Genomic DNA, 57671 nt, shown 5'->3' on the forward strand with positions numbered 1-57671 from the left:
AGCGCCCCCCCCCCCCCCCGCCCCCCCCCCCCCCCCCCCCCCCCCCCCCCCCCCCCCCCCCCCCCCCCCCCCCCCACGGCGCCGAAGGAGGTCGCCGGACGGATCCCGAAATATGACGATACTCTGACGATCGCAAGCGGTACTGCATATCCACGTGCGGGGTCAAGCGGTGCGCCGCACCTGTTCGAGCGTGCGGTTTGCCGCGACGGATCGTTCGCCTGTCGATGGCGTACGGCCAACGCGGGGCCTGTCGGCGCGCGGGCCGGCATCCGGGTGCATGGGAGCGTGGTGTTCGTGGACGTGGTGCGGGAGTCGGCCGCCTCGGGGCGGGTGGTGCTGTGGGAGGAGTCGGCCCGGGACGGCGCACAGGCGAAGACGTTGATGACGCCCGGCTTCCGGGTGGAGCTCGCACGCGCGACGGGTCGGGTCTTCGGCTCGGACGGCCCCCGGCACGTGGTGTTCGCCGCCGGCTTCCCCGCCGTGTGCGGGGAGGAGTTCGAAGCCGTACGCCGGGTCGCGGTGGAGGCGGAAGGGGCGGTGAGCGTCGCGGCGGTCTGCCGCGGCGCGTGCCGGGATCTGGAGCAGGCGGTGGCGTCCGTGCGGGGCAGCCGGCACGCGCGGGTGATGGTGGTGGTGCCGGCTTCGGAGGCCATGGCGCAGGTGATGGTCCACCGCACCGCCCCGGAGGCGCTCGCGGCCGGGGTCGACCTCGTGAAACGGGCCCGCGACCTGGACGAGCAGGTGGCGGTGGACGTGTGCCTGGCCGACGCTTCCCGTGCCGACCACACCCTGATGGCGCACTACGCGCAGGCCATGACGGGCGCCGGCGCGGGGCTGGTCGTCCTGGCGGACACGGTCGGCGCCCAACTGCCGCTCGGCTGCGCGCAGATGTTCGGCCGGGTGCGCGCGGAAGCCGGGAGCGAGGTCGTGCTCGCCTCCCACCTGCACAACGACCTCGGGCTCGGGCTGGCCAACACCTTGCAGGCGCTGGCCGCGGGGGTTCGGGTGGTGTCCTCCTCGTGGCTGGGCATCGCCGAGCGGGCCGGCATGGTCGCCACCGAGCAACTGCTGTTCCTGCTCGCCCGGCGCACGGCCGACGTGCTGGGGGCGGACGCGGCACCCTGGTGGACCTCGCCCGACCTGACGAGGCTGCCGGCCATCGCACGGATGGTGGCCGACGCGACGGGTGTCCCGCTGAGCGTCACCACGCCGATCGTCGGAACCGGGGTGGCCACCATCTCCACCGGCACGCCCTTCGTCCACCCGCGGCTCTTCCAGCCCTACGACCCCGAGGAGGTGCTGGGCATCACGCCCCGTGTGGTCCTCACGCATCTGGCCAGTGCCCGGGTCGTCACCGCGGTGGCCGCCCGCCTCGGCCGCTCCCTGGACGGCGACCAGACCCGAGCGGCCATGGCGTGGGTCAAGAGCCGCGCCTACCGCACCGGGCGGGCCGTCGTCGAGGACACGGCCTTCGCCGACTACCTCGACGGCCTCACCCGGCACGCTGCCGGCGGTGCACGATGAGCGCCGAAGCCGACACCGGCGCACCGCGGGGCGCGGTACACCTGGACGACGCCCGGCAGGCCCTGGGCAGGGGTGCGGCCGTGGTCCTGCCGAACCCCGCTCCCCTCACCCACGTGGTCACCGCCATCGCGCCGCGCACCGTGAACGAGGCCAAGGCGAGGCCACCGGGCCGGCCGGTGGCGCTGTGGGCCCACCACCCGGAAACCCTGCGCACCATCGCCGCGGTCACCGAACTCGACGCCGCCGGTACGGCTCTGGCCGCTCGGCTGCTGGCCGAAGAGCACCTCACCCTGCTGCTGCCGCTGCGCGCCGGCATCCGTCGGCCCGCATGGCTCGCTCCCGCCTGCAAGGACGGCCGGGTACTGCTCTTCGGCGCCCGCTGGCGGCCGCTGAGACCCCTTCTGGACGCGCACCCGGTGCTGTACGTCAGCAGCGCCAACCGCACCGGCCGGCCGCCCGCCGCCACCACCGCCGAAGCGCTGGCCATGTTCCCCTCCACCGTCCCCGTCCTGCGGGCACCACACCCCGACGACGAACCGGCGGGCGGTCCGGCCCGGCAGGCGACGACCACCGTGGCCGTGCACCCGGACGGCCGCCTGACGCTGCACCGCCAGGGCGCCCAGGACCGGCCCCACCCCCACCCGGACGACTACCTCGGCCACCTGCGAGCCCGGTACGCCGCACGCCCTCCGATCGTTCCGTGACCGTACGCCCCTGCGCACAACCACCGCTCCCCCGCCGGCACTTGTCGGACGGCCCGGGCCGGAGCAGAGTGATGGCTGCGCGCACGGGGGCGGCACCACACGGCTCCTGTGCGTCACGGACAGCGCACCGGATCCGAGGAACAGGAGCCCAGGGGCATGCCCATCCAGCAGACGATCGACCACCCCACCAACTGGATCATCGAGGTGGACATCAAGGACGTGAGCGCGCTCGCCCTGCACGGCGCACCCGCCGGCGAGCGGCTCGTGGTCTTCGTGTCGGAGACCCACCACAACACGCGGTACGACAGCGGCCGGCGCGACGAGCTCATCCGGCAGTTGTCCTCGCATCCCAAGGTGACCCTCGTCGTCGAACGGGACATCAGTCCCATTCCGGCGGCGCCCAACATGGTGGTGGAGAACACCCCCGGTCTCTCCTCCGGCGACTCCAAGCGCGACGACACCGTGATCACTCAGCTCGTCGACCACGTGAACCGGCTGCCACCCGGGCAGAAGGGCCGGTCGATCGTGTTCCTCTTCGGAGGCGACCATTTCGACAAGCTCCGCACCCGTCTTGACGCGGCCCTGCCCGAGCCGGTGACGCTCCGTCACTTCCGTTCCATCCGGGACCAGATGGACGCCCTGGGCCAGGCGGCTCCGCCGCCCGGCCCCACCGACCAGGCGATCGGCTGGGTCCGTACGGGTCAGTTCGCGGCGCACGAGGGCCAAGAGGCCCTGAACAGCGATCTCCTCCGCCGCGGCCTCGTTCCGGTCCCGTATCAGGTCCACGTCCACTCACCGGGCGTTTTCGCATGGGGCAAACAGGGCTTCCACCTCCACAGCTCGAACCAGTCGATCATCGACCGCCGCGCCGAGCTCGCCAACGAGGGCACCATTCCCCTCATGATCCGCGACCCGCAGGAAGTCAGGGGCAACGAAGGCCGCGTCGGCTGAGGCGCGGCACGGGGGCGCGCCGGACGGCGGAGGCGGGCCCCCGGGCGGCGGAGGCGGGGCGGCGGGACACGGAGGAGAATGGGGAACGGCTCACGGAGGGTCATGGTTCCCTTTGCCTTCCGGGCCCGTCGCTCGTTGGCCGCCGTGGTTCTGAGCGCGGTCTGCGCGTGGGGCGCGCCCGTTGCTGCTCCCGCTGCCACCCCGCCCGTCCGGCCCGCGGCAGCGCGGTCCATCACGCTCGATCCGTCCCAGGGCCCGCCGGGGAGCACGGTGGGGGTGCGCGGCTTCGGGTTCGGCAACTGCACCACGGCCGGGTTCGTGCCCGAGCCGCGCCCCGCCGAGGCCGGAGAGATCCACGTCACCTGGGAGGGCGGCGGCGACCCGAGCGTCGTGACGGCCGACGCCGGCGGTGAGTTCGAGACCGAGGTCACGGTTCCGGCCGACGCGGCCGCGGGCAGTCACGAGATCACCGCGCTCTGTACGGTCAACTCGAAGCTCAGGGCGACCGCCGACTTCGAAGTGACGGCGAACACCGGGCCGACGGATCTGGCGTTGGACCCGGCCGAGGGGCCCGTGGGGACGTCGGTCGCCGTGACCGGCTCCGGGTTCGACGGCTGCACCACGGACAGCGGCGAGGCCGGTGCGGTGACGCTGGCGTGGGACGGCAACCCGCTGCCGGATGTCGCGCCGCCGGAGACCCCGGTGGACGGCGGCGCGTTCACGGCCGAGTTCGCCGTACCGTCCGACGCGCAGCCCTCGGACCACACGGTCACCGCCACCTGCGCCGGGGACGAGCAGGTTTCCGCCGAGCAGTCGTTCACGGTGACCGCTGCGCCCGGGCCCCGGCCGGAGGTGCGGCTCGATCCCCCCTCGTTGCCCTTCGGTGGCGGGTCCGTGGCCGTATCCGGTTCGGGATTCAACTGCCCGGAGGTGGCTCTGTCCTGGGAGGGCGAACAGTGGGACACGGTGGCTCCCGCCGAGGACGGCACCTTCGACACCGGGTTCGAGGTGACGCCCGATACCGGCGAGGCCTCCTACACCGTGCGGGCCGAGTGTACGGATGACCCCGGCGCGGGCGCCGAGGCGGCGTTCGCGGTGACCGGCGGAGGTCCGGTCCCGCCCACCCCGACGCCTCCGACCCCGACCCCGACTCCGCCGACGCCGACGCCGAACCCGACCCCCGAACCCACCCCGGGCACGGTCCCCGTCGGTTTCGTCGTCGGTTCGAGTCTGCTCGGAGCGGCCCTGCTGGCCCTCGCCGGGTACGCGTTCCTCGGCCACCGCCACCACGGGCCGCGCTGGGTCCACGACCACGTCGGCTCCCGCCTGCGGCCCGCCCCCGCGGCGACGGACGTGGCCGAGCCCTCGGAGACCGGCCCGCCCACGCGCTCCGTACGGCTGGAACCGCACCCGGACCCGGGTGACCGGACGCTGAAGGAGGAGGACTCATGACCACCGCTCCCGTCGCCGACCCCCTCACCGTCCGGGACCTGCTGCTCGGCCCCGAGGAGCGGGCCCCCGACGCGCTCGCCGAGTCCCTGCGGGCCCACGGCGCGGCGACGGGCCTCCTCCCGGGCGGCCACGGGCTGACCGACGCGGCCGACCGGGCCGTGGGGCGCGAGCTGGCCACCGTCGTCAACGGCTTCCTCGACCTCGACCTCGTCTCCCTGGTGGCTTCGGGCTGGTCCAAGTACAGGGCCCTCCAGGAAGCGGCACGGCGTACGCGCCGGTCCCCCGGCAGCGAGGAGGTCGTCGCCCTGGCCACCCACACCATCCGCTCCGCGCACCACCCGTCGGTGGACCTCCTCGTGGACGGTGTCCCGGCCGCCACCGTCCCGGTGAACCTCGATGTCCTCTTCCGGATCAGCGGACTGGTCGGGGTCGTCCGCGACGGGCGGCTCGTCGCCGCCCTCAGCGGGCAGTGCGGGGTGGAGGCCAAGCTCGCGGTACGGGAGATCGTGGTCGCGTCGCGCGAAGGGCGGCTCGACATCCCGGCCGCGCTGCGCCTGCGCGAGCCGATCGACCTGCTGCCGCACCGGCCGCCGGCCCCGTCAGACCTCCCGCGTACGGGCCGCCCCGTTCAGTAGCCCGCGCCGACGGCGCCGCCCGGTTTCCGCATTCTCCACTGTTGCGGGTGCCGTGCGGTATGCATTTGGCGCCCGCACGACCGAGCCAAGGAAACGCCGATTGGACGGGTCGGCGAGTTCAGTGTCGCCCCGCACCGGCGCCGAATTGTCCCCCAGGGCCGCATCGGCCCGGAACCGAAGCGCCCGCGCCGCCGCGTTTCGTGCCTGCGCATTCAGCAACCCGCCCCATCCCATCTGCGATTTCACTCCCTCCACCAGCCCTGCGCGAGTGCCGGATTGGGGCAAGGTGGATCTTGAATATCAAACCGGACACCAGACATAAGCGTGGCATAATTGCGCCGGTTAAGGGGGGTGTGCGTGTGTCGCACAGCCACTAGGGTGACGTCAATAGTCGGAGCGTTGGAGTTTACGTGAGAATAAGAAAGGCCCGTTCCGGTAATCCGGACGGGCGGGGGGTTTCGCGTTTCATTTCGCTCGTATTGATCGGCGGAATGACGGCGGCCGGACTCGGTACGCTGGCGTCGGCGGGGACGGCGGCCGCCGCGGCCGATCCGGTCGCCGACGGCTCGATGAGCGCCGAGGACTTCGCGCTCGCCAAGGCCAAGGAGACGGGCCAGCCGTACGAGCTGGTGTCCGCGAGGACCGAGTCCTCGGACACCTGGGCGACGCCGGCCGGCAAGTGGTCGGTCAAGCGCTACGGCACTCCCGTACGGGTGCTGCGCGGCGGTGTGTGGGTGGCGACCGATCCGACGCTGCAGTTCGCGGCGGACGGGAAGGTCGTCTCGAAGGCGGCCACGGTGTCGGTGTCCTTCTCCGGTGGCGGTACGGGTCCGCTGCTGACGGGTGTGAAGGACGGGCGCACGCTGTCGCTGTCCTGGCCGAAGGCGCTGCCGAAGCCGACGCTGGCGGCGAACGTGGCGACGTACGCGAACGTGCTGCCCGACGTGGACCTCCAGGTGAAGGCCGAGGTCGAGGGCTTCTCGCAGCTGCTCGTGGTGAAGACGGCAGCGGCAGCCGCCAACCCGGAACTCGCATCGCTGAAGTTCAAGCTCGACACGGTGGGACTCAACGTGTCCACCGACGCCACCACCGGTGCGATCAGCGCGGTCAACCCGGCGGGGCAGACGGTCTTCACCAGCCCGTCCCCGCTGATGTGGGACTCCACCACGACCGCCCCGGCGGGCGGTCAGGCGGCCGGCGCTTCGAAGATGTCGAAGTCGATGTCGATGTCGGCAGCCGCCGGTACGGCGGGGGCGTCCGCCGCCCCTTCCGATGCGTTCATCCCGCCGGCGGGCGCCAAGGACGCGCAGATGCCGACGACGGTGGCCAACGGCAGCCTGGAGATCAAGCCGGACCAGGCGCTGCTGACCGGCGCGCAGACCAAGTACCCCGTCTTCATCGACCCCTCGTGGGCGTGGGGTGAGCGGCAGAACTGGACCCGCGTCTACAAGAAGTACCCGAACACCTCGTACTGGAACACCAAGGACGACGTCCGCGTCGGCTACGAGGCCGAAACCAACGGACTCTCCCGCTCCTTCTTCCAGCTCGACACGTCCAACATCAAGGGCGCACAGGTCAACAAGTCGACCCTGCGCGTGCGCAACACCTGGTCCTGGTCCTGCCAGGCGCGCCCCGTCGAGCTGTGGCACGTCGGGGCGATCTCGTCCAAGACGAACTGGTACAACCAGCCGGGCCAGATCGAAAAGATCAGCTCGGTGAACCAGTCCAAGGGCTGGAGCTCGGACTGTGCGGCCGGGAACCTGGAGTTCGATGCCACCAACCTGGCGCGCAAGGCGGCAGCGGGCGGCTGGTCCGGCGTCACCGTCGGCCTCTACGCGGCCAACGAGTCGGACACGTTCGGCTGGAAGCGCTTCGACCCCAAGACGCTGACGCTCGAGACCGAGTACAACAACCCTCCCAAGACGCCCTCGTCCCTGGGCACCAGCCCGCGCACCGCCTGCTCGGGCGGCAGCATCGGCAACACGGGCATCTCGCTGTTCGCGACGGTCGAGGACCCGGACGCCGGCAACCTGAACGCCGAGTTCGAGGTCTACAAGGCCGGCCAGAGCACCCCGATCGCCAGCCAGTCGGTCCCTGCCCTCCAGGGTCGCTTCGCGACCTGGGCCGTGCCTGACGCCGGACTGCCCAGCGGCAGCTACACCTGGCGGGTACGCGCCAAGGATCAGGAAGGCGCCTACTCGGCGTACACCTCGGACTGCAAGTTCACCGTGGACCGGGACCGGCCCAGCAAGAAGCCCGGCATCACCTCGGCCGAGTTCCCGAGCGGTGACAGCGGCTGGCCGGCGAACACCGGCAAGGCCCGTACGCCGGGCACCTTCACCTTCGACGCCAACGGCGTGGGCGATGTGGCGGAGTACATCTACTGGTCCGACACCGACCCGGAGCAGCTGTCCGCCCCGCCCGGCAAGGCCGTCAAGATCACACCGCCGAGCTACGGCCCGCACGTCCTGAACGTGCAGAGCGTGGACGCCGCGGGCAACCGCTCGGACACGGCCGTCTACAAGTACTACGCCAACCGCGGCAGCGCCGGACGTGACGCCGCGGGTGACCTCAACGGCGACGGGTTCAAGGACATCTGGTCCACGGACTCCAACGGCATTCTGTCGATGTACGCCGGTGTGGGCAACGGCTCCTTCGTGGCCGGGATCAACGGCGGCGCGACCGCGACGTTCCCGGGTCAGCAGGCCCTGACCAGCGGGGACTGGACGCGGGACGGCTACAACGACCTCGTCGCCTTCGGGTATGACGGCGTGGAGAAGAAGAACCGTCTGTGGGCCTACGCCAACAAGGGCGCCGGTGTCATCGACGAGCGGTCCCGGACGGAGCTGACCGTCACCTGCCCGGTCAAGGATCCCGAACTCGGCTGCGACTACGGCGACGACTGGAACGGCGACGACCACTGGTACAACGCCGAGCAGGTGCTCACCCCCGGGGACCTCAACGGCGACAGCCGCCCCGACGTCCTGGTCAAGCAGGGCAAGCAGCTGTGGGTCTACTACAGTGCCGGCACCATGCTGGATGCCCGCGAGCCGGTTCTGGTCGGCGAGGGCGACTGGGACAAGTACACGGTCATCGCCCCCGGCGACACGAACGGCGACGCGATTCCCGACCTGTGGCTGCGCGACAACGCCACCGGTGACATCTTCCGTACGTACGGCGCCAAGGGCACCGACGGGAACGTCGACCCCACCACCTGGGGCAACAAGGCCGGCCGTGTGTACATCGGCTACGGGGTGAAGCAGAGCGACTACCCCTCCATCGGGTCCGCCGGTGACGCCAACGGCGACGGGATCGCGGACCTGTGGGCCCGCAAGGCGGACAACACCATGATCGCGTGGCTCGGCAAGAACGTGCCGGCCGGTCAGGTGGCCTTCGAAGCCGGGGTCGTGGTCGACGGCAGCATCGCCTTCCAGCCCGGCGCCAAGCTGGCCTCGGGGCAGACGTACACCAGCCCTTCGGTCAAGCTGGTCATGCAGAGCGACGGCAACCTGGTCCTCTACCACCGCACCGGCGGAGACGGCAAGGGCGGCGCCCTGTGGGCCTCGCAGACCTACGGCAACCCCGGCGCGTACGCGGTCATGCAGACCGACGGCAACCTCGTCGTCTACAAGCAGGACGGCGGCGAGGGCAAGGGCGGCGCCCTGTGGGCCTCCCAGACGTACGGAAACCCCGGCGCCCGGCTCCAGCTCCAGGCCGACGGCAACCTGGTCCTCTACAAGAGCGGCACCAGCAGCGGCTGGCAGAACGGTCTGTGGGCCACCAACACCTGGATGCGGAGCCCCCGCCTCCAGGGCGGTGACGAGCTGACGCCCGGCGCCTGGATCCAGGGCAAGCGCAACGCCCTGCTCATGGACAGGGACGGCCGCTTGACCCTGCGCGACCTGGCCACGGGCAAGGAGCAGTGGCTCACCGACATCTGGAGCCCGGGTGCACACGCCCGCATGCAGGCCGACGGGAACTTCGTCCTGTACAACAAGGACGGCGGCGAGGGCAAGGGCGGCGCCCTGTGGGCCTCGCAGACGTACAACAACCCCGGCGCGTACCTGCAGCTCCAGGACGACGGCAATCTCGTCGTGTACCGCAAGGACGGCGACGGCACGTGGCAGACGGCCCTGTGGTCCACCAACACGTGGCGCTGACGAGGCAATAGCCCGCCTGCGCGGCTGACACCGAACGGCCCGGACCACACGGTCCGGGCCGTTCCGCCGTCAGCGCCTCGCGCCGAGCCACTCCTTGTACGAGGTGGGAGCCATGCGCGCGTCGGGGCCGCCGGTCAGGACATCGCCTTCGACGGCCGCGAACAGGCCCGCCCGCTCGTCCGTGACGACCGTACGGGGATCCTGCCGGGCCGACAGCGTGAGGCGGCCGAGCTCGTCGAGGGCGAAGACGTCCGGCCCCGCGACGTCGACCGTGCCGTTCAGCGGTGCGCCGGTGGCGGCCTCGGCGAGGGCGGCGACGACGTCGGCCGTGGCCATCGGCTGGACGGGGGTGGAGGGCAGCCGGACGGTGTGGTCGTCGGCGGTCCAGGACAGCACCGCCTCCATGAACTCGAAGAACTGGGTGGCCCGGACGATCGAATACGGGGTGGGCCCCTGCTTGAGGAGGTCTTCCTGGAGCGTCTTCGCGCGGTAGTAGTCCAGCTGCGGCACCTGGTCGACGCCGACGATGGACAGGATCACCTGGTGGCCGACGCCCGCCCGCTCCCCCGCCGCCAGCAGATTGCCCGTGGTGGCGCGGAAGAACTCCACGGACGCTTCGTCGAAGGTCGGCGAGTTCGTCACGTTGACCACCGTTCGCGCACCGGCGAGGGCCTGGTCCAGCCCCGCGCCGGTGAGCAGGTCCACACCGCTCGACAGGGATGCGGCGACCACCTCGTGTCCGGCCGCGCGCAGCCTGGAGACGAGCTGGGAACCGATCAGTCCGGTGCCGCCGATGACCGTGATCTTCATGGCCGTGCCCTTCCTTGCGTGGGACCGAGTGCGGCCCTCTGCCGACTCGAACCGGGACAACCTTGCCACCGGCACGGCACGGCCGCACGGAGGCCGAACCGGCGGTCGGCGTCAATTCGCGGCCGCCGATCGGCGCCACCCGGTCCACGCCATCGCGCAGCCGGGAGTCGGCCGGCACCTGAACTGTCAGTGGCGGCGGTTACGTTCGAGGTGTTGAACGAGCCGTTTTCCGACAGGAGTGGACGATGACCGAGAGCAGTGCTCCGCCCGCGCTCAGGGTGGTGCTGACAGACGTCAACGAGCGCGTGGTGGAGGCGTGGCGGGCCGCTTTCGCGGACACCCCCGGCATCGAGATCCGCCGGGGCTCGATCCTCGACGAGGACGTCGATGCCTGGGTCACCCCGACGAACTCCCGGGGCCGGATGGACGGTGGGGTCGACGCCGTCATCAAGCGGCACCTCGGCTCCGGCATCCAGCTGCGCGTGCAGCGGGCGATCCGCGACCGGTTCGCCGGGACCATGCCGGTGGGCAGCGCGGTCTGCGTCCCGTCGGGGGCGGCCGTTCCCCGGTTCCTGATATCGACGCCGACCATGGTGCGCTCCTCGCAGAACGTGAGCGCCACGCTGAACGTGGCCCTGGCGTGCGCGGCCGCGTTCCAGGCCGTCCACCGGCAGAACCGGAAGGCACCGGGCAGCATCCGCTCCGTGGCGCTGGTCGGGATGGGGGCGCAGACCGGTCGGGTGCCGGCGAGGCTCTGCGCCAACCTGATGTGGACCGGCCACACGCTCTTCCAGGACCACTGGTTCGAGGACGACGACGAGCTGCGCGCCACGATCCTCACGCAGCTGGACGGCATCGAGAAGCGCCCGGTCGAGGAGCGGGTGCGCATCGTGCCGCCGAAGGCCGCCGCGCCCGACTGCGAGTCCGTTCAGGCCGGTGACTCCCCCGTGACCGGCGCGGACGACGCCCTGGGCCTCGGCGAGCTGTTCAACGGCGGCGGTGAGCCGTGGCTTCCGCTCCTGAAGCCCGTCATCGAGGCGCAGCCGGACGCCGCCCGGTTCATCGGGAAGGGGCGCGGCCCCGAGGTGGTCCCGGTCCGCGAGCTGACCTTCCAGGCGCTCAAGCCCAACCCGCCGCACAAGTGGAAGGTCGTCGCCTTCGGCCAGAACCCGTATCCGCGCCCGGAGAGCGCGACCGGCATCGCCATGTTCGACAACACCTTCAACGACTGGAAGGACAGCCAGTTCGGCAGGGTCGTCAGCATCCGCTGCATCATCAAGGCGGCGGCCATGTGGAAGTACGGCATGGCCAAGAAGACTCCGATCGCCGATGTCCGCGCGCTGTTGGAGGAGCGGGAGACGGTCCAGCCGCCGGAGTGGTTCCAGGCGATGCTCACGCAGGGCGTACTGCTGCTGAACGCCTCGCTCACCGCCAGCGCGGACGGGGCGATGGGGGCCGACCGGCACACGGCGTTCTGGCGGCCCGTCGCGGAACGGATCGTCGAGGAGATCCTCAAGGCCAAGCAGGACGCCGACGAGGAGGACCGCGGGGTCGTGTTCGCCTGGTGGGGGGCGCACGCCCGCAGCCTCAAGAAGGTGGTGCTGCGGCTCCAGGAGAAGTACCCGGACGTCGAGGTCCGGCACATCGACCACGTGAATCCGGCGGCCCAGGGGGACGTCTTCTGCGAGGGCGACCACTTCGCCATGGTGAACGAGGCCCTGGCGTCGCTCGGTACCGACGGGATCGACTGGCTGCCGAGCAAGGGGTGGAACGAGGGCGCGGCCGGTGCCGGCGGTGCGGACGGGGGTGTCGCGGCCCGGATGGGCGCCTTCATCGAGTCGACCATGAACCTGCACCAGCTGTACCTGGAGCGGCTCACCAGCGTCAAGGACGAGGGCCTGGTCCTCCCGGCCATCACCGGGGTGTTCGACACCCCGCTGATGGACTTCCAGGACGCCGTCGCACCGGTCGCCGAGACGCTCTCCGGGCTCGCCGGACACATCGGCCGGTCAATGGACTTCGGCAAGCGGCGGGCCGACGAGATGTCCGGCGGCCTGACCGCCGACGCGATCTCCGCGCTGCACCTCTACACCTGCGAGTCCGCGTTCTACCGCGAGATCAACGCCGTCCTGCGCTCCCCGGACCGCACCAGGGTCACGCCCTACCTGCCGTACCTGCGGCTGCTGTTCTCGGCGGTCTCGGGGCTGCCCGCCCACACGCAGCCGCTGTGGCGCGGTGTGTCGCTCGACCTGAGGGCGCAGTACCCGGTGGGCCGGACGGTGACCTGGTGGGGCGTGTCCTCGTGCACCTCCCAGCTGAGCGTGGCCCGGTCCTTCCTGGGCAGCCGCGGCAAGCGGACCCTCTTCGAGGTGACGCCCGCCAAGGCGGTCGGGATCCGGAGGTTCTCGGCCTTCACCGGGGAGGAGGAGTACATCCTCGCGCCGGGCACGCAGCTCAAGGTGACGGACGTGAAGAGCGAGCGCGGCGGGCTGTGCACGGTCAGGCTGACGGAAGCGGACGCAGCTCCCCTGGTGTCCTGACCGCCCGACCGCCCGACCGGACGTCAGACCGCACCCGGACCGCGCGCGGCGTCGTCGACCAGGGCGTACAGGCCCGATACCTCGGCGCCGCGGCGGCGCTTGGCCTCGATGGCCGTCATGCCCGCGTGCAGGGCCCTCGTGCCGTGGGCGTAGGCGTCCTCGATGGGCAGGTAGTACATGAGGTTGAAGTACAGGTGGGGCGTCGGGTGCCGGCGGTCGAGGGCGACGGCGCGGATCCACGTCGTCGTCCCGTAGTGGTAGTAGAGGCAGAAGCCGATCAAGCGGTCTCGGTCGTAGGCGGCCACCACACGCGCTTCGCTCCCCATCGCCGCCGCCTGCCGTTTCAGCAGACCGGTCATCGCCTCGATGCCGTCCCGGTCGTGCCCGTGGTCCTGCTGATGTCCGGCGAGGAGTGCTCCGGCTTCTTCGAAACAGTCCGCGAGTGCCTGCCGGCGTACGTCGGGGGCGGCCGCGGCGAATTCCCGGCGTTCGCGGCGTACGCCGACGCGGCGGCGTGAGGGCAGGGAGGAGACGTAGTCGTCGATGCCCGTGCCGGGGAGCGGGATGAGGGCGTCGTCCTCCAGGTGGAGGGAGGGGTCCGGGTAGAGGGGGGCGAGCCGGGTGGCGGCCGGGGCGGTGAGGTAGGGCCACCAGTGCGTCGTGCCGTGGTGGTCGGCGAAGTCTCGGGCGGCGTTCCGGAGGAGGGTCAGGCAGGCGTCTCGCCGGAGGGGGCCGAGGCCGGGGGCGGTGAGCGGCGTGTTGTGGTAGCCGCGCCGCGCCCCGGCGATCACGCGGGGCCTCAGGTGCGGGGGCAGTACGCTCCCGGGCTCATAGCTGTCGTTCGGTTCGTCGCGCACCAGGTAGAGGGGGGCGGCGGCGAGCAGGGTGCCGTCGAGGTCCCGTACGAGGGCGTACGCACAGGTGGCGGTCGGGTCCTCCTCTTCACCGGCGAGCCACCGGTGGGAGAGGTAGAGGCCGGCCGGGCGGGCGAGGTGTTCCCAGTCGGCGGCGGGAACCTCGTGGACGGACTCGACGATGCTCGTGATCAACGGGGATTCCTTCGGCGGTGGCGGTTGGGGGCTTTGAGGGCGGGCGCGGCGAGCACCCCGATCAGGCAGGCGGTCGCCTCGGCACCCCAGGGCAGGACGGGCCCGGCCTCCAGCAGCAGGGTGAACAGGGCGGGAGCGGCGACCATGCCGACGGCCCACGAGAACTGGTACAGGCCCTGTGTGAAGCCCCCGGCCGCGTGCGGGGTGAGGCTCACGGACAGTTCGCTCAGCGCCGGGCCGAGAAGGATCTCCGCCACGCTGAACAGGGCGATCGCCACGATGAGGGCCGCCCAGGCGGTGGCGGCGGCGCCGGGCAGCGAGGGCAGTGCGAACGCCCCCATCCCGACGGCCATGACCAGGTATCCGGCGGCCACGGCGCGGCGGGGCGCCTTGGGCGCCACGTGCGCGGTGACGACCGTCGAACACGTGGAGACGATGACGGTGTTGACGACGAACAGCAGGCTCGCCGCCGAGGCGGGAAGCCCCAGCGCGCGGGTGGTGTAGACGGCGACGAGGACGGCGAGGGCGGCCTGCGCGAGGACGTAGGGGATGTTGACGGCCACGAGCAGGAGGTAGCGGCGGGTGTTGTCGGCCCGGGTCACGAGGGCGGTCGGCGGAGTGGCCTCCGGCTGCGGTGGTGTGGTCGCGGGCGCGGCGAAGCAGGCCGCGGCCAGGAGGTAGGTGGCGGCGTCGACCGCGATCATCCAGCGCAGCGAGCCGTTCCCGAACAGGGTCAGGGCCCCCGCCGCGGCGGCGGACCCGGCGGCGAGCCCGATGTTGCGCAGCGAGCCGGTGAACGCGAACCAGGTGCGGCGTTCGTCCGCCCGGGTGACGTGCGTGATCAGGGTGCGCTGCGCGGTGAAGTACATGTTGATGCCGGCCTGTACGAGGACGTGCACCCCGGCGATGTGCCACGGCTCGCGGGCGAGCAGGAACAGGGCGAACCCGACGGCGCAGAGCACGTTCGCCCACACGACGACGCGCTTCGGTCCGACGCGGTCCATGAGGCGTCCGGCGAGGAACGTGACGGGCAGGGCGAGGGCCTGTCCCACCGTCATCGCCGCGCCCACCTGCGCCAGGGGCAGGCCCTGGACGTCGGTGAAGTACAGCAGTCCCAGCGGCAGCAGCATGCCGTTGCCGACGGAGTCGATCAGGTTGCCGGTGATGAAGAGGCCGTGGCCGTGCAGTACGGGCAGGCCGAGGCGGTCCGCCGCGGTGCGCGGGCGGCGGGTGTCGGCGGCCGCGCTCACCGGCTCAGCAAAGAGCTGATCTTGCCCATGACATCGGCCGCGGGGAAGCCGGTCGTCTCGTGCAGCTCCGTCAGGGTCTTCACCGTCCGGTCTTCCTCGCCTTCGGCCAAGGTGATCACGACGATGTCCCCGTAGGAGTCGCCGTCGATGACCAGCTCGTGCGCGGTGACCACCCGGACGCGTCGGCGCAGTTCGGCCACCACCGCCGGCGCGATGGGCTCCCGGGCGAGGAATTCGATCGCCCAGCCGGTCCGTTGTGCGATGCCCTCGGCCACGGGGAGGCCACGGGCCATGCGGGTGAGGGAGGCGAAGGTGTTGGTGCCGGAGGCGGCGCACGAGAGGGTGGTGGCGCCGCCGATGCGCGGGTTGATCTCCAGGATCACGAACCGGCCGCCGGTGTGGATCATGTCGACGTTCACCGACCCGTGCACGCCCATGCCGGCGCAGAGGTCCATCAGGGTGCGGGCCGCTTCGGTGAACGCCGCATCCGCTTCCTCGCGGGCGCCGCACCACCGCAGGTCGGCGAAGGTGAACACCGGCTCCGCCCCGGCGCGTCCGGTCCAGCACAGGGGCAGGACCTGGTAGGAGCCGGGGCGCCCCACGATGTCCACGCTGCACAGGTCCCCTTCGACGACCTGTTCCACCACCGCCGACGCGGCTTCCGGGCCGGCTCCGAGGCAGCCGTCGAGGTACGCGTCGAGGTCGGCCGGTGTGCGCAGGGTGCGGATTCCCATGCTGGTCGAGTCCCATACGGGCTTCGACAGCAGCGGGTAGCCGATCCTTGCGGCCTGCACGCGCAGCGCGTCCCGGTAGCCGGGCACAAAGAGACCCCTCCCGGCCAGCAGATCGGAGTCGGCGCGGAACCCGTCGGGCACCGGCAGTCCGGCCCGCCTGCAGAGTTGTTTGGTCTCCCACTTGTCCACCAACGACATCGTCGCCGCGAGCGGAGTCATGACCGTGGGGATGCCCATGTCGTCCAGGAAGGCCTTGGCCGCGGCGTCACGCAGCGCGTTCTCGCACGGCAGCGAGATCGACACCGCCGCGTCCGCCCCCCAGGCGGCGACCGCCTCCGCCAGCTCCCGCGGCGTCACCGCCCGGTCCAGTCGTTCCCGGTGGCCGGGGAAGTCCTCGTCACCGGCGGCGGCGCCGGTGTGGAACAGCCCGGCCTCGATCCCGTCGGCCGTGAGAGCGCGCACGGCCTGCTGGATGTAGGGGTCGGCGCGCCGGATGTGCACCGACCGTAAGAACGCGATCTTCCGCACCCGCTTCAGCCCACTTCCACTCGGGACCGGGCGGCCACCCGCTCGGCCAGCCCGCGCGCTTGGTCAATCGTTTCGGCGCGGGCCACCACGTGCCCGATCCGGCAGGTCGAATCCGCCGGCTCCGGCACCACTTCGCCGGGCCGCAGGTGCACCTCGCTGTGGGTACCGGGCAGGGGCGGGATGTCCAACTGCCGCAGCACGCCGCCGTGCTGCGGCAGCAGGAACCGGATCGACGCCGCGTCCGTACGCGTGGGGACGGTGTCGGGCAGCAGGCCGAGCACGGCCTGGAGCTGGGCCACGGCTTCGCTCACGCCCGTCGCGGCCTCGACGACCTCGCACAGGTTGTCCCCCGGCAGGCGGGCGCCGGTCTCGATCACGTACGGCGTCTGCGCGCCCTGTGGGATCTTCACCTCCGTATGCGCGATCCCGTTGCGGACGCCGACGGCGAGCGCCGCCCGCGCCGCCGTGTGCTGCACCTTCCTGACCAGCTGCGCGGGCAGGCCGGAAGGGCAGGTGTGGCCGGTCTCGACGCGGTACCGGCCTTCGGTGGTGTCCTTCGCGACGACGGGCAGCGGGTAGGCCACCCCGCCGGCGACCACGGTGTCGCAGGAGTACTCCGCCCCGGGGATGTACTCCTGCAGCAGGGCCCGCGTATCGAGCTCCAAGCCGTGCGGACGCGCGTACCTGTACTGCCGGGCCGCGCCGACCGCCTCGGCGAGCCGGTCCGGGCCGTCCACCACGGACACGCCCCACGAGCCGCCCTGCTCCGCGGGCTTCACCACCAGCGGCCAGCCCAGCCCGTGCTCCCGTGCCGCCCGGCACGCCTCGTCGGCATCGTGCGCGACAGCCCAGCGGGGTGCGGGGACCCCGGCGGCCGCGAAGGCCTCGCCCATCAGGATCTTGTTCCTGGCCGCCCGCGCGAGCAGGGGATCGTTGCCGGGAAGGCCGATCCGTTCGGCGAGCAGTGCGGCGAGCGGGGTGAACAGCTCGAAGCAGGGGGCGACGCCCGCGATGGCGTGCTGCCGGCAGAAGGCCTTCATGTCCCGCAGGGCCCTCGGGGCGTCGGTCAGGTCCGTCGCGCACACCCCCGCGAGGGCGGCCCGCAGCCGGTCCGGGTAGCCGTCGTGGACGTCCTTGTGGGTGGCCGCGTACAGCCGCACTCCCAGCCGGTCGGCCGCCTCGACGAGGAAGCGCCCCGCGTTCCCCATCGGCTCGATCACCAGCACTCCCGGCCCGCGCGGGCCCGCCCCGATTGTCATTCCTCCAGCAAAGCCGCGGGACGGGCGCGGCGGCTATCGGCCTGAACGACGAAAACAACTCGCCTCGCAGCAGCGGCCTTTGGAGCAATCGCCAACGAACTGGCCAGTAGACACCGGGTATTTGGTGCGCCCACCCGATGGAACCGGCCAAGCGAACCGTGGTCGGATCGCCAGGCTGGGCAAACCCGCGCCCGCAAACCCGTACGGGAAGGCAACACCGTGACCAGCAGCCTGCACCGGCAGCTCGCCGACCACATCGACCAGGGCGTCATTCCGCCCTACCAGTACTCGTACCCGCCCCGCTCCACCTACCGCCCCCTCCCGGAGGGCAAGTGGAGCATCCCCGACGTGTGGGCGATGGATCTCGCCAACCACCAGGTCCCGGAGCTCAACCTCTACCTGCACGTCCCCTTCTGCGACCGCAAGTGCGGCTTCTGCAACCTCTACACCATCATCAGCACCGACGAGGACGTCTACGACGCCTACACCGACGCCCTCTGTACGCAGATCCGCGATCACGCGGAGATCATCCAGGCCCGTCGGTTACGCACCATCTACATCGGCGGCGGCACCCCTGCCCTGCTGCGGCCCCGCCACTTCGAGCAGATCTTCACCACCATCGGCGAGATCTACCCCAACTGGCGCTCCACGGCCGAGGAAGTCGCCGTGGAGGCCACCCCGTCGTCGATCGCCGACGCGCCCCACGAGTTCAAGGCGCTCATCGACATGGGCCTCACCCGTGCCAACGTCGGCATCCAGTCCCTCGTCCCGCGCGAGATACGCGAAGCCGGCCGCGGCGGCGAGGACGAGGGCGTCATCCGCCGCGCCGTCCGCACCGCCCACGAACTCGGCCTGCCGGACCTGTCCACCGACCTGATCATGGGCTTCGCGGGACAGACCCCCGAGACCTGGCGCCAGAGCGTGGACGAACTGGCCGCACTCCGGCCCACCACCATCAGCACCTACTTCCTCACGGTGCGGCCGGACGCCTGGTTCTCCAAGACCGGCGCCTACCAGTACATGTGGCAGCCCGAGCTGTACGAGCGCTACGACTACGCCCGCCAGGTCTTCCTCGACCACGGCTACGTCCAGGAGGGCTCCGTCCGCTACAAGAAGCCCGGCCGCGGCGGCTACGTCCAGAAGGTGCTCACCTTCCACGGCGTGCCCCTGCTCGGCCTCGGTGTCGGCGCCCGCTCGTACACCACCGTGCTCGACTACATGTGCGGCAGCGTGAAGCCCTCGGCGGCCGAGGTGGCCGACTACATCAAGCGGGCCAAGAGCCACGAGCTCGCGCCCGTCACCGGCTTCGAACTGACCGGCGAGGAGCTCGTCCGCAAGCGCCTCGTCCTCGACACCTTCGACCTCGACCTCGCCGAGCTCGACCGCTTCGGGTACCGCGATCACGCCTCCGAGTTCGAACCCGTCCTCGACGCGGCCGAGTCCAACGGGCTCGTCCACCGCCTCGGCCGGCGCGTCCAGCTCACACCCAAGGGTTTCAAGTACCGCGACGTGCTGTCCTGGATGTTCTACTCCGGGGCCGTCAAGGACCTCGACCGGGAGTACTACGAGAACCTCCACGCGGCGAACCGGCGCGCCCGGAAGAACATGGGGGCGACCCCGGTACGCATCACCGGCGTCGACCTGCGCGAGCGCGAGGGAGCCGCGTGAGCGATCTCCACATCGCGGCGGGCGGCGGAGGGGATCCCGTCGGGACCCTCATCGCCGCCCGCTCGCTCGCGGCGGACCCGGCCGGCCCGGGCCACCCGCCGCTGATCGCCACCTACGCGTGGGAGCGCCCCGAGGTCGACCCGACCTCCAGCCCCCTGGGAGCACGGGACTTCGACGGACTCGTCCACGAAGGAGGCGCGGGCGGCGGGGGGGGGGGGGGGGGCCCCCGCCCCCCCCCCCCCCCCCCCCCCCCGGCCGCCCGCCGGATCCACCATGCCCGCCCTCGCCGGGGACCTGCCGGCCCGGCTGCTGCTCCTCGACCCCGCCGAGGGGCTCTCCTCCCTGTCACGGCAGATCGCATCCATGGCCAGGACGGCGGGCGGCCGGATCCACGTGGTCGACATCGGCGGCGACATCCTGACCCACGGCGACGAGCCCGGCCTGTGCAGCCCCTTCGGGGACGCCCTCACCCTCGCCGCGTGCCACCTCACCCGCATCCCCACCACCGTCCACGTCGCGGGGCCCGGCCTCGACGGGGAGATCGGTGAACGGCCCCTCCTCGAACGCCTCGCCGGAAGCCTCCCCCTCGTCCCCGGCCCGGACGCGACGGCGGCGGCCGCCCGCGCACTGGCCTGGCACCCTTCCGAGGCGTCCGCGCTGTGGGCCGCCGCCATCCACGGCGCCCGCGGCACCGTCCGTACCGTCAACGGCGTCATCCACCTCACCGACGTCTCCCCACGGCTGTACCCCCTGCCGCTCCACGAGGCCATCGGCCACAACCCGGTCGCCCGGGCCCTCGTCGACGAGCGCCCGGCGACCCTGGACGCCGCCGCCGGCGTCTCCCAACGGCTCACCGGCATACCCGGGCTGGCGAGCGAGCGCGCCCGGACGCCCCGGCAGGACCCGCCCGCTGCGGGGAACGCCCTCCTGGGCCGGGAAGCGGTCATGAAGATCCTGCGCGAAGCGGCCGACGGAGCCGAGCACACCACCCTGCGCCACGCCGCCCGAGCCCTCGGTCTCACCTGGACGGACATCCCCGCCCTCCGGGCCCTGCTCGGCACGGACACCCCGCTCCTGCGGCTCGGCTGACCGCCTCCCCACCAGAAGACCGACCCCGGGGCCGTCCACCCCGGAGCCGGCTCGGCAGCGTACCCACGGCCATGCGCTGATGCGTGATCATGTTGGCTACCATCGGGGGAAGTTGGCATGTCGATTCGGCCTGGGGGGCCTCCCGTGAATGATGCAGTCGAACTGGCGGACATGATTGCGCAGCTGCGCCGGGAGCTGAGCCGGGCGATGTCCGACGGCGAGGAATCCGACCTGAAGTTCAAGGCGGAGCGCGTGGAACTGGAACTGACCGTGGGCGTCGAGCGGACCACCGAACCGGGCGTCAAGGTGCGGTTCTGGGTCTTCGACGCGGGCGCCTCGGCGAAGCGCTCGGCCACCGTCACCCAGAAGCTGACCCTCACGCTCCAGCCCGTACGGGCGGACGCGCCCGAGCAGATGGCCCTGATCTCCGGCGACGAGCTGCTCGGTGAGCGCTGAGGCGCCCGCCCGGCGCGGCGGACTCGACCCGCACCGCATCGCCGAGGTCATCGTCACCACCGCCGCCGGAGGCGGGCGGCGGGGCTCGGGGTACCAGGTCGGCGACACGGCGGTGTTGACCGCCTTCCACGTGGTGGCGGGAGCGTCCGGGGCACTGGTGCGTTTCGACGCCGACCGGCCGGGCGAGTGGTCCGCGACGGCGGAGCTCGCCTGGTCGGACCCCGGGACGGACGTCGCGGTGCTGACCTTCACGGCCCCGCCGGGCGCGGCGCCCGTCCCGTCCGCGCGGTTCGGCCGCATCGGCGACGACCGCCATGCCGTCATAGACGTCCACGCGGCGGGCTTCCCCCTCTGGAAGCGCCGGCGCGGCGCCGACGGCATGCAGTTCCGGGAACTGCACCAGGCCGACGGAACCGTGGCCGCCCTGTCCAACCTGCGCACCGGAACCCTGGAGATCACGGTTGCGGCGGCGGCCGCCGACCCCGACCCCGCGGTATCGCCCTGGTCGGGGATGTCCGGGGCCGCCGTGTGGGCCGGGCCGTACCTCGTCGGCGTGGTCGCCGAACACCACCGCGGGGAAGGCCTCGGCCGGCTCACGGCGGTCCGCATCGACCACACCCTGCAGCGGGTGGCCGACCGCCCCCGGACGGAGCTGGCCGCGCTGCTGGCCATCCCCGACCCTGCGGCGCTGCCGGAGGTGGGCGCCGAGCCGCACGGCCCGGGCGCGCCGGCCCCGTCGAAGGTCATCGGGCTGCCCGTCGCGCACGGGCTGGAACTCTTCAAGGACCGGGCCGAGGCCAGGGACCTGATCGGCCGCCACCTCGCGGACCCGGCCATCCGCATGGTGACCGTCACCGGGCGCCGGGGCATCGGCAAGAGCGCGGTCGCCGCCAAGGTCATGGAGCTGCTGGAACGCGGCGAGTGGCCGGGCCACGCCCAGGCGCCGCTGCCGGCCGGCCTGGTCAACCTGAGCACCCGCACCTCCGGCGTCTCCCTCGAACGCCTCTACTTCGACTGCGCCCGCGCCCTGGGCGCCGCGCACGAGGCACGCCTGCTGGACGTCTGGGCCGCCGACCGCCCCGTGCCCGACAAGATCGATGAGCTGTTCGCCGCGATGGGGGACCGGCTCTTCGTCATCCTGGTCGACAACCTGGAGGACCGGCTGCTGGACGACGGCCGGCTCGACGACGAGGAACTCGGCACCTTCTTCGACTGCCTCTTCCGGGCTCGCGGCACGCCCAGGCTGCTGGTCACCTCGCAGCTGCCGCTGCGCCTGCCGCCCGAGCTGCGCCGGTTCGCCGCCGAGGTCGAGCTGTCGGACGGTCTGCCGCCCGCCGAATCCGTCGCACTGCTGCGCGAGCTCGACCAGGACGGCACGCTCGGTGTGGCAGGGCTCGGCGACGAGGAGCTGCTGCGGGCTGCCGTCCGCGTCCACGGGGTGCCGCGCGCGCTGGAGCTGCTGGTGGGCGCCATGGCCGACGACACCCTGATGCTGCCGACGCTGGAGGAGGTCCTCGAGGACTTCACCCTGCGCGGTGACGTGGTCTCCGGCCTGGCCGAAGACCGCTACCAGCGCCTGCGCGCGGACAGCCGCGGCGTGCTGAACGTCCTCGCGGTGCTGCGCACCCCCGCGCCGCGCGAGGCGGTCGAGTGGATCGCCGGCGGCCTCGATCCCGCCCTCGACGTCACCGCCGCCCTGTCCGGCCTGCTCCGCATGCGCATGGTGTCGGTGGACCGGGGAACCCGGACGTACGTCCTACACCCGATGGACGCCGACCTCGCCTACGACTCCCTGCCCGCCGAAGGCCCGCTGGGGCGGCCCGCGTTGGAGCGGCGGGCGGCCGAGTGGTACGCGCGGACCGCCCCGGCCCGCCGGGACTGGCGCACGCTGGACGACGTACAGGCCCATCGGCGCGCCTTCGACCACCGCGTGCGGGCCGGGGACATGGACGAGGCCGCGTTGATCCTCGGCGCCATCGGGCCATGGATGGTGTGGCACGGCTCCGTGCTCGCCGCGATCTCGATGCACCTGACACTGGAGGAACAAGTGAACGACGACCGGGCACGTCTCGCCCACCTCATCAGCTTCGGGCACGCCCGGTTGAGCGGTGGCCCGCTGCCGCACGCTCTCGAACTCTTCACCGAGGCCTCGGAGGTGGCCGAGCGCATCGAGGACCGCCGGGCGCTCCAGGAGGCCATGTTCGGCCTCGGCGACGTGCACCGGCAGCTCGGCCGCCTGGAGGACGCGACGGGCCCGCTGGCCCGGGCAGGCGCCCTGGCCCGGGAGAACGGCGACGCCGAAGCGGAGGCCCACGCCGTCCTCAGTCTCAGCCTCGCCCACAGCACCCTCGGCGACGGGGAGGCTGCCCTGTCGGGCGCCGACCGGCTGGGCGAACTCGCCGCGGCCTCGGGGGACCGGCTCACCGAGGCCCGTTCCTGGAACGCGCGCTTCACGGCCCTGCTGAGCCTGGGCCGCTGGGAGGAGACCGTCGCGGCGGGCGACCGGGCCGTACGCGCGTACGCGGCCGCCGGCGTCCGGGAGGCGACGGACTACGCGCTGAACGCCAAGGGTGTGGCCCTGCTCGCCCTCGGCCGCCCCGAGGAGGCCCTGGCCTGCCTGGAGGAGGCGCTGCGCGCGGCGTCGGAGATGGAGAATCCGCGGACCGAGGGCGTCTGCCTCTACAACACCGCCTGGGCGCAGTGGACCCTGGGCCGGTACGGGCAGGCGGCGGAGGCCGCCGAGCGTTCGGCCGCCTCCCTGCAGCGCGCCGGGGCCGCCGAGGCCGCGGCGGCGCAGGCACTCGGCGAGGCGGCCCGCGCGAGGGCGGTGCCCGCTGCGCGTACGGCGGCCGATGCCCTGGACCGGGCGGCGCTGGGCGCGGGCGGCAACGTGGAGATGGTCCGTCCGGCCTGGCTGACCGCACAGGCCGCGCAATTGCGCGACCACGCCTGAGGCGGCGGCGTCACCGGTCGGCGGTGTGCGAGAACAGCCGCCCGTACCCGTGGATGCCGGCGTCCGGGATTCCCGCGGCGTGCAGGGCGGCCCACAGCAGGACCTGGTTGGCCGTCAGCACGGGTCGGCCCAGGGTCTGTTCCGTGCTCTCCACCGCTCCGACGGCGCGCAGTCCGTTGCCGCCGACGACCACGGCCTGCGCATCGGCCGGCACGTGGCCGACGATCCAGTCGTGCAGTGCGGCGGGGCGGATCAGCCGCTGACCACTGGGGAGCGAGCAGGGCGCGGCGTACACGACGTCGAAGCCCGCGGCTTCGTAGTAGTCCCGGCCGAGCCGGTTCAGTTCCGCGCTGAACCACGGCGGGTCGACCAGGGCGATGCGGACCGCCGCCAGGGTCCGCAGTGCCTGCGTCATGGCGGAGCAGGTGCCGACGACCGGCAGGCCGTGCGCCCGCGCGGACAGGCGGTCCAGCATCGCCGCCTCGGCCTCGGCGCCGGTCACGTACGCCGAGCTGGTGAACGCGAACGCGAGTACGTCGACGGGAGCCGCGGCCAGCAGCTCCGCCGCGTCATCGACATGGGGAGGTTCGGCGAAGGCCCGTACGGGGGCGAGCGGGATCGTGGGGTCCATCGCACCGCCCGGCCGCATCGCGCCGAAGGGGACCCTGGCCGCGTGGACCCCGATGTCGGCGGGCGCCATGGCCCGCAACTCGGACTCCGGCCCCACATCCGCGTGCGGGGTCAGGACCCCGATGCGCGCCCGCGTGTCCCAGCCGTCGGGTCGGTACACCCTGTTCGCCCTCCGATCCGAAGCGGCACGGCCCCTTCGCCCCATTGTGTCCCCGTCACCCGCCGAGCGCGCGGATCCGCACCGTCAGTCCTGGTGGTGGCGGGTGCGGGCCTCGGCGGTGGCCTTGAGGTCGTTCAGCCATCCTTCGAGTCCCTGGCGGAGGACGGCGGTCGCCGTCGGCACGTCCGCGTCGACCTGGGGGCCGGTGTGGGTCTCCTCGGTGCTCACCCTGACGCCGTCCCGGGTCTCGGTGAAGTTCCACACGTGGACGCCGTCGATGTGCAGTCCCTCGCCGGTCGCGGGGCCCGTCCAGCGGATGCAGGAGTGGCGGCGCAGCTGTTCGACGGTCGAGGTGATCTCCAGGCTGGTGGCCGGAGTCGGGTTGGGGGGTACCGGGGTCGTCCACCGGAAGGCCGAGCCCGGGCGGAGGGGGCCGTGGTCGAGGCGTTCCGCCGTCGTCACGGGAGCCTGCCAGGACGGCCAGTGTCCGATGTCGGTCTGCAGCTTCCAGACCGTGCGCAGCGGCGCCTTGACGAGGATCTCGGCGCGGTGCCGGACGCGGGCGCCGGGGTCCACGCCGGCCCCGCGGCAGGTGAGGGAGGGGGTGTGGCGGGGGCCGGGAGAGGCGGCCGCCCCGGCGGGTAACGCGGTGGTTCCGAGGAGGCCGACGACGAGCGGGAGGGTGAACAGGGCGGCCTGGATGCCGGTGCGGCGGGTGCCGGACATGGGGGTTCCCCTTTGATGGCGGGCGGGTGCTATCGAACGCAAGAGGCTTACGTGATTGCTACAAGCTATAACCACGCGAGGGTGATGGGCAATAGATTTCGTTAGACCCTCTCACTTCCATCACCTGCGGCCGGGCGCGCCTCGCCCCAGGGCTCAGACCAGGCGTACGGCGAGGGCGGCGATGTCGTCGTCGAGGCGCCCTCTGCTGTAGTGGAGGAGGTCCCGGTGAAGAGCCGCGAGCAGCTCGAGGGGCGGCGTCGGGGGCTGCCTGCCCATCCAGTCCGCCAGCGGGAAGAACTCGCCGTTGCGCGCGCGGGTCTCGGCGATCCCGTCGGTGTAGAGGAGCAGCAGGTCGCCGGGGTCGAAATCGAAGCTGTCGACGCTGTAGTGGTCGCCGATCAGCTCCGCGAGGCTGAGCAGCGGCGAGGGCGTGTCGGGCTCGAGGACACGGAGTTTCCTGCGGTGCAGGAGCAGTGGCGGGGGGTGTCCGCAGTTGAGGATGTCGATCCGTCCGCCCCCGTACGGGATCTCGGCGAGCAGGGCCGTGGCGAAGCGCTCCATCGGCCCGTCGGGGGAAAAGGAGGCGTTGTAACGGGTACTGCTGGCATCCAGCCTGCGCGCGACGTCGACCAGGTCGGCCTCCCCGTAGGCCGCCTCCCGGAAGGCGTTGACGATCGCCGCGGCCGCCCCCACCGCCGGCAGGCCCTTGCCCCGCACGTCACCGATGAGCAGTCTGACCCCGAACGGGGTGTCGACCACCTCGTAGAAGTCCCCGCCGATGCGGGCCTCCGCCGCCGCCGCCAGGTACAGCGATTCGATCTCGACGTTCCCGAGGCGACGGGGCAGAGGGCTCAGCACCACCTGCTGCGCCGCGTCGGCGACGAGCCGTACCTGGATCAGGGTGCGCTCCCGCTGGAGCCGGACATGGCTTCCGTACGCCGCGGCCACGGTGACCGCGACGATCCCCGCGCACGTCCACCACGTTCCCAGATCGGGGAAGATGAAGCTCAGGCCGATCATCAGGAAGAGGCAGACCGTCCCGAGCAGGACGGTGGGGAGGACCGGCCACATGGCGGCGGCCAGCGCCGGCGCCGCGGGCAGGAGGCGGCTGAACGCCATCTCCGGCGGAGTGGCGTAAGCCAGGCTGGCGATCACGATGGTCAGAAGGACCGGCGACAGCCGAACAAGCCTCCACCGGCCGTAGCGCCGATGGAGCCGCGGCCGTCCAGACTCGATCACATTGCCCAGCATATCCACGCAATAAGGGCACGGCGCTCTGGCGGGAAGCAGCCGGCCCCCACTCCGCCCCGCAACGGGCGGAGTGGGACGGGTGCTACTCGGCCCTCAGCGCGGCCAGCCGCTGTTCGAACGGAACCACCTCCAGGCCGGCGGCCGGATGCACCGAAGTGATCGCCCCGGTCAGCGAGCGGGGTGCGATCGCGGAAGCGGTGTCGACGTCCGGGGCGGCCTCCCGGGCGGCGGGCGCCATGAAGCGTGCCAGCTCCGCGCCCGCACGGGCGATCCGCTGCGCCAGGCCCTCCTCGCCCCAGTCCTGCGAGGCCGCGTACACGGCGGTCGGAACGACGAGCGCACGCAGGTAGCCGAACAGCGGGCGCAGCGCGTGCTCGGTGACCAGGGAGTGACGGGCGGTGCCGCCCGTGGCGCCGACCAGCACCGGCTTCCCCGTGAACGCGTCCTTGTCGATGATGTCGAAGAACGACTTGAACAGGCCGCTGTACGACGCCGCGAACACGGGGGTCACGGCGACCAGGCCGTCCGCGGCCGCCACCGCGTCGAGCGCGGCGGCCAGCCGGGCGGGCGGGAACCCGGTGACGAAGTGCTGGGCGATCTCCGTCGCCAGGTCCCTCAGCTCGATCACCTCGGGGTCGGCGTCCATGTGGCGCAGCGTCGCGGCCGCGAGCCGGTCGGCCAGCAGGCGGGTCGAGGACGGCGAGCTCAGGCCTGCCGATATGACGACGAGCTTCATGCCTGCGCCTCCTCCTTCGAACCCTCCCGGGCTGCCGCGACGCGGGCCGGGTGCGTCGGGGCGTCGGGCACGCCGGCCGGGCGCAGGCTCGCGAACTCCTTGCGCAGCACCGGCACCACTTCCTCGCCGAGCAGGTCGAGCTGCTCCAGGACGGTCTTCAGGGGCAGGCCCGCGTGGTCCATCAGGAACAGCTGGCGCTGGTAGTCGCCGGCGTAGTCGCGGAAGGACAGGGTCCGCTCGATGACCTGCTGCGGCGAGCCGACGGTCAGCGGGGTCTGGGAGGTGAACTCCTCCAGGGACGGGCCGTGCCCGTACACCGGCGCGTTGTCGAAGTACGGACGGAATTCGCGCACCGCGTCCTGCGAGTTCTTGCGCATGAACACCTGGCCGCCGAGCCCGACGATGGCCTGCTCGGGGGTTCCGTGCCCGTAGTGGGCATAGCGCCGGCGGTACAGGTCGACCATCTGCTTGGTGTGGGAGGCCGGCCAGAAGATGTTGTTGTGGAAGAAGCCGTCGCCGTAGTACGCGGCCTGCTCGGCGATCTCCGGGGAGCGGATGGAGCCGTGCCAGACGAAGGGCGCCACGCCGTCGAGCGGGCGCGGGGTGGAGGTGAAGGACTGCAGCGGCGTGCGGAACTTGCCCTTCCAGGTGACGACGTCCTCGTCCCACAGACGGCGCAGCAACGCGTAGTTCTCGATGGCGAGGTCGATGCCGTCGCGGATGTCCTTGCCGAACCAGGGGTAGACCGGGCCGGTGTTGCCGCGGCCCATCATCACGTCGACGCGGCCGTCCGCGACGTGCTGGAGCATCGCGAAGTCCTCGGCGATCTTCACGGGGTCGTTCGTGGTGATCAGGGTCGTGGACGTGGACAGGATCAGGTTCTCGGTGCGCGCCGCGACATAGCCGAGCATCGTCGTCGGCGAGGAGGGGACGAACGGCGGATTGTGGTGCTCGCCGGTCGCGAAGACGTCGAGGCCGACCTCCTCGGCCTTCTGCGCGATCGCGAGCATCGCCTTGATGCGCTCGTGCTCGCCCGGCGTCCGTCCGTTCGTCGGATCGGCCGTGACGTCGCCGACGGTGAAGATCCCGAACTGCATGGCTCCCCTTCCCAAGATTGTTTACAATTCAACCATACTCCGGAACGGGGAGTGCTCCCGGGGTATTCCCGAACGAGGACGCGGATGCGTCAGGTGACGTCACCATGCCGACGCCTCGGCGGTACCGCCAGGTCACCGTCAGGTCGGGGACCTGCTCCGGCCGCCGCCGTCACGATCCCGTGGCGCCGCGGAAACCGTTGGCGCAGCGGGCAGGGCGCTTGCGAGCATGCACCGCATGAACACGACGGGGGACGTACGGATCGACGTGGTGCCGCTCGGCACGGTACGGGCGCGGGGCACGGTGGAGGCGGTGGCCGGAGGGCGGCTCCTCGTACGGACGCCCGGGATGGTGGAGGTCCACGACCGCGAGGCGTTCCTCGCGGGCGGGACGGCGCCGGCGACCGGTGCGTTGCGGACGACGGACCGGGAACGGGTGGCCCCCCTGCCCGACGGCGGCTTCGTGGTGGCCGGGGCGGCGTCGGTGCGGGCTGTGGACCCCGACGGCGCAACACGCTGGGAGCTCCCCCACGCCCCGTGGCACGGCTCCGACCGCGCGCACTGCGCCCCTGCCGTCAGCCCGGACGGACGACGGGTGAGCGTCGTCGTTCCGGTGCTGGAGCCCGACGAGGCCAAGGCCGCCCTGGTGTACGACCTGGAGCCGGACCGCAACTACACCTGGGACGACCTGCTGCTGCTGGACGCGGCGAGCGGCGGGGTGCTCGGCCGGCGGCAGATCCGCTCGCTGGCGTCGGCCGCGGTGCAGTCCTGGAGTCCGGACGGCGGCGCCGTGGTCGTGTCCTGCTGGACCGCCTGGCACAGCTGGTCGACCTGGTGGGCGCAGCCGCGCGCGGACGGCCTGCGGATCCTGGGCGGCACGTGGATGCACGCGCTGGCCGGATTCCTCCCGGGCTCGCGGGTGCTGACCCAGCGGTACGCCGAGCACGTGTTCCCCGCCGATGACCGCGACGAGCTGGGGGTGTACGACCTCGGCTCCGGGGATCAGGTGGCGCTGCTGGACTTGGCGGAGCTGGCCGTTCGGCCGGAGGACGACGAGTTCTTCTCCGCCGAGGTCCTGGACGCACGCCACGTGCTGGTCCCGGGCCGGGTCCACCCGGACGGCGGGGCGCCGCAGATGCGGCACTGGCTGCTGAGCGCGGACACGCTGAGGCCGCTCGGACGACTTGACTACCCGGAGCCCGTAGGCGAGGACGTCACCGTTCTGCAGGACGGCACCTGGCTCACGCACGACGGCGACCGCCTGCACCGCTGGAGGCTGGGCCGCGCCGCCGGGCGCCGCGTCCGCCCCGCCGCACCTGGTCCGCGCGGTCCGGCGGCGTAGCGCTAGTTTCTACTCCGGGTACTTCCCCAGGGCTGCTCCGTGCTCCACGCCGGCCCCTGTCGACCCCGGCGCGGCCTTCCGCCGCGCCCGGATTCCACCCGGAAAGGTGCTGGCCCTGAACGCCTCGCTCGCGGAAGCGCTCTCCGTCACCCTGCTTCTGGCGGTGCTGGCCTGCGCGGTCATCCGGCCCTGGGGCTGGCCGGAGGCGGTCGTGGCCGTCCCCGCCGCCGGGGTGGTCATCGCCACCGGCGCGATCTCCCTCGATCACGCCGCGGCCGAGGCCGCCCGGCTGGGCCCGGTGATCGGCTTCCTCGCGGCCGTCCTGATCCTGGCCCAGCTGTGCGACGACGAGGGGCTGTTCCACGCCTGCGGAGCCTGGATGGCCCGGCGCGCGGCCGGGCGGCCCCGGCGCCTCCTCGTCCTGGTCTTCGTGACCGCCTCGCTGATCACCGCGGTGCTCAGCCTGGACGCCACGGTGGTGCTGCTGACCCCGGTGGTGTTCGCGACCGCCGCCCGGCTGGGCGCCCGTGCGAAGCCCCACGTGTACGCCTGCACCCACCTGTCGAACAGCGCCTCGCTGCTGCTGCCGGTCTCCAACCTCACCAACCTGCTGGCCTTCGCCGCCAGTGGCCTTTCCTTCACCCGCTTCGCCGCCCTCATGACGTTGCCCTGGCTGGTCGCGATCGGCACCGAGTACGCGGTGATCCGGCGCTTCTTCGTCACCGACCTGGACGCGGGCGCCGAGGCCCCGCCCGCCGACGAGCCCCGCGAACTGCCGCTGTTCGCCCTGCTCACCGTAGCGGGCACGCTGGCGGGCTTCGTGTTGACCTCGGCGGTCGGGATCGACCCGGCCTGGGCGGCGGCCGCGGGCGCGGCCGTCCTGGCGGCCCGCGCCCTGGCCCGGCGCCGCACCACCCCCACGGCGATCGTCCGGGCCGCGTCCCTGCCGTTCTGCGCCTTCGTGCTGGCCCTGGGCATCGTGGTCCGCGCGGTGGTGGACAACGGCCTCGCCGACGCCCTGGGCCACCTGGTGCCCGGAGGCAGCGGCCTCCCGGCGCTCCTCGCCGTGGCGGCGCTGGCGGCCGTACTGGCGAACGTCATCAACAACCTGCCCGCCGTCCTCGTCCTGCTCCCGCTGACCGCACCCGCCGGCCCGGGCGCCGTCCTGGCCGTGCTCCTCGGCGTGAACATCGGGCCGAACCTCACCTATGCCGGTTCGCTGGCCACCCTGCTGTGGCGGCGTATCGTGCAGGAACACGACACCGACGTGGAACTGGGCGAGTTCACCAGGCTCGGCCTGCTCACCGTGCCCGCCGCCCTGCTGCTCTCGGTGGCGGCCCTGTGGGTCTCGCTGCAAGCGATCGGAGGCTGAACGCCGTGACCGTGACCGTCGTCGCCTGGATCGTGGAGGGCACCTGGCCCGCCGTCGTCGACGCCGCGCGCGCCCACGCACCCGCGGACGCCGAGCTGGTGCTGCTCCACGTCACCGGCCACGAGGTGCCGGGCGCCGCACACGGCGCCTACGCCGGACTGCTGGGCCGCGCACGCCCCGACCGCGATCCCGGCACCGCCGTGGAACAGCTTGCCGCCGCCTCCGCCGAACGGCTCCTGGCCGACGCCGCCGAGCGGCTGGGACGCCCGTCCACCCGGCGGGAGCTCTCGGGCCGCGTCGAACGGGAAGTCGTGGCCGCCGTCGAAGGGGCCGACCTGCTCGTCCTCGCCCGCGACGGCGACCGCACCCACCTCGGACCCCGCAGTCTCGGACCCGCCAGCCGGTTCATCGTCGACCACGCCCCCTGCCCCGTCCTGCTGGTCTGGCCGGAGACCGCACCCGGTACGGCCACCATTCCCTGAGAGGCATCGTGGTGTCCGCGTTCCGGTGCCTGCGGCCCGGCGGCGCCCACTCCCGCGCCCCGCAGGGGCCGGGCCGGGGGCTCGGCAACCTGCGGGGCGGGGCGGACCTCAAGGGGTCACAGGATCTCGATGGAATCGACCTTCGGCGGACGGTTGGGGAAGGTGATGTCGGTCCAGCGGTTGATCTTCACCGAGTCGCCGTTGGCGTCGTAGTAGATCAAGTCGTTGTTCCCGGTGGATATCCTGTCCACCCACCAACCCCCGAACCCGATGCGGCCCTTGTTGGCGTAGCAGTCCACACTGTTCCGGCCGTCGCTGTGGGACCAGATCTTCAGGAAGTTCTCACCGCCCCGACACTCGACGTGGTCGATGGCGAAGGCGTTGCCGGGGAGGGTCAGGGTGAGTGACGCCGCCGCGGCGAGCGCCACGGCCGCCGATCGGACGAACCTGGTCGACTTCACGAGCACGATCTCTCCTTCACGGGAATCGAGCGGGAAAGGCGGCCGCGCGCCCACGGGCACGTCGACCACCCGCACCGCGACGGGCCGGCCAGCGGCCTTCGCGGTTGCACATCGAGGTTCCCGTGCGGTCGATGCATTCTGCAATCACTTCGGTGACGCACGATCGAAATTCATGCCCTGATGTCCCAATTCAGACCCCTGTGGTGTAGTTGAAACGTTTGAGCCGCTTGACCTCTGCGTCCGCCTTCCACACCGAAGTTCCGGGTTGACCCTCCACGTACCGTCGAAACCGCATGTCACGGTGGGAAGTGCGGCCGGCAAGGCTCAGGTGTTCTCCGGTTCGCCATCGCGATGATCAGCAACAGATCCGCCGTCTCCCCTCGCGGCCGGGACGGCGGGAGCCGCGTCGGCGCCGACACGCGCGCCCCGATGCGCGGGATCGCCGACCCGGTCGAGGAGGATCGCAGTACGGCCACCTCACCTCGTCGGAGTCACCATGGCCCCACCCGCCCACCCGCCCCGCCAAGGCCGTTCCAGGGCCTCGCTCCTGCCGGTCCTGCTGCCCATCGCGATCCTGATCTTCGTGGCGGTGTCCGTGGGCTCGTGGCTGCAGTTCACCGAACGGGAGGCGATCGACACGGTCCACACGGTCGGATCCGCGGCCGCCGACCGGGTGGACGTCGAGGCCACCGTCCAGCACGTCGACGCCATGGCCAGAGAACTGCTGCTGCGGGTACGGGTCACCCCGCGCGGGACGCTCGGCGAGGAGGAGGAGAGCGCCCCGGTGGCCGATCTCAGCCTCCAGACCTCCGCGGCGACCCTCGGCGACCTGGAGTTCAAGGCGCACGAGCGGGTCGCGACGCGAGACGTACAGGTCGCGATGACCGGCGGATCGGTCAGCGACTACCCCTTCGACACCTACGAGACCGGCATCGGGTTCCGGGCACTGCTGGACGGAAAGCCGGTCCCGGTGCGGATGCTGTTCTCCAACAACGACACGCTCTTCTCGGTCACCGCCACGCCCGCCCCCGACCCCCAGGAGGCCGCGGTGGGGCTTCGGTTGTCCCGGTCGGGCAGCCTGGTCGTCTTCGCGGTCTTCATGATGGTCGTGATGTGGGCGCTGGCGGCGGCCGTGCTCATCGGGGCCTGGTACCTGACGACCCGTGGCGAGGGCCTGGTGTGGCCCGCCCTCGCCTGGATGGCCGCCACCCTGTTCGCCCTGGCGGCGTTCCGCAACACCGCCCCCGGCACGCCCCCGATCGGCTGCGTGCTGGACTGGTTCGCCTTCCTGTGGGCCGAGACCGTCATCGCCCTCTGCCTGATCGCCGTGGTCATCACCGGCGTCCGCACCGCACTCCGGTCGGACGACACCCCGCGCGCGTAGCGGGTCCGCCAGGCGTTTCCCGGCATGCGCGTCAGGCGTTCGCGATGACCAGCAGGGTGCGGGCGGACGCGGGGCCCGACAGGCGGCAGCGGTGCGGGAGTTCGCCGCGGTGGTGGGCGCTCTGGCCCGCGCGCAGGGTCAACGGCTCCTCGCCCTCGACCTCCAGGACGATCTCGCCCTCCAGGACGTAGAGGAAGTCCTCTCCCGGGTGCCGGAACCAGCCGCGTTCGCCGCGTCCGGGCTCGAAGTGGTGCTCGTAGGCCTCCATCACCGCGCTGCGCCCGCCGGGGATGAGTACGTGCGCGACCTGTCCGGCTCCCTCGTCCACCCGGATCACCTGCGGGTCGGCCTCGTGGCTGACCGTGCCGGGGCGGCCCGGCGGCCTGAGGAAGGTGCCGGGGGTGACGTCCAGGGCCTCGGCGATCCGGTAGATCGAGCTGAGGCTGGGCGTGGCGAGTCCGCGTTCGAGCTGGCTGAGGAAGGGCTGGGAGAGGCCCGAACGGGTGGCGAGTACGGCCATGGAGACTCCGCGCTGCTTGCGGCAGGCGCGTATCACCCGTCCGACCTCGATCGCTTCGGGTGTGGGTTCGGGGCGAGACACGCTGGTGAACGTACCGCATGCCGGATCGCGGACCGGGGGGTCCCGGAACGTTTCGCACTGCTGAAACACGCCCTTCATAAGCGTCGTCAATTATTGACCTCACTTATGAACCTCTCGAACGAACGAGGAGCCGCCCCGTGCACTCCACCCCCTCACCGGCGGGCCCGGCCCGCGGCCGGCTGGGCCCCGCCCTCGGCGCGGCCGGCGCGGTGCTCGCCCTGTGGTCCCTGACCGCCTGGTCCGGCGCGGTGGCTCCGGGGCTGCTGCCCACGCCCGTCGAGACCGCCTCCGCACTCGCCGCCGGCGCGCGCAGCGGTCTGCTCGCCTCCGACGTCGCCGCCAGCCTGGCCCGCGCGGGGCAGGGCTTCGCGCTCGGTGCCGTGGTCGGGAGTGCGCTCGGCTTCGCCACCGGCTACCTGCCGAGGCTGTCCGCAGCCGTCACGCCGCTCGTCTCCTTCCTCCGGCCGATCCCGGCGATCGCCCTGGTGCCGCTGGCGACGGCCTGGTTCGGCATCGGTGAGACCGCGAAGCGCCTGCTCATCGCGTACGCCGTCCTGCTCGCGGTCTGGCTGTACGTACACGACGGGGTCTCGCGGGTGCCCGTCTCCCACCTGCGGGCGGCCCGCACGCTGGGGGCGCCGCTGCACCGGCGGTTCGCCGAGGTGCTCCTGCCCGCCGCCGCCCCGGCCCTGCTCGCGGCGCTGCGCTACGGCGCCTCGGTCGCGCTGCTCGCCCTGGTGGCGGCCGAACTGGGCGGCGCGGACAGCGGGTTGGCGTACCGGCTCCAGGTGGACGGCCAGTTCCTGCGCGTGGACCGGATGTTCGCGGGCCTGCTCGTACTCGGACTGCTCGGCGTGGCCGTGGACCTGGTGCTGGCGGCGATCGGCCGCCGGTTCGTGCACTGGGGCACGTCATGAGCAAGCGGGTGCTGCTGGAGGGCGTGTCCGTCGCGTACGGGCGCACGCGCGTGCTGGACCCCATCGAACTGGACCTGCCCGCGGGATCGTTCACGGCCCTGCTGGGCCCCAGCGGCTGCGGCAAGTCCACCGTCCTCGGGGCGGTGGCCGGGTTCGTGCCGCCGGCCGGCGGCCGGGTGACGGCCGGCGCCGATCCGGTGCGCGGACCTGGCCCGGACCGGGGCGTGGTATTCCAGCACTACGCCCTCTTTCCCTGGCGCACGGCCCGCGGCAACGTGGAGTTCGCGCTCAAGCGGCTCGGCCTGCCCCGCGCGGAGCGCCGCCGGCGCGCGCTGGCCGCGCTCGCCGAGGTCGGTCTCGCGGAGGGTGCCGAGAAGTATCCGGCCCAGCTGTCCGGCGGCATGCAGCAGCGGGTCGCCCTGGCCCGCGCCCTGGCGGCCGAGCCCGAAGTCCTGCTGCTGGACGAGCCGTTCGGGGCCCTCGACTCGCTCACCCGGACCCGGATGCAGACCCTGCTGCGGGAGCTGTGGCAGCGCCGCGGCACCACCGTGCTGTTCGTCACGCACGACATCGACGAGGCCCTGGCGCTCGCCCAGCGCGTCGTCGTCCTCGGCGGGACCCCCGGCCGGGTGCTGGCCGACCACGCCGTGCCCGACGGGCCGCCGGACCCCGATCTGCGGGTCCTGATCGCCCGCCACCTCCACGCCCCGCCCACCGGATGACCCACCCTCGCCCCGACCCGCCCCACTCCCGGAAGGACCGCTCTCCCATGTCCAGACCCCGCGCGGTGGCCGCCGTACTCCTGGCCGCCCTGCTCGCCGCCGTCACGACGGCCTGCTCCGACGGATCCGCCGCCCGGACCGCCGGCGGCGGACGCCCCTCCGTCACCATCGCCGCCAGCGACCAACTCGGCGGCGCACCCGTCTACCTCGCGCAGGAGCGCGGCCTGTGGGCCGGCGAGGGCGTCGCCGCCTCCGTCACCACCCAGCCCACCGGTCGCGACGCCCTCAACGCGGTGCTCGGCGGCCAGGCGCAGCTCGGGGTGGTGGGCGACCTGCCCGCGGTGACGGCCGCGCTCGGCGGCCGCGAGCTGCGCATCGTCGCCGACCTGTCGCGGTTCACCGACTGGCGGCTGCTCACCCGCACCGACCGGGGCGTCACCGGCTTCGCCGCGCTGAAGGGCCGCAAGGTCGGGGTGCCGCAGGGCACGAACGTGGAGTACGCGCTGTCGCGCATGCTGGCCTCGGCCGGCCTGTCGGCGGGCGACGTGACCGTGGTGAACCTCGCGCCGAACCAGGTGACACCGGCCCTGGCCCGCGGGGACATCGACGCCGGCGTCACCTTCCCCAGCTTCTACGACGCGGCGCGCACCGCGCTCGGCGAGCGGTACGCGGAGGTGGCCTTCACCGGCTACACCGCCAGGACCCTCCTGATCGCCGGCCCGTCGGCGGACGAGAAGACCACCGCCGCGGTGGTCCGCACCCTCCTGCGGTCCCAGCGCGATCTCGCCGCGGACCCGGCCGGTGCGCGCCGGGCCGTGCTCGCGCAGTCCAAGGGGGCTCTGCAGGCCCCGTACGTCGACGCCTTCCAGCCGCGCTACGCCTACGGCGCCACCCTCTCCCCCGAGCTGCTCGCCGAGCTGGCGGAGGAGGCCGGCTGGGCCAAGGCGGCCCAGGGTCTGAAGGGCGCCGCCGACCGCGCCGCGCTGCTGCGGTACCTGGACCCCGCCCCGCTGACGGCCGCCGACCCGGCCGCCGTGACCCTCCGCTGACCCCGCCCCTTACCTTCCCTTCCCTTCGAGGAGATCACCATGACCGTCGAACAGAACACCCTGCGCCGCCGCGGCGTCGGCCTGATCGCCCACGATCCCGAGCGCAGCTACGGCGGCTACACGCTCTACACACCGATCACCAGCGCCGGGGAGATCCACCTCGTCGACATCGAGGGCCGTACCGCCCACACCTGGAACTCCCCCCATCCGCCCGGCCGTCAGGCGCAGATCCTGCCGAACGGCAACCTCTTCTACGCGGCGAAGGACACCAGCAGCCCCACCCTCTTCCCGATCTGGGACGTGTACCACGGCGGCATCTTCCAGGAGCTGGCCCCGGACTCCACGGTGCTGCGCGAGGCCCGGCACCCCTTCCACCACCACGACGCCACGGTGCTGCGCAACGGCAACCTGCTCATCGCCGTCGTCGAGCCCCTCGACCCGGCCGACGCGGCCCGGATCCGGGGCGGCATCCCCGGCTCGGAGGCTCCCGGCGGGGTGATCTACGGGGACGTCGTCTACGAGCTGACCTGGGAGGGAGAGGTGGTGTGGCGCTGGGCCGCGATCGAGCACCTGGACCCGGAGGAGGTGGTGCTGAACCGTCACTTCGCCCGGAACCACTGGCCGATGGCCAACACGGTCAACGAGCGGGCCGACGGTTCGGTCGTGGTGGGCTTCCGCAGCGCCTCGACGACCGTGTCCATCGACCGCACCGACGGATCGGTGCAGTGGCTGATCGGCCCCGACGTCCTGGCGCAGCAGCACCACCCGCACGAGCTGGCCGGCGGCACCGTCCTGGTCTTCGACAACGGCACCTACCGCGACACCACCTCCGTGCCGTACTCGCGGGTGCTGGAGCTGGACCCGCGCACGGGCGAGGAGGTGTGGTCCTACGAGGACAACCCGCCGCAGAACTTCTACAGCCCCTACATGTCCAGCGCGCAGCGCCTGCCGAACGGGAACACCTTCATCGCCGAGGGCTCCTTCGGGCGGCTCTTCGAGGTGACCCGGGGCGGAGAGGTGGTGTGGGAGTTCGTGGTCCCGCAGTTCCGCTCCTTCGGCGACGGCGTGGGCCTGGAGTCCTCGGCCGGGGCACAGAACTCGGTCTTCCGGGCCTACCGCCACGCCGCCCACGAGATTCCCTGGCTGTGAACGGAAGTCCGCTCTTTCATTTCAACTGCAGGCGTTTTGTGTACGGGACATGAAAAGCGAACACGCTTGTGTGGCCATCGATATCCGGACCGTTGACATCGATTCTCGGCCTTGTCGAAGCTGCTCTCGTGTCCTTGAGTGAATCGATTGTCCGCGCCGCACCCGCCGGCCCGCCCGAGCCTCCGGGTCCGGCCGAGCGGGTGCTCCCGCTGCGCCGCCCCGCCCGGTGGATCGCCGGCGCCGTCGTGCTGGTCCTGGTCGCCCAGGCCGGCCACGGGCTGCTGACCAACCCCTTCTACCAGTGGGACCGGTTCACGTACTGGTTCCTGCGGCCGGTCGTGCTGGAAGGGCTGTGGATCACCCTCCAGGTGGCCGCGTACAGCGCGCTCCTGGGGCTGGCGGGCGGGGTGCTGCTCGCCCTCGGGCGGCTCTCCGGCAACCCGGTCCTGCGCTCGGTGAGCTGGACGTACGTCTGGCTGCTGCGCTCGGTCCCGCTGATCGTCGTCCTGCTCTTCCTCTACAACCTCAGCGCGCTCTACCCGACGCTGAGCATCGGTGTGCCCTTCGGCCCCGCCTTCTTCCGCTTCGACGAGTCCCGGCTGGCCACCGACATGGTCGTGGCGGTGGTCGGACTGAGCGTGGTCGAGGCGGCGTACGCGGCCGAGGTCGTCCGGGCCGGGCTGCTCTCCGTCGACCAGGGGCAGCACGAGGCGGCGGCCGCGCTGGGTCTGCCCAGGCGCTACCAGTTCACCCGGATCGTCCTCCCGCAGGCGCTGCGCGCGATCGTCCCGGCTTACGTCAACCTGCTGATCGGGCTGGTCAAGGCCACCTCGCTGGTCTTCTACGTCTCCCTGCTGGACCTGTTCGGCACGGTCCAGGGGCTGGGCAGCACCTATCCCGGCGACGTGGTGCCGCTGCTGCTGGTGGCGACCGTCTGGTACGTGGTCCTCACCAGCGTCCTGTCGGCCGTGCAGTACCACGTCGAGCGGTACTACGCCCGCGGCGCCCTGCGCAGCCTTCCGCCGACTCCCCTGCAGCGGGCCCGGGCGGGCCTGGACGAGTTGCGCAGCCGCCACCGGAAGGAGACCGCGCGATGACCGCCGCGACGGCACCGGCGGCACCCGCCGCGATCGAGGTACACGACGTGCACAAGTGGTTCGCCGGCCGGCGGGTCCTGGACGGGGTCAGCCTGACGGTACGGCCGGGCACGGTCACCGTGGTCCTGGGCCGCTCGGGCTCCGGCAAGTCCACGCTGCTGCGGGTCGTGAACCACCTGGAGAAGCCGGAGGCCGGGTACGTCAGCGTGGGCGGCGAGCTGATCGGCGTGCAGCGGCAGGGGGCCCGGCTGAAGGAGCTGAGCGAGCGGGCGATCCTCGCGCAGCGCGGCCGGATCGGCTTCGTCTTCCAGAACTTCAACCTCTTCCCGCACCTGACGGTGCTCGACAACGTCGCCGCCGCCCCGGTGGCCACGGGACGGCTGCGCCGCGCCGAGGCGCAGGCACTGGCCCGCGAGCTGCTGGAGCGGGTCGGGCTCGGCGACCGGACCGGCGCCTATCCGCGCCAACTGTCCGGCGGCCAGCAGCAGCGGGTGGCCATCGCCAGGGCGCTGGCGCTGCGGCCCGGGGTCATCCTCTTCGACGAACCCACCTCCGCCCTCGACCCCGAGCTCGTGGGCGAGGTGCTGTCGGTCATCAAGGACCTGGCCACCGGCGGCACGACCCTGGTCATCGTGACGCACGAGATCGGCTTCGCCCGCGAGGTGGCCGACGAGATCGTCTTCCTGCACGAGGGCCGGATCGTCGAACAGGGCCCGCCCGAGCAGGTCCTGGACCGTCCCGCGCACCCCCGCACCCGCGAGTTCCTCAGCAAGGTCCTCTGAGCACCCGCCCGCCGCCGCACCCGTCTCCCCCCGTTCCCCCTGATCGGAAAGGCACCACCATCATGCTGCGCCCCTCCTCCCTGCGTCCGAGACTCGTACGCGGCATCGGCGCCGCGACCGCCACCGTCGCCCTCGCCTCCGCCCTGACCGCGTGCGGCGGCGACGCCGAGGCGACGGGGGCGGCGTCCTCCGGCAAGGTCACGGTCGGCGCGGTCTCCAACGGCGCCGCCAAGGAGGCCGAACTGACCGCTCCGGTCGTCGAGTCGCTGCGCGCCGAGCTGCCGGCGGAGGTCCGCGACCGCGGTGAGCTGGTCATCGGGGTCGGCGCGCTGCCCGCCGGCTTCCCGCCCCTGGCGTACGTCGGCACCGACCAGAAGACGCTGACCGGGGCGGAGCCGGACCTCGGCCGGCTGGTGGCCGCCACGCTCGGCCTCAAGCCCGTCGTGAAGAACTCCACCTGGGAGAACCTCTTCCTCGGCATCGACAGCGGCAAGGTCGACGTGGCGTTCACCAACGTCACGGTCACCGAGGAGCGGAAGAAGAAGTACGAGTTCGCCTCGTACCGGCAGGACAACCTGGCCTTCGAGGTCCTCAAGGACAGTCCCTGGAACTTCGGGGGCGACTACCGCAACCTCGCGGACAGGACCGTCGCGGTCAGTGCCGGCACCAACCAGGAGAAGATCCTGCTGGAGTGGCAGAAGAAGCTCCGGGCCGAGGGCAAGGACGTCACGGTCAAGTACTTCCCCGACGCCAACAGCGTGGCACTCGCGCTGAGCGGCAAGAAGATCGACGCCAACTTCGGCCCCAACCCCTCGATCGCCTACCACATCACCCAGACCGCGAGCACGGGCACGCCCACCCGCAACGCCGGCTCCTTCTCGGGCGCGGGCGAGTCGCTCCAGGGGCTCATCGCCGCGACCGCCAAGAAGGACAGCGGGCTGGCGAAGCCGGTGGCCGACACCCTCAACCACCTGATCAAGCAGGGCCAGTACGGGAAGCTGCTGGAGTCGTGGAACCTCTCCAACGAGGCGGTCGCCGCCTCCGAGGTGAACCCGCCCGGCCTGCCGCTGACCAACTCGTGAGCGCCGTGACCGGAACCGGAGCCGGAACCGGCCCGGGAACCGATCCCGGGCGCGCCCGGGCCGCCCCCGGCCCCGAAGGCCCGCACGTCCTGGACAACCCCGCCTGGGCGGCGCTGCGGGGCGCGCACGCCGCCTTCGCCGAACACCCCGGCGGGGGTGGGCCCGGCGCCCCGCGCGCCGCCCGCTACCACCCGGACGTCTCGCCCTGGGCCGCCCTCGCGGACCCGGCCGACCCCCGCTCCTGGGCGGATCTGCGGGCGCTGGTCGGCGAGGGCGGTACGGCCCCGCTGGCCGGGGTGCTCGACCCGCCCGAGGGGTGGGAGACGGTCGGCGCCGTCCCCGGGGTACAGCTCGTCGACACCGCGCTGCGCGCCGAGGCCGCGCCGGAGGCGGTCAGGCTGGGATCGGCGGACGTTGCGGAGATGCTCGCCCTGATCGCGCTGACGAAGCCCGGGCCGTTCCTGCCGCGCACCGTCGAGCTGGGCACGTACCTCGGCATCCGCCACCACGGCCGGCTGGTCGCGATGGCGGGAGAGCGGCTGCGGCCGCCCGGCTGGACCGAGATCAGCGCGGTCTGCACCCATCCCGGACACCGGGGGCGGGGCCTGGCGACGCGGTTGGTCCGCGCCGTGGCGGCGGGCATCCGGGAGCGGGGCGAGACCCCCTTCCTGCACACGGCCGCGAGCAACACCGCCGCGATCCGGCTCTACGAGTCGATCGGCTTCACCCTGCGCCGGCGACCCTCGTTCATGGCCGTGCGGGCCCCCGGCGGGCCGGGCAACACGACCGCCAAGTTCTCTTAATGTTCCTGCCATTGAATGGCACAGACGTCGGGCGTAGCGTTTTTCGGGAGAATTTGATGACGGGTTGAATTCGCCCACCCCGCATCGGCCCCTCTTTCCGCACGCCGATCAGGAAGGCGTAATTCAGCATGCCCGTTTCCCATTCCGCACCCCTGCACCTCGCCGTCTCGCTGGACGGTGCGGGAGGGCACCCGGCCGCCTGGCGCGAGCCCGGTGCCCGGCCCGCGGAGCTGTTCACCGCCCGCTACTGGGCCGACCTCGTCACGGAGGCCGAGGCCGGGCTGCTCGACTACGTCGCCTTCGCGGACGGGCTCGCCCTCCAGTCCTCCTCCCCCGCCGGCCACGACGAGCGCACCGACCGGGTGCGCGGCCGGCTCGACGCGGTCCTCACCGCCGCCCGGGTCGCTCCGCTGACCCGCCGCATCGGGCTCGTGGGGGCCGTGACCACCACCCATACCGAGCCCTTCCACATCTCCAAGGCCGTGGCCACCCTCGACCACGTCAGCCGCGGCCGCGCCGGCCTGCACGTACAGGTCTCCGGACGCCCCCACGAGGAGCGGCACTTCGGCCGCCGGCCCGCACCGCTCCACGAGGACGAGCTGTACGAGGAGGCCGCCGACCACGTCGAGGCGGTCCGGCGGCTGTGGGACAGCTGGGAGGACGGCGCGGAGATCCGCGACGTGGCCACGGGCCGGTTCGTGGACCGCGACAAGCTCCACCACATCGACTTCGAGGGCCGCCACTTCAGCGTCCGGGGCCCTTCGATCACCCCGCGCCCGCCCCAGGGGCAGCCCGTCGTGAGCGCGCGCGCCGCCGACAGCGCGGCGTACGGGCTCATCGCCCGGTCCGCCGACATCGGGCACCTCGTGGCCCGCGACACCGACGAGACGCGGGCGGCCGTCGCCGCCGTCCGCGGGCTGCAGGCCTCGGCGGGGCTCGCCGAGCGGCCGCTGCACCTCTTCGGGGAGCTGACCGTGTTCCTCGACGAGAGCGCCGCGGCGGCGGCCGACCGCCGTGGCCGCCTCGACGAGCTCGCGGGCGACCCGTACGACGGTGACACCGCCGTGTTCACCGGCACCGCGCGGCAGTTGGCCGATCTCCTCCAGGAGCGCCGGGAGGCGGGGCTGTCGGGCTTCCTGCTGCGGCCCGCGGTGATCGCCCACGACCTGCCCGCCGTCACCCGCTCCCTGGTGCCGGAGCTCCAGCGGCGGGGGCTGTTCCGCCGGGAGTACGAGGCCGACACCCTGCGCGGGCTGCTGGGGCTCGACCGGCCCGCCAGCCGCTATGCCGCGGCCCCGCTCCCGGCCGCCTGAACACGCCTCGCCCCGCCCGCCCGCCTGACGAAGGACGAACATGACCACCAAGCCGCTCAAGCAGATCCACCTCGCGGCCCACTTCCCGGGCGTCAACAACACCACCGTCTGGAGCGACCCGGCGGCCGGCAGCCACATCGACTTCGACTCCTTCGTCCACTTCGCCAAGGCCGCGGAGCGCGCCAAGTTCGACTTCCTCTTCCTCGCCGAGGGGCTGCGCCTGCGCGAACAGGGCGGACGGATCTACGACCTGGACGTCGTCGGCCGGCCCGACACCTTCACCGTGCTGGCGGCCCTCGCGGCCGTCACCGACCGCCTCGGGCTGACCGGCACCATCAACTCCACCTTCAACGAGCCCTACGAGGTGGCCCGCCAGTTCGCCTCCCTGGACCACCTGTCCGACGGCCGGGCCGCCTGGAACGTGGTCACCTCCTGGGACGCGTTCACCGGCGAGAACTTCCGGCGCGGAGGCTTCCTGCCCCGCGAGGAGCGCTACAGCCGGGCCAGGGAGTTCCTGGCCACCGCCCACGAGCTGTTCGACTCCTGGGACGGCGGCGAGATCCTCGCCGACGCCGGATCCGGCACCTTCCTGCGCGACGCCCGGGCCGGGGCCTTCGCCCACAAGGGCCCGCAGTTCGACATCGAGGGCCGTTTCAACGTGCCCCGCAGCCCGCAGGGCCGCCCGGTGATCTTCCAGGCGGGCGACTCCGACGAGGGACGCGAGTTCGCCGCCTCCGACGCCGACGCGATCTTCGGCCGGTACGGAACCCTCGACGAGGGCCGGGCGTTCTACGCGGACGTCAAGGGCCGCCTCGCCAAGTACGGCCGTACGCCCGACCAGTTGAAGATCCTGCCCGCCGCCACGTTCGTCCTCGGCGACACCGACGCCGAGGCCCGCGAGGCCGCCCACGAGGTGCGCCGGCTCCAGGTCAGCGGGCAGACCGCGATCAAGTACCTCGAACACGTCTGGAACCGGGACCTGTCCGGCTACGACCCCGACGGCCCCCTGCCCGACATCGACCCGGAGGCCGGCGAGAACACCATCGCCCTCGGCCGGGCGAGCGTGCGCCAGTTCCGCGACCCGCTGGAGACCGCCCGGCAGTGGCGCGCGCTCGCCGAGGCCAAGGGCCTCTCGATCCGGGAACTGGTCATCGCCACCACCTCCGGGCAGACCTTCGTCGGCTCGGCCGCGACCGTCGCCGAGCAGATCGACACGCTCGTACAGGCGGACGCGGCCGACGGCTTCATCCTGGTCCCGCACATCACCCCGGGCGGCCTCGACGCCTTCGCCGACACCGTCGTCCCGCTGCTCCAGGAGCGCGGCGTCTTCCGCACCGAGTACGAAGGAACCACCCTGCGCGACCACCTCGGCCTCGCGGTGCCGCGGGCGGCCTCCGGCCGGCGGGCGGCGGCCTCGTGAAGTTCCTGGCCATCACCCTGATCACCGACAACGCGGACCCGGTGACGGGCGCCGCACCGCCCGTCCGGGAGCGGTTCCGCCAGGTCGTCGCGAGCGCGCTGCGCGCGGAGGAGCTCGGCTTCGACGGGTTCGGCGTGGGCGAGCGCCACGAGCGGCCGTTCCTGTCGTCCTCGCCGCCCGTGGTGCTCGGCCACATCGCCGCCCTGACGAGCCGGATCCGCCTGTTCACCGCCGTCACGACGCTGAGCCTGCTGGACCCGGTGCGGGCGTACGAGGACTACGCGACCCTGGACCACCTCTCCGACGGCCGCCTGGAGCTGATGATCGGAAAGGGGAACGGCACGGCGCAGCGCGAGCTGTTCCACGTGACCCCCGAGGACCAGTGGGAGCGCAACTCCGAGAGCTACGAGCTGTTCCGGCGGATCTGGCGCGAGGACAAGGTGAGCGCCGAGCCGCGCTTCCGCCCCGCGCTGGCCGGCGCGGAGGTGCTGCCGCGGCCGTACCAGCGCACTCTGCGCGTGTGGCACGGCAGCGCGACGAGCCGGGAGTCGGTGGATCTGGCGGCGCGCTACGGGGACCCGCTGTTCTCGGCGAACGTCACCCATCCCATCGGCCCCTACGCGGAACTGGTCCGCCACTACCGGGAGCGCTGGGAGCACTACGGGCACGATCCGGCCCGTGCCGTCGTCGGCGCGGGCACGGCCGGCTACCACGCGGCGCGCACCTCGCAGCAGGCCGTGGCCGCGTACCGGCCGGCCTTCGCCCGGTACCTGGCGGCGCACCGGGCGCAGGGCGTGGAGCCGGTTTTCGCGACGCTGGAGGACTTCGTCGAGCGCAGCTCGGCGCTGATCGGCAGCCCCCAGCAGGTGATCGAGAAGGTCCACCGCTACCACGCGGAGTTCGGCCACACCGTCTTGCACCTGCAGGCCGAGGCGGGCGGACTCCGCGAGGCGGAGCACCAGGCCTCGCTCGAACTCTTCCAGTCGGAGATCGCCCCGGTGCTGCGCCGGGAGATACCCGACCCGTCCTTCCCCGACCTGTAAGGAGCCAGGCCATGTCCGGAATCCCCCTCGGGGTCCTCGACCTCGTCCCGGTCCCGTCCGGCTCGACCGCCGCCGAGGCCCTCGCCCACAGCATCGACCTGGCCCGCCGTACCGAGGAGTTCGGCTACGCGCGCTACTGGTTCGCCGAGCACCACCTCAATCCGGGCGTCGCCGGGACCTCCCCGGCGGTGCTCCTGGCGCTGACCGCGTCCGCCACCAGCACCATCCGGATCGGCTCCGGCGCCGTCCAGCTCGGGCACCGCACGGCGCTGTCGACGGTGGAGGAGTTCGGTCTCATCGACGCGCTGCACCCCGGCCGCCTGGACCTGGGCCTGGGCCGCTCGGCGGGGCCGCCGCAGCGCCGCCGCCCGGCGGAGGGCGGGGGCGGGGACGAGCCCTCGGCGCCGCCCGAGCCGGTCACCCCGGCCACCCCGGTCGTCGACGGCCGCACCCCGAACGGGCTGCGCATCCCGGACCGGTTCTCCTTCGCCCACCTGCTGGGCCATCCCCGGGTGGCGCTCCAGCAGAAGCTGCTCAACCTGCCCGGCGCGCAGCCGCAGGACTACTCCGAGCAGGTCGACGACGTCCTCGCGCTGCTGCGCGGCGAGTACCGCACGCCGGAGGGCGTGGAGGCGCACGCCGTCCCCGGCGAGGGGGCCGACGTACAGGTGTGGATCCTGGGCAGCAGCGGCGGGGTGAGCGCGGAGGCGGCGGGCCGCAACGGGCTGCGCTTCGCGGCGAACTACCACGTCAGCCCGGCCACCGTGCTGGAGGCCGCCGAGGGGTACCGGGCCGCCTTCAAGCCTTCCGCGGAGCTGGACCGGCCGTACGTGACGGTCTCCGCCGACGTGGTGGTCGCGCGGGACGACGCGACGGCCCGCGAGTTGGCGACCGGGTACGCGCCCTGGGTGCGCAGCATCCGTACGGCCGAGGGCGCGATCCCGTATCCCACCCCGGCCGAGGCGCGCGCCCTGCCCTGGTCGGAGGAGGACCGCAAGCTGGTCGCGGACCGGGTGGAGACCCGGTTCGTGGGCTCGCCCGCCACGGTCGCCGACCACCTGGAACGGCTGCAGGAGGCGACGGGCGCCGACGAGCTGCTGATCACGACGATCACGCACCGGCACGCGGACCGGGTCCGCTCCTACGGCCTGCTGGCGGAGGAATGGCGGCGGCGCGGCTGACCGCCGGGCCGAGCCGCGGCCGCGGCCCGGGCCCGGAGGGAAACCCTCCGGGCCCGGGCCGCGGCGGACTCAGCCGAGCCGGTATTCGAACCAGATCCGGTGCGTGCCGTCGGCGTCGACCGCCATTCCTCCGTCGCCCGAGATCCCGGCCAGGCCGGCGGTGCCGCTGGACGGAACGATCGTGAAGAACTCCGCCGTTCGGTCGCTGCCGGAGGTCGTCGCCGAGTGGACGAAGTTGAAGGCTCCCTCGCGGCCCTGCAGCGATCCTTCGAAGGACTCCATCGCCACGTAGGTGCCGACGCCGGTGGTCTGGTCGAACGCGGCGGTGAACAGGGTCGCCGAGCGGCCGCTGATCTCGCCCTCGAAGTGTTTCTCCATCGTCGCCACGCCCACCGGCAGCCCGGTGGTCACGGCCGGTTCGGGCTTCAGCCCGGTGGGGGCGAACGCTGACACGGTGAATGTTCCGCTGGCTCTCATGGACCGACCGTACCGATCGGGTCCGACAGCGGCCCGGCGGCGGCGTTCCGGTCCGCGCGCGCCCAGCGGTCGGTGATGAGCGCGGCTTGCTCCTGGAGCGCCGAGACCAGCTCCTGGGCGCTGCGGGCCGCGGTGGAGCGCAGGACGACGACGCTGATCTCCCGGGTGAGGTCCGGGCCGTCGAGGCGGCGGAGGGCCAGGTCCGGGTGGGGGGTGCCGAGGGCGAGCCGCGGCACCAGGGCGATGCCCGCGCCGGCGGCCACCAGGCCCTGGACCACCGCGTAGTCGTCGGTGCGCATGGCGTGGACGGGCTCGAAGCCGTGTCGGGCGCAGGCCCAGGACAGCACCCGGTCGCACGGGTTGTGGGGGTCGGCTGCGCCCACCCACTCGGCGTCCCGCAGCGCGGTGAGCGGGACCCGGTCCCGGACCGCGCACGGGTGGTCCTGCGGCATGACCAGGAGCAGGGGATCGGCGAGGAGGGGGTGGAGCGCGAAGTCCTCGTCCAGGTCGAGCCGGTCCCCTGGCTGCGAGAAGACCAGTGCGGCCTGGAGCTCCCGGGCTCTCAACCCGCGCAGGAGCAGGGGCAGTTCCCCCTCGGTGAGCGAGATGTGGACGCCCTGCTGGTGGAGGCGTTTGACGGCGGGGGCGAGCAGGAGGGCGCCGGCGGTCGGGAAGGTCCCGATGTGGAGGGTGCGCGTGCCCCGCTCCGCGAGCCCGCGCACCTCCAGCTCCGCGTGCCGGAGCCGGTCGAGTACGCCCTCGGCGTGCGGCAGCAGGGCCTCGCCGAGCTCGGTGAGGGTCGCTCCGCGCGGTCCGCGCCGGACGAGCCGGGCGTCGAAGTGGGCCTCCAGGGCGGCCAGGTGGTGGGTGATCGTCGGCTGCGTGTAGTGCAGGGCCCGGGCGGCCGCGGCGAGCGAGCCCTCCTGCGCGATGGACCGGAGCACCTGGAGGTGGCGGATCTCAAGCATATAGACAGGCTATGGAGACCCATGGAAAAGTCCAGCATTCCTCTATGGCCGTGGCGCTGACACCCTCCCGGTGTGAACACGCGAACCACCCCTCCCCCAGGCCGTCCCGTTCCCGCGGACCCGGACCAGCTCCGCGCGCCGTACGCCGACGCCCTCCTCGCCCACGCGGGACGGGACTGGCTGCGGCTGAACGTCCCCGGTCACGCGGCCGCCCCGGGCTCGGACCTCTCCGCCGCCTTCGGCCCGCGGGTGCCGGCCCTGGACTTCCCGCCGCTGCTCGACGGCCTCGACCTCGGCGCGCACACCCCGCTGGACGAGGCGCTGGAGCTCGCCGCCCGCGCCTGGGGCGCCCGGCGCACCTGGTTCCTGACCAACGGCGCCTCGCAGGGCAACCAGATCGCCTCGATGGTCACCCCCGCCCTGGGCGGCACGCTGGTCGTGCAGCGCAGTGTGCATTCGAGCGTCGTCGACGGGCTGGTGCTCTCAGGCCTGAACGCCGTCTTCGTCCAGCCCTCCGTCGACCCGGACCAGGGCATCGCCCACGGGGTCACCGCCGGGGAGGTGCGCACGGCCCTGGAGCGGACCCCCGACGCCGCGGCCGTCCACGTGGTCTCGCCGAGCTACTTCGGGGCCGTGGCCGACGTACGGGCCCTCGCGGACGCCGCGCACCGCGCCGGAGTGCCCCTGATCGTCGACGAGGCGTGGGGGTCGCACTTCGGCTTCCACCCCGCGCTGCCCGACGGAGCCCTGGCCCTCGGCGCGGACCTCGTCACCTCCAGCACCCACAAGCTCGGCGGAAGCCTGACCCAGTCGGCCATGCTGCACCTCGCCGAAGGCCCCTTCGCCGACCGGCTCGAACCCCTCGTGGACCGGGCCTTCCGGCTGGTGCAGTCGACGAGTGCGAGCGCCCTCCTGACCGCCTCCCTGGACCTCGCCCGGCGGGCCCTGGCCACGGGCACCGACCGGATCACCGGATCGGTGGAGGCCGCGGACAAGATCCGCGGAGTCGTCCGCGGGCTGGGCCGCTTCGGCGTGGTCAGCGACGGCTTCCACCGGTTTCCCGACATCACGGCCGCCGACCCGCTGCGCATCGCCCTCGACACCCGCGCCGGCGGGATCACGGGGCACGAGGCTCGGCGGCTGCTCTTCCGGGACCACCAGGTCATGGTCGAAGTCGCCACGGACGCCGCGATCGTCGCCGTGGTGGGCGCGGGGTCCGCGCCGGACGCCGACCGGTTCCTCGAGGCCCTGCACTGCCTGCCCGCCCCGCTCCACGACCGGGGCTCCGGCTCCCGCCTCCCCGGGCGGGAGCCGCTGCGGCTGCCGCTCCCGGGGCCCGCGCGGCTGACGGCCCGCGAGGCCTTCCTCGGTGCGGCGCGGGTGGTTCCCGCCGAGGAGGCCGTCGGCATGGTGTCCGCCGACACCCTGGCCGCGTACCCGCCGGGCATCCCCAACGTACTGCCCGGCGAGGTCGTCACCTCCGAGGCCGTCGCGTTCCTCCGCCGTACCGCGGCCGCCCCCGGCGGGCACGTGCGCGGGGCCCTCGACCCGGACGTCTCCCGCCTGCGCGTCGTCGCGCCCTGACGTCCGCCGTCCTACCGTGCGCCGGCCGACACCCCGGCCAGCGAGGGGGATCCGGCCGTGAGCGGCGAATCCGGATCCGGGGGGTCGAGCCGGGCTTCCATGTCGTCGAGGGCGCGGCGAACCGCGGCGATCCGCAGCCGGAGCTCGTCGGCCTCCTCCGGCGCCACCCGTCCCCTCGGCGGCGCGGGCTGCCGGGGGGTGCCCCGCTCGGCCCGCTTCGCGTCCTCCTCCATCTCCCGCGCCTCTTCCAGGGCGTTGAGGACGACCCCGATCAGTACGTTGACGAGGACGAAGGAGGCGAGGAGCACGTAGGAGGCGTAGTAGACGATGCTGAACGGGGAGACCGCCAGTCCGGCGTGGACGGCGTCGCCCAGGCCCTCCAGCGTCATCAGCAGGAAGAGGGTCAGGCCGGCCCGGCCGAGGGACCCGTAGTGTGCCGGGTCGTGACCGGCGAAGCAGATCCAGCCGATCATCGCGTACACGTAGAGGATCAGCGCCCCCACGAACAGGAAGCTGACCGTTCCGGGCAGGCTGCGGCCCACGGCGACCAGCAGGACCCGCAGCTGCGGCATGAACTTCGCGGTGCGCAGCACCCGCGCCAGGCGCAGCAGCCGCAGCAGCGTGGTGTTCTCCCGCAGGAACGGCACGAAGGCCGAGGAGACCACCAGCAGGTCGAACACGTTCCACGGATCACGGAAGAAAGCTTTCGGCCGGTCGGCGTGCGCGCCGAGGCGGACCAGCATCTCCAGGGTGAACGCCGCCACGCAGAACCGTTCGGCGGCGTGGAGGAGGACTCCGTACTCCACGGACAGTCCGTTGTAGGTCTCGACGCCGAGCAGCACGGCATTGAGCAGGATCACCGCCATGACGCCCAGCGCGAACACGGGTGCCTCGCACACGTCACGGCAGCGCGCGGCCAGCCTCTCGCGACCGGTGGACGTCTGGATGAGGTCTGACATCTTGCTCCCTCGCCTGTGCCCGGCACGCGGCCACAGGCCGTGTCGCGCCCCGGCGGCCGCCGGGGCTTTGATCAAGCTCCCGATCTTGTAACGCCGCACGGCCGGATTCGAGTCGCCCCGGCCGGACACATCGCCCGATCGGGGAACGGCGGCGGCCGGTCGGGCCCCGGCCGACGGGCACCGTGGCGACGGGCACCGGCCGACGGGTACCGCTGCGGCGGGCTACCCCTCGCGCACGGGACGGCGGAGCAGATAGACGGCCGCGGACGACACCAGGGCGGTCATGCAGGCGAGGAAGACCAGCCCGGCGCCCTCCAGGCCGAGCGGGCCCGTCAGCACGCCCACTCCGATCACCGGTACCGAGATGCCCGCGTACGCCACCACGAACAGCATCGAGATGACCGCCGCGCGCCGATCGGCCGGAGAGGCCCCCGCCACCGCGGAGAGCGCCCCGCGGAAGGCCAGGCCCTGCCCGCCGCCGCCGACGAGCGCGCTGAGGACCACCAGGACCAGCAGGTCCCAGTACAGGGCGCCCGCCAGCAGCAGCAGTCCGGCGAGCAGTGCCGCGCAGCCCAGCGGGAGGGACCGGCCGACCCCGATGCGGCCGACGGCCAGCTGTCCGGCCGTCGAGGCGAAGAAGGCCAGCGCGACGACCAGCCCGCTCACGGCCCGGTTGTGCACCCCCAGGGACTCGACGAGGAACGCCGGACTGACCGACGTGAACACCCCGAACAGCGCGAACCCCACGAAGGAGGCGGTCGCGGCGGGCACGAACACCTGCCGCACCGAGGCGGGCAGGGCGGGCCGCTGCGGCCGCACCGCCGAGAGCGGCTGCCGCTCCCGCACCGTCTCGGGGAGTCGCAGCAGGACGGCGGCCGAGCAGAGCACGAGGGCGAGGTGCACGAGGAACGGCAGGTACAGCGGCCAGGGCGCGTACTGGGAGAGCACACCGGCGAGCAAGGGGCCGCACCCCAGCCCGCCCATGTTGGCGGCCGTGGCCACGAACGTGGCGCGGGAGGAGCCGTCCCGCGGCGCGAGTTCGATGACGTAGGCCGTGGCGGCCCCGGTGAACAGGCCCGCGGACAGGCCGGACAGCAGCCGGCCCGCGTACAGCCAGCCCAGCCCGGTGGCGCACAGGAAGCAGCCGGCGCTCGCCGCCGCGAAGCCGAGGCCCGTCAGCAGGACGGGCCGCCTGCCCACGACGTCCGAGGCGTTGCCCGCCAGCAGCAGGACCCCCATGACGCCGAACGCGTACACGGCGTACACGACCGTGACCTGCAGCTCGGAGAATCCGAACTTCTCCTGGTAGAGGCCGTAGAGGGGGGTGGGCAGCGTGGTGCCGGCCATGCACACGGCGAACACCGCCCCGGCGAGCAGGCACTCCCGCCATCGTCCGCGATCACCGTCCATGCCGCCGAAGGTAATCGCCCCTGGCATCCCGGAGGGCGCGGCATGCCGACGGCGCGCCCCGCCCGGGCGGAAGGCATCCGCTGCGGTGAACGCCGTCGTGGCGGGATTCCGCTGCGGCCGCCCCAGGTTTGTATGGTGATGTTCTACGACAAATTGGACATGGAGGCGGGCGGTTCATGCCGGATGTGGTGATCGACTACGCGGCGGTGTTCCGGCTGCTGCCCGGGATGGTGGCCCTGCTGACCCCGGACCTGGTGTACGCGGACGCCAACGAGGAGTTCCTCCACTCCTCCGGCCGCACGCGGGACCAGGTGATCGGCCGGTACCTCTTCGACGTCTTCCCCGACAACCCGAACGACCCGAACGCCAGCGGGATGCGGAACCTGGCCGCGTCGCTGCGGCGGGTCGTGGAAACCGGCGAGCGGGACGCCATGGCCCTGCAGCGCTACGACGTGGAGTCCTCGGACCGGCCCGGCGAGTGGGAGGAACGGTACTGGAGCCCGGTGAACGCGCCGGTCCTCGACGCCGAGGGGCGGGTCGTGCTCCTGGTCCACCGGGTGGAGGAGGTCACCGAGCTGATCAGGGCCCGCAGCCGGCCGACCGGCGGCCGGGCCCGGGTCCTGGAGGCGGAGCTCTACACGCGGGCCCGCGAACTCCAGGAACTCAACGAGCGCCTGCGCGAGGCCCACTCCCGCGAGCGCGAGGTGGCGCTCGCCCTGCAGAACGCGATGCTCCCCGTCACCCGGCCGACCGGGGACACCCGGATCGCGGTGCGCTACCGTCCCGCCGCCGGTTCCCTGAACGTGTGCGGCGACTGGTACGACCTCGTCGACCTGCCGGGCGACCGCATCGGCGTGGCCGTCGGTGACGTGGTGGGCCACGGGCTCGCCGCCGCGGGCGTCATGGGCCAGCTGCGCAGCGCTCTGAGCGCGACCTCGCGCGTCGCCGAGGGCCCGGCCGAGGCCCTGGAGGTGCTCGGCCTCTATGCGCGTTCGGTCGAGGGTGCCGAGAACACCACGGTCGTCGAGACCTGCATCGACTGGGACAGCCGCACGATCACCTACAGCAGCGCCGGCCATCTGCCGCCCGTGCTCGTACGCCTCGACGCCACGGTGGACTTCCTCGATCAAGCCACCGATCCGCCGCTGGGCGCCCGGCCGGAGCACCTCCCCCGGCCGCAGGCCACGACGGCGTTCGAGAACGGCGACACGCTGGTGCTGTACACGGACGGCCTGGTGGAGCGCCGCCGCGAGGACATCGACACCAGCCTCGGGCGGCTGGCCGCCGCCCTCGTACGCCACCGCGAGGCCGATCCCGAGACGATCGCGGACGCCCTGCTGATCGATCTGCTCCCCGCGGGCGGCGCCACCGACGACACGGCCCTGATCGTCGTCCGGCTCTGAGCCCCGGTGGGAGCCGAGGCCGGCATGCGCAGGACGGTCAGGGCCGTGTGGTGCGGTGCGCGCGGGCGCTACGGGATCCGGGCCGCGTGCCCGGCCCCGCGGCGGCGCCCTCAGGCCGTGGCGTTGGCCTCGGCCCCGGCGGCCTCGGGGGTTTCGGCCGCGGGCTGCGACTCGTCGCCGGGCCGGGGGATGCGGTGCAGCCCGCGGCGGTCGTAGAAGCGGGTGACGGCGAAGCCGAAGGCCAGCGCGGCGACCAGGGCGATGCCCATCGAGGCCCACGCCCGGCTCAGGCCCGCGTCGGCCTGGGCCCCGTAGTAGAGGATGGCGCGCATGCCCTCGGTGATCTGGCGCAGCGGCTCGAACTCGGCGAGGGCCCGGAAGAAGCCGGGCAGTGCGTGGAGCGGCACGGTCGCGCCCGAGGAGGGGACGGCCATCGCGACGAAGACGATGGTGGCCAGGAGCATGCCGGGGGTGCCGAAGGCGGCGAACAGGGCCAGGCTGCCGAGGCCCACGACGGCGATGGTGGCGACGGAGTAGAGCCACAGCAGGCCGAGGTGGGAGGCGTCCATGTCGAGGATCGCCACGGTGGCGACCTCGACCAGGGTGCCCATCACGAGCGACATGCCGAGCATGAGCGCCATGCCGACGGCCAGCGTGCGGACGCGGCTGGTGTGCTGGACGGGCTCGCGCTTGCGGACCGGGCCGTAGTCGGTGTGCAGGTAGCCGAGGGCGGTGTCGACCTGGGAGTTGACCAGGTTGGCGCCGAGCATGCCGCAGACGACGAGGACCAGCGCGTAGTAGAACGCGCTCAGGCCCATGGCGCTGCGGGAGCCGACGGGGTGGCCGTCGGCGACGGTGACGGTGACCGGGTCGGCCAGCTTGAGCTGGGCCGCCGTCGGGAGCGGGGCCTTCTGGGCCGCGGCCTGCTTGAGGAGTTCCTGGCCGAGCTGGGCGGAGGCCGCGTGGGCGGCCTTCTGGGCGGCCTGGGAGGACATCGAGGAGCCGATGCTGCCGGCGGCCTGGTTGGTCAGCACCGTCAGGGTCGGCGGGGCCGCCTTGCCCTGGGGTGCGGGCTGCGGGGCGGTCAGCGCGGTCACCGAGGCGGTGAAGTCCTGCGGTATGACGAGGGCGCCGAAGACCTTGCCCTTGCCCAGCCGCTTGTCGGCCTCCTCACGGCTGACGAGCTGCCAGTCGATGCTCTTGTCGCCCTTGGCGGCCTTCTGGATGCCCGCGACGATCTGCTCGCCCAGATTGACGCGGCGGCCGCCCGCGTCGGCGCCCGCGTCGGTGTTGACCAGGGCCACCGGCAGGTCGCGCAGGTTGCCCTTGGGGTTGACGTTGCCGCCGACGTAGAGCAGGGCGAACAACATCGAGACGACTGCGGCGATGAGTGCCGTTCCGACCCACAACCGGGGTCGGCGGAGCACGGAGGGGGGTGTGGGCTGAGGCATCGATTCTCCGGCGCGGCTGCGTTCGTTCCTGAGCTGGATACTTCAGGTATCCAGCTACTGGATAGTGGCAGTATCTTGTTGTGGTGTCCAATCGCCGACGACGGATTCCGGACCACACGACCAGCAGGGAAGCCGTATGAAGATCTCGGAGCTCAGCCGGCGGACCGGCGTGCCGGTCGCCAGCATCAAGTACTTCCGGCGGCAGGGCCTGTTGCCCGCGGGGCGCGCGACCGCCGCGACCCTGGCCGAGTACGGGGAGGAGCACGCGGAGCGGCTGCGGCTGATCAAGGCGCTGACCACGCTCGGCGGCCTGTCCATCGCCGCCACCCGGGACGTGCTCGGGGCCGTCGACCAGGCACACAGCTCCGAGGGCGCACTCGGAGCGGTCAGCTACGCCCTTCCGGTGCCGGTGGCGGCCCAGCCCGCCGCGGGCCCCGAGGAGGAGGCCGAGGCCGAGGCGAGCGCCGGGGCCGAGGTGGCGGAGCTCCTCGCGGCCCTGGAGTGGCAGGCGCCCGGCACGTCCCCCCACGTCAAGGGGCTGACGTCGGCACTGAAGGAACTGCGCCGGCTGGACGCCCGGTACGCCCCGGGAGAGCTCGCCGCCTACGCGAGGCTCGCCGAGTCGGTGGCCCGGCTGGACCTGGAACGCGCGGCCGGCCTCGACGACCCGGTGGCCCTGGCCGAGCGGGCGGTCATCGTCTTCGCGATCTGCGCCCCGGTCTTCGAGCTGCTGCGGCGCCTCGCCCAGGAGGACCAGGTCCGGCGCCGCGTCGCGGACGAGGCTCGCCCCGTCACGCCGCGGTGAGGAATGCGGGGGCGTCCCACGCGAGGGGGTCGACCGCGCGCCACGGCGCGCCCGCGACCGCCGTGGGCGTCACCCCGGCGAGGGCCCTGACGTCCCGGTGGAGGTGCGACCGGTCCGCGTAGCCGGCCGCCACGGACGGACGGTCCGCGGTGCCGGACGCCGGTCATCGGGCTGACAGCGGGTGCGGGCCGGCCCTACGTTCTCCTGTAGGCGATTGCACTCGGGGGAATTGTGGAGCGGTTGAAGGCCGGTGACCCGGCGGCTGTCGGCCCGTACCGGATCACGGCGCGGCTCGGCGCCGGCGGCATGGGGCAGGTCTACCTCGGGGAGTCGCGCAGCGGTCGTCGGGTGGCGGTGAAGGTCGTAAGGCCGGAGATCGCCTCGGACCCCGGCTTCCGGGCGCGGTTCCGGCGCGAGGTGGAGGCGGCGAAGGCGGTCGGGGGGTTCTGGACGGCGACCGTGGTCGACTCCGATCCGGAGGCTGAGACGCCTTGGGTGGCCAGCGACTACATCCCGGCCCCCGATCTCGCCGAACGGGTCAGGCGGAGCGGGCCGTTGCCGGAGGACGCGGTGTGGCGGCTCGGCGCGGGCATGGCCGAGGCGCTGCACTCCGTCCACCGCGCGGGGCTCGTGCACCGCGATCTCAAGCCCGCGAACGTGCTGCTCACGGAGAACGGGCCGCGGCTCATCGACTTCGGGATCGCCAAGGCGCTGAACGGCGCGACCGTGCTCACCCGGACGGGCGTGGCGATCGGCACCGCCGGATTCATGTCGCCCGAGCAGGCCCGGGGCGCCGGCGTCGGCACGGCCAGCGACATCTTCTCCCTGGGTACCGTTCTGTGCTTCGCGGCCACCGGGCGCATGCCGTTCGGGGAGGGGAGTGCGGCGGAGCTGCTGTACCGGGTCGTGCACGAGACGCCGGACCTGGCAAGCGTGCCGGAGGGGCTCCGGGCGGTGCTGGGCCGGTGCTTGGAGAAACAGGCGGAGCAGCGGCCGTCGGCGGAGGAGGTGCTGTCCGCGCTGAGCCGGGGCGGTGCGGTGACCGTGGCGCCTTCGAAGACGGTCGCCGATCCGGGCGCGGGTACGCCCGTGGCCCCGCCGATCGAGGAAGCCGTCACGGATGCGGTTCCCGTCCCGCCGGCCGTCGAACGCAGAACGGCGGGGCCGGTGGAAGTGCGCTACAGCATGGGGCACATGCGCGTGGCCTTCGCGGCCGTGCTCGCCGGGCTCGCTCCGCTCGGGGCGGCCGCGTTCTCCTTCGTGGAGCATCCCGTCCCCGCCGCCTTGGCGGGCATCCTGGCGCTGGTGCTGTTCGCCCTGGGAGGGCTGGCCATGGCGCGGGGCGACGCGGCGTGTGTGCGGGTGGCGGATGACGGGCTGCACTTCTTGCGTGAGGGCCATGAATGGAGCGCGACCTGGGCGGAGTTGGGCCGGGTCACGGTGAGCGCGACGCGCTGGGGTCTGCTGCAGGAGTTCGTCGTGGTGGGCGATCTGGCCCCGCGGGCGACGAAGAACGTCGTCTGGGAACGCTTCCGGCCGGTCGGCCCCGGAGCCGGCACCAGGGCGGCGGTCACCACCATCCGCTTCCGCAACGCGGCGCTGGCGCGGGCGGAGATCGGACGGCTGCACGAGGCGCTGCTGCTCCGGGCCGGCAAGCGCTACGTGTACGACGCCGGGCTGCTCGCCCTCATCCGCGGCCGTTGACCGATCCGTTCGGGCCGGCTACGCGTGCAGCCTCGCGAGCCGGTCCTCCCGGATGATGCGGCGGGTCGTCGCCCGCTCCGGGTAGCACCTCATGAACATGTCGGTGACGTGGCGGCCGTAGTGCAGGGTCGCCTCGTCCCCGCGGCCCCCGCCCAACGGCCGCATCCGCGCGTCGAAGTGCGGTTCGTGGAAGTACGCCAGCGCGTACCGCTCGCGGTCCGCCAGCCGGACCCGGTGCGGGGTCGCCTGCACCGTACCGTTCGTCAGGAACTGCAGGATGTCGCCGGGGAACACGGTCAGCACGCCCGGTTCGGGCGTCACGAACCGCCAGTCCCGCGCGTCCTCGGCCCG

Annotated in this window: 50 protein-coding genes and 1 pseudogene (1 of these 51 running past the window's edge); 32 read left to right on the top strand and 19 right to left on the bottom strand. The window is 72.8% G+C overall.

Going from position 1 to position 57671, the window contains the following annotated elements; translation table 11 throughout:
- The first annotated feature begins 285 nt into the window (after positions 1-285).
- The 6 genes from ACFYZS_RS06165 (at position 286) to ACFYZS_RS06190 (ending at position 9426) form a co-directional block, all read left to right on the top strand.
- Positions 286-1524, top strand: a complete 1239-nt coding sequence (locus ACFYZS_RS06165; protein WP_389007323.1) for a 2-isopropylmalate synthase — start codon at positions 286-288, stop codon at positions 1522-1524.
- Positions 1521-2228, top strand: a complete 708-nt coding sequence (locus ACFYZS_RS06170; protein WP_389007324.1) for a Sua5/YciO/YrdC/YwlC family protein — start codon at positions 1521-1523, stop codon at positions 2226-2228. The genes ACFYZS_RS06165 and ACFYZS_RS06170 overlap by 4 nt, the downstream gene beginning before the upstream one ends.
- A 156-nt stretch (positions 2229-2384) precedes the next feature.
- The gene (locus ACFYZS_RS06175; RefSeq protein WP_389007326.1) at positions 2385-3179 is read left to right on the top strand and encodes a hypothetical protein; all 795 of its coding nucleotides are present in this window, start codon (positions 2385-2387) and stop codon (positions 3177-3179) included.
- 276 nt (positions 3180-3455) lie between these two features.
- Positions 3456-4631 (top strand): hypothetical protein, encoded by a 1176-nt coding sequence (locus ACFYZS_RS06180; protein WP_389007328.1) that lies wholly within the window; start codon positions 3456-3458, stop codon positions 4629-4631.
- Positions 4628-5266, top strand: a complete 639-nt coding sequence (locus ACFYZS_RS06185; RefSeq protein WP_389007330.1) for a hypothetical protein — start codon at positions 4628-4630, stop codon at positions 5264-5266. Before ACFYZS_RS06180 ends, ACFYZS_RS06185 begins: the two co-directional genes overlap by 4 nt.
- 491 nt (positions 5267-5757) lie before the next feature.
- On the top strand, positions 5758-9426 hold the full coding sequence (locus tag ACFYZS_RS06190; RefSeq protein WP_389007332.1) for an FG-GAP-like repeat-containing protein: 3669 nt from the start codon (positions 5758-5760) through the stop codon (positions 9424-9426).
- Positions 9427-9495: 69 nt separating this feature from the next.
- Here the strand turns inward: ACFYZS_RS06190 and ACFYZS_RS06195 are convergent, their stop codons facing one another.
- Positions 9496-10236: an SDR family oxidoreductase gene (locus ACFYZS_RS06195; protein ID WP_389007334.1), complete on the bottom strand. Its 741-nt coding sequence runs from the start codon at positions 10234-10236 to the stop codon at positions 9496-9498.
- 245 nt (positions 10237-10481) lie between these two features.
- On the opposite strand from ACFYZS_RS06195, the gene ACFYZS_RS06200 reads away from it, so the two are divergent.
- Positions 10482-12776 (top strand): ADP-ribosyltransferase domain-containing protein, encoded by a 2295-nt coding sequence (locus ACFYZS_RS06200; RefSeq protein ID WP_389007336.1) that lies wholly within the window; start codon positions 10482-10484, stop codon positions 12774-12776.
- 23 nt (positions 12777-12799) lie between these two features.
- On the opposite strand, the gene ACFYZS_RS06205 is transcribed toward ACFYZS_RS06200, so the two are convergent.
- Genes ACFYZS_RS06205 through ACFYZS_RS06220 form a run of 4 tightly spaced genes read right to left on the bottom strand, consistent with a single transcriptional unit; the run spans position 12800 to position 17596 of the window.
- Complete coding sequence (locus ACFYZS_RS06205) at positions 12800-13825, bottom strand: GNAT family N-acetyltransferase (RefSeq protein ID WP_389007338.1); 1026 nt, start codon at positions 13823-13825, stop codon at positions 12800-12802.
- On the bottom strand, positions 13822-15075 hold the full coding sequence (locus ACFYZS_RS06210; protein WP_389007339.1) for an MFS transporter: 1254 nt from the start codon (positions 15073-15075) through the stop codon (positions 13822-13824). The genes ACFYZS_RS06205 and ACFYZS_RS06210 overlap by 4 nt, the downstream gene beginning before the upstream one ends.
- Positions 15072-16310 carry an acetyl-CoA carboxylase biotin carboxylase subunit family protein gene (locus ACFYZS_RS06215; RefSeq protein WP_389007341.1) on the bottom strand — a complete coding sequence of 413 codons (1239 nt, stop codon included), beginning with the start codon at positions 16308-16310 and terminating at the stop codon, positions 15072-15074. The genes ACFYZS_RS06210 and ACFYZS_RS06215 overlap by 4 nt, the downstream gene beginning before the upstream one ends.
- Before the next feature lie 32 nt (positions 16311-16342).
- Positions 16343-17596 (bottom strand): ATP-grasp domain-containing protein, encoded by a 1254-nt coding sequence (locus ACFYZS_RS06220; RefSeq protein WP_389007343.1) that lies wholly within the window; start codon positions 17594-17596, stop codon positions 16343-16345.
- A 219-nt stretch (positions 17597-17815) separates the two neighbouring features.
- On the opposite strand from ACFYZS_RS06220, the gene ACFYZS_RS06225 reads away from it, so the two are divergent.
- The 5 genes and pseudogenes from ACFYZS_RS06225 to ACFYZS_RS06245 all read left to right on the top strand — a co-directional run bounded on the left by ACFYZS_RS06225 (position 17816) and on the right by ACFYZS_RS06245 (position 23762).
- The gene (locus tag ACFYZS_RS06225) at positions 17816-19264 is read left to right on the top strand and encodes a coproporphyrinogen-III oxidase family protein (RefSeq protein ID WP_389007345.1); all 1449 of its coding nucleotides are present in this window, start codon (positions 17816-17818) and stop codon (positions 19262-19264) included.
- Positions 19261-19434 (top strand): annotated as a pseudogene (locus ACFYZS_RS06230) (DUF1152 domain-containing protein); the annotation flags it as partial. The gene ACFYZS_RS06225 and the pseudogene ACFYZS_RS06230, both read left to right, overlap by 4 nt.
- Before the next feature lie 103 nt (positions 19435-19537).
- Positions 19538-20353 (top strand): DUF1152 domain-containing protein, encoded by an 816-nt coding sequence (locus tag ACFYZS_RS06235; protein WP_389007347.1) that lies wholly within the window; start codon positions 19538-19540, stop codon positions 20351-20353.
- Positions 20354-20497: 144 nt separating this feature from the next.
- A complete protein-coding gene (locus ACFYZS_RS06240; protein ID WP_389007348.1) occupies positions 20498-20809 on the top strand; it encodes a trypco2 family protein in 312 nt (103 codons plus the stop codon).
- Positions 20799-23762: a tetratricopeptide repeat protein gene (locus ACFYZS_RS06245; protein ID WP_389007349.1), complete on the top strand. Its 2964-nt coding sequence runs from the start codon at positions 20799-20801 to the stop codon at positions 23760-23762. The genes ACFYZS_RS06240 and ACFYZS_RS06245 overlap by 11 nt, the downstream gene beginning before the upstream one ends.
- A 10-nt stretch (positions 23763-23772) precedes the next feature.
- Here the strand turns inward: ACFYZS_RS06245 and ACFYZS_RS06250 are convergent, their stop codons facing one another.
- The 5 genes from ACFYZS_RS06250 to ACFYZS_RS06270 all read right to left on the bottom strand — a co-directional run bounded on the left by ACFYZS_RS06250 (position 23773) and on the right by ACFYZS_RS06270 (position 28362).
- Positions 23773-24552, bottom strand: a complete 780-nt coding sequence (locus ACFYZS_RS06250) for a maleate cis-trans isomerase (protein ID WP_389007351.1) — start codon at positions 24550-24552, stop codon at positions 23773-23775.
- Between the two features lie 84 nt (positions 24553-24636).
- On the bottom strand, positions 24637-25278 hold the full coding sequence (locus ACFYZS_RS06255; protein ID WP_389007353.1) for an SRPBCC family protein: 642 nt from the start codon (positions 25276-25278) through the stop codon (positions 24637-24639).
- A gap of 153 nt (positions 25279-25431) precedes the next feature.
- Positions 25432-26517, bottom strand: a complete 1086-nt coding sequence (locus tag ACFYZS_RS06260) for a PP2C family protein-serine/threonine phosphatase (RefSeq protein ID WP_389007355.1) — start codon at positions 26515-26517, stop codon at positions 25432-25434.
- 94 nt (positions 26518-26611) lie between these two features.
- Positions 26612-27265: a CE1759 family FMN reductase gene (locus ACFYZS_RS06265; RefSeq protein WP_389007357.1), complete on the bottom strand. Its 654-nt coding sequence runs from the start codon at positions 27263-27265 to the stop codon at positions 26612-26614.
- A complete protein-coding gene (locus ACFYZS_RS06270; RefSeq protein WP_389007359.1) occupies positions 27262-28362 on the bottom strand; it encodes an LLM class flavin-dependent oxidoreductase in 1101 nt (366 codons plus the stop codon). Before ACFYZS_RS06270 ends, ACFYZS_RS06265 begins: the two co-directional genes overlap by 4 nt.
- Positions 28363-28597: 235 nt before the next feature.
- Here ACFYZS_RS06270 and ACFYZS_RS06275 point away from each other — a divergent pair, with 235 nt between their 5' ends.
- The 3 genes from ACFYZS_RS06275 to ACFYZS_RS06285 all read left to right on the top strand — a co-directional run bounded on the left by ACFYZS_RS06275 (position 28598) and on the right by ACFYZS_RS06285 (position 31555).
- Positions 28598-29701 carry a hypothetical protein gene (locus ACFYZS_RS06275; protein WP_389007361.1) on the top strand — a complete coding sequence of 368 codons (1104 nt, stop codon included), beginning with the start codon at positions 28598-28600 and terminating at the stop codon, positions 29699-29701.
- 115 nt (positions 29702-29816) lie between these two features.
- Complete coding sequence (locus tag ACFYZS_RS06280) at positions 29817-31073, top strand: SLC13 family permease (RefSeq protein WP_389007559.1); 1257 nt, start codon at positions 29817-29819, stop codon at positions 31071-31073.
- A gap of 11 nt (positions 31074-31084) precedes the next feature.
- Positions 31085-31555: a universal stress protein gene (locus ACFYZS_RS06285; RefSeq protein ID WP_389007560.1), complete on the top strand. Its 471-nt coding sequence runs from the start codon at positions 31085-31087 to the stop codon at positions 31553-31555.
- A gap of 116 nt (positions 31556-31671) precedes the next feature.
- On the opposite strand, the gene ACFYZS_RS06290 is transcribed toward ACFYZS_RS06285, so the two are convergent.
- A complete protein-coding gene (locus ACFYZS_RS06290) occupies positions 31672-32016 on the bottom strand; it encodes a beta/gamma crystallin domain-containing protein (RefSeq protein WP_389007363.1) in 345 nt (114 codons plus the stop codon).
- A gap of 496 nt (positions 32017-32512) precedes the next feature.
- Between ACFYZS_RS06290 and ACFYZS_RS06295 the strand changes: the two genes are divergently transcribed.
- Positions 32513-33400, top strand: a complete 888-nt coding sequence (locus ACFYZS_RS06295; protein WP_389007365.1) for a DUF4436 family protein — start codon at positions 32513-32515, stop codon at positions 33398-33400.
- Between the two features lie 31 nt (positions 33401-33431).
- On the opposite strand, the gene ACFYZS_RS06300 is transcribed toward ACFYZS_RS06295, so the two are convergent.
- Positions 33432-34001, bottom strand: coding sequence for a helix-turn-helix domain-containing protein (locus ACFYZS_RS06300; RefSeq protein ID WP_389007367.1), 570 nt, complete (start codon positions 33999-34001; stop codon positions 33432-33434).
- A 137-nt stretch (positions 34002-34138) separates the two neighbouring features.
- Between ACFYZS_RS06300 and ACFYZS_RS06305 the strand changes: the two genes are divergently transcribed.
- From ACFYZS_RS06305 to ACFYZS_RS06360, 12 genes are all read left to right on the top strand, one after another.
- Positions 34139-34918 carry an ABC transporter permease gene (locus ACFYZS_RS06305; RefSeq protein WP_389007368.1) on the top strand — a complete coding sequence of 260 codons (780 nt, stop codon included), beginning with the start codon at positions 34139-34141 and terminating at the stop codon, positions 34916-34918.
- Positions 34915-35640: an ABC transporter ATP-binding protein gene (locus ACFYZS_RS06310; protein WP_389007370.1), complete on the top strand. Its 726-nt coding sequence runs from the start codon at positions 34915-34917 to the stop codon at positions 35638-35640. Before ACFYZS_RS06305 ends, ACFYZS_RS06310 begins: the two co-directional genes overlap by 4 nt.
- Before the next feature lie 47 nt (positions 35641-35687).
- Positions 35688-36689: an ABC transporter substrate-binding protein gene (locus ACFYZS_RS06315; protein ID WP_389007372.1), complete on the top strand. Its 1002-nt coding sequence runs from the start codon at positions 35688-35690 to the stop codon at positions 36687-36689.
- A 39-nt stretch (positions 36690-36728) separates the two neighbouring features.
- Positions 36729-37838, top strand: coding sequence for an aryl-sulfate sulfotransferase (locus ACFYZS_RS06320; protein ID WP_389007373.1), 1110 nt, complete (start codon positions 36729-36731; stop codon positions 37836-37838).
- Between the two features lie 134 nt (positions 37839-37972).
- Positions 37973-38935: an amino acid ABC transporter permease gene (locus tag ACFYZS_RS06325; RefSeq protein WP_389007375.1), complete on the top strand. Its 963-nt coding sequence runs from the start codon at positions 37973-37975 to the stop codon at positions 38933-38935.
- The gene (locus ACFYZS_RS06330) at positions 38932-39717 is read left to right on the top strand and encodes an amino acid ABC transporter ATP-binding protein (protein WP_389007377.1); all 786 of its coding nucleotides are present in this window, start codon (positions 38932-38934) and stop codon (positions 39715-39717) included. Before ACFYZS_RS06325 ends, ACFYZS_RS06330 begins: the two co-directional genes overlap by 4 nt.
- 62 nt (positions 39718-39779) lie before the next feature.
- Positions 39780-40799 (top strand): transporter substrate-binding domain-containing protein, encoded by a 1020-nt coding sequence (locus ACFYZS_RS06335; RefSeq protein WP_389007379.1) that lies wholly within the window; start codon positions 39780-39782, stop codon positions 40797-40799.
- A 5-nt stretch (positions 40800-40804) separates the two neighbouring features.
- Entirely contained in the window at positions 40805-41602 is a 798-nt protein-coding gene (locus tag ACFYZS_RS06340) for a GNAT family N-acetyltransferase (protein WP_389007381.1), read from the top strand.
- Between the two features lie 128 nt (positions 41603-41730).
- Positions 41731-42915: an LLM class flavin-dependent oxidoreductase gene (locus ACFYZS_RS06345; protein ID WP_389007383.1), complete on the top strand. Its 1185-nt coding sequence runs from the start codon at positions 41731-41733 to the stop codon at positions 42913-42915.
- A gap of 40 nt (positions 42916-42955) precedes the next feature.
- Positions 42956-44335 carry an NtaA/DmoA family FMN-dependent monooxygenase gene (locus ACFYZS_RS06350; protein WP_389007385.1) on the top strand — a complete coding sequence of 460 codons (1380 nt, stop codon included), beginning with the start codon at positions 42956-42958 and terminating at the stop codon, positions 44333-44335.
- Positions 44332-45378: an LLM class flavin-dependent oxidoreductase gene (locus ACFYZS_RS06355; RefSeq protein WP_389007387.1), complete on the top strand. Its 1047-nt coding sequence runs from the start codon at positions 44332-44334 to the stop codon at positions 45376-45378. Before ACFYZS_RS06350 ends, ACFYZS_RS06355 begins: the two co-directional genes overlap by 4 nt.
- An 11-nt stretch (positions 45379-45389) precedes the next feature.
- The gene (locus ACFYZS_RS06360) at positions 45390-46559 is read left to right on the top strand and encodes an LLM class flavin-dependent oxidoreductase (RefSeq protein WP_389007389.1); all 1170 of its coding nucleotides are present in this window, start codon (positions 45390-45392) and stop codon (positions 46557-46559) included.
- A 69-nt stretch (positions 46560-46628) separates the two neighbouring features.
- On the opposite strand, the gene ACFYZS_RS06365 is transcribed toward ACFYZS_RS06360, so the two are convergent.
- Both ACFYZS_RS06365 and ACFYZS_RS06370 read right to left on the bottom strand, forming a co-directional pair.
- Positions 46629-47036 carry a DUF3224 domain-containing protein gene (locus tag ACFYZS_RS06365; RefSeq protein ID WP_389007391.1) on the bottom strand — a complete coding sequence of 136 codons (408 nt, stop codon included), beginning with the start codon at positions 47034-47036 and terminating at the stop codon, positions 46629-46631.
- The gene (locus tag ACFYZS_RS06370; RefSeq protein ID WP_389007393.1) at positions 47033-48004 is read right to left on the bottom strand and encodes a LysR family transcriptional regulator; all 972 of its coding nucleotides are present in this window, start codon (positions 48002-48004) and stop codon (positions 47033-47035) included. The genes ACFYZS_RS06365 and ACFYZS_RS06370 overlap by 4 nt, the downstream gene beginning before the upstream one ends.
- A 72-nt stretch (positions 48005-48076) precedes the next feature.
- Between ACFYZS_RS06370 and ACFYZS_RS06375 the strand changes: the two genes are divergently transcribed.
- Positions 48077-49588 (top strand): aminotransferase class I/II-fold pyridoxal phosphate-dependent enzyme, encoded by a 1512-nt coding sequence (locus ACFYZS_RS06375; protein WP_389007395.1) that lies wholly within the window; start codon positions 48077-48079, stop codon positions 49586-49588.
- An 11-nt stretch (positions 49589-49599) separates the two neighbouring features.
- Here the strand turns inward: ACFYZS_RS06375 and ACFYZS_RS06380 are convergent, their stop codons facing one another.
- The gene (locus tag ACFYZS_RS06380) at positions 49600-50547 is read right to left on the bottom strand and encodes an ion transporter (protein WP_389007397.1); all 948 of its coding nucleotides are present in this window, start codon (positions 50545-50547) and stop codon (positions 49600-49602) included.
- A 222-nt stretch (positions 50548-50769) separates the two neighbouring features.
- Entirely contained in the window at positions 50770-51957 is a 1188-nt protein-coding gene (locus tag ACFYZS_RS06385; RefSeq protein ID WP_389007399.1) for an MFS transporter, read from the bottom strand.
- Between the two features lie 176 nt (positions 51958-52133).
- On the opposite strand from ACFYZS_RS06385, the gene ACFYZS_RS06390 reads away from it, so the two are divergent.
- Positions 52134-53360 (top strand): PP2C family protein-serine/threonine phosphatase, encoded by a 1227-nt coding sequence (locus ACFYZS_RS06390; protein ID WP_389007400.1) that lies wholly within the window; start codon positions 52134-52136, stop codon positions 53358-53360.
- Positions 53361-53470: 110 nt separating this feature from the next.
- On the opposite strand, the gene ACFYZS_RS06395 is transcribed toward ACFYZS_RS06390, so the two are convergent.
- On the bottom strand, positions 53471-54811 hold the full coding sequence (locus ACFYZS_RS06395) for a YhgE/Pip family protein (RefSeq protein WP_389007402.1): 1341 nt from the start codon (positions 54809-54811) through the stop codon (positions 53471-53473).
- A gap of 136 nt (positions 54812-54947) precedes the next feature.
- On the opposite strand from ACFYZS_RS06395, the gene ACFYZS_RS06400 reads away from it, so the two are divergent.
- Positions 54948-55616, top strand: a complete 669-nt coding sequence (locus tag ACFYZS_RS06400; protein WP_389007404.1) for a MerR family transcriptional regulator — start codon at positions 54948-54950, stop codon at positions 55614-55616.
- On the opposite strand, the gene ACFYZS_RS06405 is transcribed toward ACFYZS_RS06400, so the two are convergent.
- Positions 55603-55749, bottom strand: coding sequence for a hypothetical protein (locus ACFYZS_RS06405; protein WP_389007406.1), 147 nt, complete (start codon positions 55747-55749; stop codon positions 55603-55605). The genes ACFYZS_RS06400 and ACFYZS_RS06405 overlap by 14 nt on opposite strands.
- Positions 55750-55847: 98 nt before the next feature.
- Between ACFYZS_RS06405 and ACFYZS_RS06410 the strand changes: the two genes are divergently transcribed.
- On the top strand, positions 55848-57320 hold the full coding sequence (locus ACFYZS_RS06410; protein WP_389007408.1) for a protein kinase: 1473 nt from the start codon (positions 55848-55850) through the stop codon (positions 57318-57320).
- Between the two features lie 18 nt (positions 57321-57338).
- On the opposite strand, the gene ACFYZS_RS06415 is transcribed toward ACFYZS_RS06410, so the two are convergent.
- Positions 57339-57671: the 3' portion of a 2OG-Fe(II) oxygenase family protein gene (locus ACFYZS_RS06415; protein ID WP_389007410.1), read on the bottom strand. It continues 696 nt past the right edge of the window; 333 of the gene's 1029 nt are visible here — the last part of the coding sequence; its start codon lies beyond the right edge, outside the window; it ends in the stop codon at positions 57339-57341.

Origin of the sequence: Streptomyces sp. NPDC001903 (assembly GCF_042891345.1) — a bacterium.
In the GTDB taxonomy this organism is placed as follows: Bacteria; Actinomycetota; Actinomycetes; order Streptomycetales; family Streptomycetaceae; genus Streptomyces.

Coding starts and splice junctions, on each gene's coding strand:
- ACFYZS_RS06200 (WP_389007336.1), top strand. CDS start 10,482: ATGACCGAGAGCAGTGCTCCGCCCGCGCTCAGGGTGGTGCTGACAGAC.
- ACFYZS_RS06235 (WP_389007347.1), top strand. CDS start 19,538: ATGCCCGCCCTCGCCGGGGACCTGCCGGCCCGGCTGCTGCTCCTCGAC.
- ACFYZS_RS06400 (WP_389007404.1), top strand. CDS start 54,948: ATGAAGATCTCGGAGCTCAGCCGGCGGACCGGCGTGCCGGTCGCCAGC.
- ACFYZS_RS06310 (WP_389007370.1), top strand. CDS start 34,915: ATGAGCAAGCGGGTGCTGCTGGAGGGCGTGTCCGTCGCGTACGGGCGC.
- ACFYZS_RS06220 (WP_389007343.1), bottom strand. CDS start 17,596: ATGACAATCGGGGCGGGCCCGCGCGGGCCGGGAGTGCTGGTGATCGAG.
- ACFYZS_RS06190 (WP_389007332.1), top strand. CDS start 5,758: ATGACGGCGGCCGGACTCGGTACGCTGGCGTCGGCGGGGACGGCGGCC.
- ACFYZS_RS06345 (WP_389007383.1), top strand. CDS start 41,731: ATGCCCGTTTCCCATTCCGCACCCCTGCACCTCGCCGTCTCGCTGGAC.
- ACFYZS_RS06275 (WP_389007361.1), top strand. CDS start 28,598: ATGAACACGACGGGGGACGTACGGATCGACGTGGTGCCGCTCGGCACG.
- ACFYZS_RS06320 (WP_389007373.1), top strand. CDS start 36,729: ATGACCGTCGAACAGAACACCCTGCGCCGCCGCGGCGTCGGCCTGATC.
- ACFYZS_RS06315 (WP_389007372.1), top strand. CDS start 35,688: ATGTCCAGACCCCGCGCGGTGGCCGCCGTACTCCTGGCCGCCCTGCTC.
- ACFYZS_RS06265 (WP_389007357.1), bottom strand. CDS start 27,265: ATGAAGCTCGTCGTCATATCGGCAGGCCTGAGCTCGCCGTCCTCGACC.
- ACFYZS_RS06295 (WP_389007365.1), top strand. CDS start 32,513: ATGGCCCCACCCGCCCACCCGCCCCGCCAAGGCCGTTCCAGGGCCTCG.
- ACFYZS_RS06335 (WP_389007379.1), top strand. CDS start 39,780: ATGCTGCGCCCCTCCTCCCTGCGTCCGAGACTCGTACGCGGCATCGGC.
- ACFYZS_RS06380 (WP_389007397.1), bottom strand. CDS start 50,547: ATGTCAGACCTCATCCAGACGTCCACCGGTCGCGAGAGGCTGGCCGCG.
- ACFYZS_RS06390 (WP_389007400.1), top strand. CDS start 52,134: ATGCCGGATGTGGTGATCGACTACGCGGCGGTGTTCCGGCTGCTGCCC.
- ACFYZS_RS06170 (WP_389007324.1), top strand. CDS start 1,521: ATGAGCGCCGAAGCCGACACCGGCGCACCGCGGGGCGCGGTACACCTG.
- ACFYZS_RS06370 (WP_389007393.1), bottom strand. CDS start 48,004: ATGCTTGAGATCCGCCACCTCCAGGTGCTCCGGTCCATCGCGCAGGAG.
- ACFYZS_RS06395 (WP_389007402.1), bottom strand. CDS start 54,811: ATGCCTCAGCCCACACCCCCCTCCGTGCTCCGCCGACCCCGGTTGTGG.
- ACFYZS_RS06350 (WP_389007385.1), top strand. CDS start 42,956: ATGACCACCAAGCCGCTCAAGCAGATCCACCTCGCGGCCCACTTCCCG.
- ACFYZS_RS06175 (WP_389007326.1), top strand. CDS start 2,385: ATGCCCATCCAGCAGACGATCGACCACCCCACCAACTGGATCATCGAG.
- ACFYZS_RS06360 (WP_389007389.1), top strand. CDS start 45,390: ATGTCCGGAATCCCCCTCGGGGTCCTCGACCTCGTCCCGGTCCCGTCC.
- ACFYZS_RS06365 (WP_389007391.1), bottom strand. CDS start 47,036: ATGAGAGCCAGCGGAACATTCACCGTGTCAGCGTTCGCCCCCACCGGG.
- ACFYZS_RS06330 (WP_389007377.1), top strand. CDS start 38,932: ATGACCGCCGCGACGGCACCGGCGGCACCCGCCGCGATCGAGGTACAC.
- ACFYZS_RS06195 (WP_389007334.1), bottom strand. CDS start 10,236: ATGAAGATCACGGTCATCGGCGGCACCGGACTGATCGGTTCCCAGCTC.
- ACFYZS_RS06270 (WP_389007359.1), bottom strand. CDS start 28,362: ATGCAGTTCGGGATCTTCACCGTCGGCGACGTCACGGCCGATCCGACG.
- ACFYZS_RS06255 (WP_389007353.1), bottom strand. CDS start 25,278: ATGTCCGGCACCCGCCGCACCGGCATCCAGGCCGCCCTGTTCACCCTC.
- ACFYZS_RS06385 (WP_389007399.1), bottom strand. CDS start 51,957: ATGGACGGTGATCGCGGACGATGGCGGGAGTGCCTGCTCGCCGGGGCG.
- ACFYZS_RS06185 (WP_389007330.1), top strand. CDS start 4,628: ATGACCACCGCTCCCGTCGCCGACCCCCTCACCGTCCGGGACCTGCTG.